This window comes from Pseudoalteromonas sp. NFXS39 (assembly GCF_040148775.1).
In the GTDB taxonomy this organism is placed as follows: domain Bacteria; phylum Pseudomonadota; class Gammaproteobacteria; order Enterobacterales; family Alteromonadaceae; genus Pseudoalteromonas; species Pseudoalteromonas apostichopi.
Map to the genome: position 1 here is coordinate 288357 of NZ_JAGDEC010000006.1, position 57671 is coordinate 346027.

Annotated in this window: 56 protein-coding genes (2 of these 56 cut by a window edge); 25 read left to right on the forward strand and 31 right to left on the reverse strand. The window is 39.9% G+C overall.

The window, feature by feature from the left end:
- On the forward strand, nucleotides 1-1361 hold the 3' portion of the coding sequence (locus J3455_RS13345) for a TonB-dependent receptor domain-containing protein (protein WP_167658037.1). It extends 1009 nt beyond the left edge of the window; the window shows 1361 of its 2370 coding nt (coding positions 1010-2370); the start codon falls outside the window, past its left edge; its stop codon occupies nucleotides 1359-1361.
- Nucleotides 1362-1476: 115 nt separating this feature from the next.
- On the forward strand, nucleotides 1477-2409 hold the full coding sequence (locus J3455_RS13350) for an alpha/beta fold hydrolase (RefSeq protein ID WP_130050914.1): 933 nt from the start codon (nucleotides 1477-1479) through the stop codon (nucleotides 2407-2409).
- A 121-nt stretch (nucleotides 2410-2530) separates the two neighbouring features.
- Here the strand turns inward: J3455_RS13350 and J3455_RS13355 are convergent, their stop codons facing one another.
- Nucleotides 2531-3898 carry an alkaline phosphatase PhoX gene (locus tag J3455_RS13355; RefSeq protein WP_167658038.1) on the reverse strand — a complete coding sequence of 456 codons (1368 nt, stop codon included), beginning with the start codon at nucleotides 3896-3898 and terminating at the stop codon, nucleotides 2531-2533.
- Nucleotides 3899-4153: 255 nt separating this feature from the next.
- Here J3455_RS13355 and J3455_RS13360 point away from each other — a divergent pair, with 255 nt between their 5' ends.
- From J3455_RS13360 to J3455_RS13390, 7 genes are all read left to right on the forward strand, one after another.
- Nucleotides 4154-4624, forward strand: a complete 471-nt coding sequence (locus J3455_RS13360) for a DUF4920 domain-containing protein (RefSeq protein ID WP_349561901.1) — start codon at nucleotides 4154-4156, stop codon at nucleotides 4622-4624.
- Nucleotides 4617-5186 carry a PepSY-associated TM helix domain-containing protein gene (locus J3455_RS13365; protein WP_349561902.1) on the forward strand — a complete coding sequence of 190 codons (570 nt, stop codon included), beginning with the start codon at nucleotides 4617-4619 and terminating at the stop codon, nucleotides 5184-5186. Before J3455_RS13360 ends, J3455_RS13365 begins: the two co-directional genes overlap by 8 nt.
- 466 nt (nucleotides 5187-5652) lie before the next feature.
- Nucleotides 5653-7197, forward strand: coding sequence for a pyridoxal phosphate-dependent decarboxylase family protein (locus J3455_RS13370; protein WP_349561904.1), 1545 nt, complete (start codon nucleotides 5653-5655; stop codon nucleotides 7195-7197).
- Complete coding sequence (locus J3455_RS13375; protein WP_256854650.1) at nucleotides 7190-8482, forward strand: lysine N(6)-hydroxylase/L-ornithine N(5)-oxygenase family protein; 1293 nt, start codon at nucleotides 7190-7192, stop codon at nucleotides 8480-8482. Before J3455_RS13370 ends, J3455_RS13375 begins: the two co-directional genes overlap by 8 nt.
- Entirely contained in the window at nucleotides 8479-9666 is a 1188-nt protein-coding gene (locus J3455_RS13380; RefSeq protein ID WP_167658042.1) for an MFS transporter, read from the forward strand. The genes J3455_RS13375 and J3455_RS13380 overlap by 4 nt, the downstream gene beginning before the upstream one ends.
- A gap of 19 nt (nucleotides 9667-9685) precedes the next feature.
- Nucleotides 9686-12085, forward strand: coding sequence for a GNAT family N-acetyltransferase (locus J3455_RS13385; protein ID WP_349561905.1), 2400 nt, complete (start codon nucleotides 9686-9688; stop codon nucleotides 12083-12085).
- Complete coding sequence (locus J3455_RS13390; RefSeq protein WP_349561907.1) at nucleotides 12060-12761, forward strand: (2Fe-2S)-binding protein; 702 nt, start codon at nucleotides 12060-12062, stop codon at nucleotides 12759-12761. The genes J3455_RS13385 and J3455_RS13390 overlap by 26 nt, the downstream gene beginning before the upstream one ends.
- A 23-nt stretch (nucleotides 12762-12784) precedes the next feature.
- Here J3455_RS13390 and J3455_RS13395 read toward each other — a convergent pair whose 3' ends face one another.
- Together J3455_RS13395 and J3455_RS13400 are read right to left on the reverse strand one after the other, a co-directional pair.
- Nucleotides 12785-13594, reverse strand: coding sequence for a hypothetical protein (locus J3455_RS13395; protein ID WP_349561908.1), 810 nt, complete (start codon nucleotides 13592-13594; stop codon nucleotides 12785-12787).
- Between the two features lie 97 nt (nucleotides 13595-13691).
- Nucleotides 13692-14141, reverse strand: a complete 450-nt coding sequence (locus J3455_RS13400; protein ID WP_167658046.1) for an Lrp/AsnC family transcriptional regulator — start codon at nucleotides 14139-14141, stop codon at nucleotides 13692-13694.
- A 99-nt stretch (nucleotides 14142-14240) separates the two neighbouring features.
- Here J3455_RS13400 and J3455_RS13405 point away from each other — a divergent pair, with 99 nt between their 5' ends.
- The gene (locus J3455_RS13405) at nucleotides 14241-14831 is read left to right on the forward strand and encodes a LysE family translocator (RefSeq protein ID WP_130050908.1); all 591 of its coding nucleotides are present in this window, start codon (nucleotides 14241-14243) and stop codon (nucleotides 14829-14831) included.
- Between the two features lie 109 nt (nucleotides 14832-14940).
- Here the strand turns inward: J3455_RS13405 and J3455_RS13410 are convergent, their stop codons facing one another.
- The 3 genes from J3455_RS13410 to J3455_RS13420 all read right to left on the reverse strand — a co-directional run bounded on the left by J3455_RS13410 (nucleotide 14941) and on the right by J3455_RS13420 (nucleotide 16961).
- The gene (locus J3455_RS13410; RefSeq protein WP_349561909.1) at nucleotides 14941-15450 is read right to left on the reverse strand and encodes a replication initiation protein; all 510 of its coding nucleotides are present in this window, start codon (nucleotides 15448-15450) and stop codon (nucleotides 14941-14943) included.
- Nucleotides 15451-15553: 103 nt separating this feature from the next.
- Nucleotides 15554-16075: a cytochrome b gene (locus J3455_RS13415; RefSeq protein ID WP_239977397.1), complete on the reverse strand. Its 522-nt coding sequence runs from the start codon at nucleotides 16073-16075 to the stop codon at nucleotides 15554-15556.
- Between the two features lie 82 nt (nucleotides 16076-16157).
- Nucleotides 16158-16961 (reverse strand): LytR/AlgR family response regulator transcription factor, encoded by an 804-nt coding sequence (locus J3455_RS13420; protein ID WP_178927270.1) that lies wholly within the window; start codon nucleotides 16959-16961, stop codon nucleotides 16158-16160.
- 167 nt (nucleotides 16962-17128) lie between these two features.
- Between J3455_RS13420 and J3455_RS13425 the strand changes: the two genes are divergently transcribed.
- The 3 genes from J3455_RS13425 (at nucleotide 17129) to dps (ending at nucleotide 19390) form a co-directional block, all read left to right on the forward strand.
- Nucleotides 17129-18139, forward strand: a complete 1011-nt coding sequence (locus J3455_RS13425) for a substrate-binding domain-containing protein (protein WP_256854655.1) — start codon at nucleotides 17129-17131, stop codon at nucleotides 18137-18139.
- Nucleotides 18140-18218: 79 nt separating this feature from the next.
- The gene (locus J3455_RS13430) at nucleotides 18219-18638 is read left to right on the forward strand and encodes a CBS domain-containing protein (RefSeq protein ID WP_130050904.1); all 420 of its coding nucleotides are present in this window, start codon (nucleotides 18219-18221) and stop codon (nucleotides 18636-18638) included.
- A gap of 233 nt (nucleotides 18639-18871) precedes the next feature.
- Nucleotides 18872-19390: a DNA starvation/stationary phase protection protein Dps gene (gene dps / locus J3455_RS13435; protein WP_130050903.1), complete on the forward strand. Its 519-nt coding sequence runs from the start codon at nucleotides 18872-18874 to the stop codon at nucleotides 19388-19390.
- 59 nt (nucleotides 19391-19449) lie between these two features.
- Here the strand turns inward: dps and corA are convergent, their stop codons facing one another.
- The 5 genes from corA to J3455_RS13460 all read right to left on the reverse strand — a co-directional run bounded on the left by corA (nucleotide 19450) and on the right by J3455_RS13460 (nucleotide 23201).
- Nucleotides 19450-20406, reverse strand: a complete 957-nt coding sequence (corA, locus tag J3455_RS13440) for a magnesium/cobalt transporter CorA (RefSeq protein ID WP_130050902.1) — start codon at nucleotides 20404-20406, stop codon at nucleotides 19450-19452.
- Nucleotides 20407-20527: 121 nt separating this feature from the next.
- The gene (locus J3455_RS13445) at nucleotides 20528-21757 is read right to left on the reverse strand and encodes a serine hydrolase domain-containing protein (RefSeq protein ID WP_349561911.1); all 1230 of its coding nucleotides are present in this window, start codon (nucleotides 21755-21757) and stop codon (nucleotides 20528-20530) included.
- Nucleotides 21758-21784: 27 nt separating this feature from the next.
- Nucleotides 21785-22399 (reverse strand): hypothetical protein, encoded by a 615-nt coding sequence (locus J3455_RS13450; protein WP_130050900.1) that lies wholly within the window; start codon nucleotides 22397-22399, stop codon nucleotides 21785-21787.
- Nucleotides 22400-22430: 31 nt separating this feature from the next.
- The gene (locus tag J3455_RS13455) at nucleotides 22431-22643 is read right to left on the reverse strand and encodes a helix-turn-helix domain-containing protein (RefSeq protein ID WP_239977391.1); all 213 of its coding nucleotides are present in this window, start codon (nucleotides 22641-22643) and stop codon (nucleotides 22431-22433) included.
- 174 nt (nucleotides 22644-22817) lie between these two features.
- On the reverse strand, nucleotides 22818-23201 hold the full coding sequence (locus J3455_RS13460) for a hypothetical protein (protein WP_167658053.1): 384 nt from the start codon (nucleotides 23199-23201) through the stop codon (nucleotides 22818-22820).
- A gap of 182 nt (nucleotides 23202-23383) precedes the next feature.
- Here J3455_RS13460 and J3455_RS13465 point away from each other — a divergent pair, with 182 nt between their 5' ends.
- Nucleotides 23384-24034 (forward strand): tellurite resistance TerB family protein, encoded by a 651-nt coding sequence (locus J3455_RS13465; RefSeq protein WP_239977389.1) that lies wholly within the window; start codon nucleotides 23384-23386, stop codon nucleotides 24032-24034.
- A gap of 45 nt (nucleotides 24035-24079) precedes the next feature.
- On the opposite strand, the gene J3455_RS13470 is transcribed toward J3455_RS13465, so the two are convergent.
- Nucleotides 24080-24328, reverse strand: coding sequence for a hypothetical protein (locus J3455_RS13470; protein WP_130050896.1), 249 nt, complete (start codon nucleotides 24326-24328; stop codon nucleotides 24080-24082).
- Nucleotides 24329-24484: 156 nt separating this feature from the next.
- Here J3455_RS13470 and J3455_RS13475 point away from each other — a divergent pair, with 156 nt between their 5' ends.
- Complete coding sequence (locus tag J3455_RS13475) at nucleotides 24485-25255, forward strand: AraC family transcriptional regulator (protein WP_178927276.1); 771 nt, start codon at nucleotides 24485-24487, stop codon at nucleotides 25253-25255.
- On the opposite strand, the gene J3455_RS13480 is transcribed toward J3455_RS13475, so the two are convergent.
- From J3455_RS13480 to J3455_RS13490, 3 genes are read right to left on the reverse strand one after another with little or no spacing between them, the layout of a single operon-like run.
- Nucleotides 25252-25458, reverse strand: a complete 207-nt coding sequence (locus J3455_RS13480) for a helix-turn-helix domain-containing protein (RefSeq protein ID WP_130050894.1) — start codon at nucleotides 25456-25458, stop codon at nucleotides 25252-25254. The genes J3455_RS13475 and J3455_RS13480 overlap by 4 nt on opposite strands.
- Nucleotides 25458-26015, reverse strand: a complete 558-nt coding sequence (locus J3455_RS13485) for a DUF2975 domain-containing protein (RefSeq protein WP_130050893.1) — start codon at nucleotides 26013-26015, stop codon at nucleotides 25458-25460. Before J3455_RS13485 ends, J3455_RS13480 begins: the two co-directional genes overlap by 1 nt.
- A complete protein-coding gene (locus tag J3455_RS13490; RefSeq protein WP_130050892.1) occupies nucleotides 26012-26866 on the reverse strand; it encodes an alpha/beta hydrolase in 855 nt (284 codons plus the stop codon). The genes J3455_RS13485 and J3455_RS13490 overlap by 4 nt, the downstream gene beginning before the upstream one ends.
- Before the next feature lie 263 nt (nucleotides 26867-27129).
- Here J3455_RS13490 and J3455_RS13495 point away from each other — a divergent pair, with 263 nt between their 5' ends.
- Nucleotides 27130-28278: a PA0049 C-terminal domain-containing protein gene (locus tag J3455_RS13495; protein ID WP_178927277.1), complete on the forward strand. Its 1149-nt coding sequence runs from the start codon at nucleotides 27130-27132 to the stop codon at nucleotides 28276-28278.
- Between the two features lie 22 nt (nucleotides 28279-28300).
- On the opposite strand, the gene J3455_RS13500 is transcribed toward J3455_RS13495, so the two are convergent.
- Nucleotides 28301-29344 carry a GGDEF domain-containing protein gene (locus tag J3455_RS13500; protein ID WP_349561914.1) on the reverse strand — a complete coding sequence of 348 codons (1044 nt, stop codon included), beginning with the start codon at nucleotides 29342-29344 and terminating at the stop codon, nucleotides 28301-28303.
- 30 nt (nucleotides 29345-29374) lie between these two features.
- Nucleotides 29375-29920: a CHASE4 domain-containing protein gene (locus tag J3455_RS13505; RefSeq protein WP_349561916.1), complete on the reverse strand. Its 546-nt coding sequence runs from the start codon at nucleotides 29918-29920 to the stop codon at nucleotides 29375-29377.
- A gap of 192 nt (nucleotides 29921-30112) precedes the next feature.
- On the opposite strand from J3455_RS13505, the gene J3455_RS13510 reads away from it, so the two are divergent.
- Entirely contained in the window at nucleotides 30113-30652 is a 540-nt protein-coding gene (locus J3455_RS13510; RefSeq protein ID WP_130050889.1) for a heme NO-binding domain-containing protein, read from the forward strand.
- 1 nt (nucleotide 30653) lies between these two features.
- A complete protein-coding gene (locus J3455_RS13515; protein ID WP_239977382.1) occupies nucleotides 30654-32381 on the forward strand; it encodes a response regulator in 1728 nt (575 codons plus the stop codon).
- Here the strand turns inward: J3455_RS13515 and J3455_RS13520 are convergent.
- Nucleotides 32378-33517, reverse strand: a complete 1140-nt coding sequence (locus tag J3455_RS13520; protein ID WP_239977380.1) for a helix-turn-helix domain-containing protein — start codon at nucleotides 33515-33517, stop codon at nucleotides 32378-32380. The genes J3455_RS13515 and J3455_RS13520 overlap by 4 nt on opposite strands.
- Before the next feature lie 227 nt (nucleotides 33518-33744).
- On the opposite strand from J3455_RS13520, the gene J3455_RS13525 reads away from it, so the two are divergent.
- Nucleotides 33745-34554 carry a DUF2306 domain-containing protein gene (locus tag J3455_RS13525; RefSeq protein WP_349561917.1) on the forward strand — a complete coding sequence of 270 codons (810 nt, stop codon included), beginning with the start codon at nucleotides 33745-33747 and terminating at the stop codon, nucleotides 34552-34554.
- Nucleotides 34555-34623: 69 nt separating this feature from the next.
- On the opposite strand, the gene J3455_RS13530 is transcribed toward J3455_RS13525, so the two are convergent.
- The 6 genes from J3455_RS13530 to J3455_RS13555 form a co-directional block, all read right to left on the reverse strand.
- Nucleotides 34624-35625, reverse strand: a complete 1002-nt coding sequence (locus J3455_RS13530; protein ID WP_239977377.1) for a glycoside hydrolase family 43 protein — start codon at nucleotides 35623-35625, stop codon at nucleotides 34624-34626.
- A 206-nt stretch (nucleotides 35626-35831) separates the two neighbouring features.
- Complete coding sequence (locus tag J3455_RS13535) at nucleotides 35832-37316, reverse strand: alpha-L-fucosidase (RefSeq protein WP_256854665.1); 1485 nt, start codon at nucleotides 37314-37316, stop codon at nucleotides 35832-35834.
- Nucleotides 37317-37684: 368 nt separating this feature from the next.
- Nucleotides 37685-40762: an Ig-like domain-containing protein gene (locus tag J3455_RS13540; RefSeq protein WP_349561918.1), complete on the reverse strand. Its 3078-nt coding sequence runs from the start codon at nucleotides 40760-40762 to the stop codon at nucleotides 37685-37687.
- Between the two features lie 160 nt (nucleotides 40763-40922).
- Nucleotides 40923-41906 carry a Kelch repeat-containing protein gene (locus J3455_RS13545; protein WP_178927284.1) on the reverse strand — a complete coding sequence of 328 codons (984 nt, stop codon included), beginning with the start codon at nucleotides 41904-41906 and terminating at the stop codon, nucleotides 40923-40925.
- 140 nt (nucleotides 41907-42046) lie between these two features.
- Complete coding sequence (locus J3455_RS13550) at nucleotides 42047-43021, reverse strand: DNA topoisomerase IB (protein WP_167658065.1); 975 nt, start codon at nucleotides 43019-43021, stop codon at nucleotides 42047-42049.
- A 64-nt stretch (nucleotides 43022-43085) separates the two neighbouring features.
- Entirely contained in the window at nucleotides 43086-45152 is a 2067-nt protein-coding gene (locus J3455_RS13555) for a catalase (RefSeq protein WP_239977658.1), read from the reverse strand.
- Between the two features lie 436 nt (nucleotides 45153-45588).
- Between J3455_RS13555 and zigA the strand changes: the two genes are divergently transcribed.
- Both zigA and J3455_RS13565 read left to right on the forward strand, forming a co-directional pair.
- Nucleotides 45589-46785, forward strand: a complete 1197-nt coding sequence (gene zigA, locus J3455_RS13560; RefSeq protein WP_349561919.1) for a zinc metallochaperone GTPase ZigA — start codon at nucleotides 45589-45591, stop codon at nucleotides 46783-46785.
- Nucleotides 46785-47453: a DUF1826 domain-containing protein gene (locus J3455_RS13565; RefSeq protein WP_349561920.1), complete on the forward strand. Its 669-nt coding sequence runs from the start codon at nucleotides 46785-46787 to the stop codon at nucleotides 47451-47453. Before zigA ends, J3455_RS13565 begins: the two co-directional genes overlap by 1 nt.
- A gap of 48 nt (nucleotides 47454-47501) precedes the next feature.
- Here the strand turns inward: J3455_RS13565 and J3455_RS13570 are convergent, their stop codons facing one another.
- Nucleotides 47502-48245 carry a hypothetical protein gene (locus J3455_RS13570; RefSeq protein WP_349561921.1) on the reverse strand — a complete coding sequence of 248 codons (744 nt, stop codon included), beginning with the start codon at nucleotides 48243-48245 and terminating at the stop codon, nucleotides 47502-47504.
- Nucleotides 48246-48435: 190 nt separating this feature from the next.
- On the opposite strand from J3455_RS13570, the gene J3455_RS13575 reads away from it, so the two are divergent.
- Nucleotides 48436-48909, forward strand: a complete 474-nt coding sequence (locus J3455_RS13575; RefSeq protein WP_054560737.1) for a YqhA family protein — start codon at nucleotides 48436-48438, stop codon at nucleotides 48907-48909.
- Nucleotides 48910-49054: 145 nt separating this feature from the next.
- Here J3455_RS13575 and J3455_RS13580 read toward each other — a convergent pair whose 3' ends face one another.
- Nucleotides 49055-50209: an iron-containing alcohol dehydrogenase gene (locus J3455_RS13580; protein ID WP_130050877.1), complete on the reverse strand. Its 1155-nt coding sequence runs from the start codon at nucleotides 50207-50209 to the stop codon at nucleotides 49055-49057.
- 43 nt (nucleotides 50210-50252) lie between these two features.
- Nucleotides 50253-51086: a type 1 glutamine amidotransferase domain-containing protein gene (locus J3455_RS13585; RefSeq protein ID WP_130050876.1), complete on the reverse strand. Its 834-nt coding sequence runs from the start codon at nucleotides 51084-51086 to the stop codon at nucleotides 50253-50255.
- A gap of 106 nt (nucleotides 51087-51192) precedes the next feature.
- On the opposite strand from J3455_RS13585, the gene J3455_RS13590 reads away from it, so the two are divergent.
- Complete coding sequence (locus J3455_RS13590; protein ID WP_130166884.1) at nucleotides 51193-52092, forward strand: LysR family transcriptional regulator; 900 nt, start codon at nucleotides 51193-51195, stop codon at nucleotides 52090-52092.
- On the opposite strand, the gene J3455_RS13595 is transcribed toward J3455_RS13590, so the two are convergent.
- The gene (locus tag J3455_RS13595; RefSeq protein ID WP_349561922.1) at nucleotides 52073-52609 is read right to left on the reverse strand and encodes a cysteine hydrolase family protein; all 537 of its coding nucleotides are present in this window, start codon (nucleotides 52607-52609) and stop codon (nucleotides 52073-52075) included. The genes J3455_RS13590 and J3455_RS13595 overlap by 20 nt on opposite strands.
- Nucleotides 52610-52728: 119 nt before the next feature.
- On the opposite strand from J3455_RS13595, the gene J3455_RS13600 reads away from it, so the two are divergent.
- Both J3455_RS13600 and J3455_RS13605 read left to right on the forward strand, forming a co-directional pair.
- The gene (locus J3455_RS13600; protein ID WP_178927291.1) at nucleotides 52729-53676 is read left to right on the forward strand and encodes a GlxA family transcriptional regulator; all 948 of its coding nucleotides are present in this window, start codon (nucleotides 52729-52731) and stop codon (nucleotides 53674-53676) included.
- 43 nt (nucleotides 53677-53719) lie between these two features.
- Nucleotides 53720-54028 carry a hypothetical protein gene (locus J3455_RS13605; RefSeq protein WP_130050872.1) on the forward strand — a complete coding sequence of 103 codons (309 nt, stop codon included), beginning with the start codon at nucleotides 53720-53722 and terminating at the stop codon, nucleotides 54026-54028.
- 204 nt (nucleotides 54029-54232) lie between these two features.
- On the opposite strand, the gene J3455_RS13610 is transcribed toward J3455_RS13605, so the two are convergent.
- From J3455_RS13610 to J3455_RS13620, 3 genes are all read right to left on the reverse strand, one after another.
- Nucleotides 54233-55771, reverse strand: a complete 1539-nt coding sequence (locus tag J3455_RS13610; protein WP_349561923.1) for a glutamate synthase-related protein — start codon at nucleotides 55769-55771, stop codon at nucleotides 54233-54235.
- 678 nt (nucleotides 55772-56449) lie between these two features.
- Complete coding sequence (locus tag J3455_RS13615; protein WP_167658068.1) at nucleotides 56450-57040, reverse strand: acyl carrier protein phosphodiesterase; 591 nt, start codon at nucleotides 57038-57040, stop codon at nucleotides 56450-56452.
- A 408-nt stretch (nucleotides 57041-57448) separates the two neighbouring features.
- On the reverse strand, nucleotides 57449-57671 hold the 3' end of the coding sequence (locus tag J3455_RS13620) for a hypothetical protein (protein ID WP_349561924.1). 500 nt of this gene lie beyond the right edge of the window; 223 of the gene's 723 nt are visible here — the last part of the coding sequence; its start codon lies off the right edge, out of view — the gene reads right to left on this strand; the stop codon is at nucleotides 57449-57451.

Here is a 57671-nt window from a genome sequence, read left to right on the forward strand (position 1 = left end):
TTAACTGGGCAACGGTGAAGGCCTCTGTTTCATATGTTGATACGCAAAACAATGGCCGTACTTTACCGCTAAGTGTAAGCGAACGATTAGAGCTGCAAGCTATGTACGATGGTACTGGCGAATACGAGGGAATGGACGAGCAAGCACGTAAAGACTTAGCTGAAGAAACTTTCTTACCACGCCCTACTCGCCCGTTAGAAAGCAGCCAATATACGTATGATTTACGCTTTGATATTCCTATCACTGGCAGCTTTGGTAGCCATAACCTTGCAATTGGTGGCCAGCTTATCGATGGTGAGTTAAAAGACGGTGTATTTGGCCTTGAAAGTGACCAAGCAGGTCAAGTGCAAGAGCAAAACATGTACTCGCTATTTGCCGAAGATAACTGGATGGCAACTGACAACTTTACCTTTACATTAGGCGCTCGTTACGATGACCATGATGTATTTGGCAGCCAAGTATCACCACGCGTTTATGGTGTATACAACATATCAGACACTTGGACGATAAAAGGGGGTGTCAGTACGGGTTATAAAACACCTCAAACAACTGACCTTTACGACGGTATCACCGGATTTGGTGGTCAAGGCACAAGCCCATTTGCGGGTAACCCAGATTTAGAACCTGAAACAAGTGTGAACTCAGAAGTTGCACTTTACTGGACTTCGCTTGATGGTGATCACAACATTAATGTGACTTACTACAACACCAAGTTTGAAGACAAAATTGCCCGCGGCGATACTATTTTAAGCTGTGAGCAAACTAATGATGTGCGCCCATGTGTGAACCTAGGTCAGTACGATCAGCTTGGCTACGATAGCTACAGCCAAAAGATCAATATCGACGAAGTAGACTTGCAAGGTGTTGAAATTGCAGGTCAATACACTATCACTAAAACAGTGTCTGTTAACGGTAACTACACGTGGACTGATAGCGAACAAAAGAGCGGTCCTGAAGAAGGTCAACCATTAACTAACTCAGCTGAGCACATGGCAAACCTTACCCTAAACTGGGAAGCGACTGACTTTATGAACCTATACCTACAAGGTGTATATCGTTCAGACCGTTATCGCGGTTGGGATAACGTGCACGACAAAGCACTGTACTACAAAAACTACAACCTACTTAATTTAGGGGCGCAGTTCTATGTAAATGAGTATGTGCAAATCAATGCCCGTGTGAACAACCTATTAGACGAAGATTTCACCTCTTATAGCACGAGCTATACCGACCTAAATGGCGATGGTGAATATGAGTACCTAACAGGTCGTGGTGTAGTTAGCGAAGTAACATTCACAGACGACTACAACGTTAAAGATAAAGGCCGTAACTTCTGGATTGGCGTTACCGCTTACTTCTAAACTCCCTGAAAATAGGCAGCACGTAGTTAGATGCTGTCTATTTTTCCTACTGTCACTAAACTGCCAACTTCACCTACTATGCTGATGATACCTGCGTAAGCTTATTTGTCAGTCTATGGAACATACCCTTACAGCCAGCGGTATCAGTATTAGTTATCAAGATGAAGGCGATAAAAATGCGCCGGTGATCATCTTAATTATTGGCTTAGGTGCTCAATTTACCGTTTGGCCAGAGTCGCTTTACTTTGGCTTGGTCGAAAAAGGCTTTCGGGTTATTCGTTTTGATAATCGCGATGCAGGGCTATCCACATCGTTAGATGAGTTAGGTAAGCCAAGTCTTGTAAAGCACTGGCTTAGCCGCCGATTACCCATTCGTGCAAAGCTGCCCTATTCGCTCGATGATATGGCTCGCGACGTAAAAGAGTTAATGGATGCTCTTAATATCAAAAAAGCACATTTAGTGGGTGCTTCTATGGGTGGTATGATTGCCCAAATTGCCGCAGCAAAATATAAAAAGCGCGTGCTGAGCTTAACCTCTATTATGTCGAGTAGTTCGCCCTTATCGTTTTCGGGTTCAAACATAAACCTACTAGTAAAGCTTGCAAAAATACGCCCCCGAAGCAGTAATAAGGAAGCCGCGATTGATTACAATGTTAGGCTAAACCAACTCATTGGCAGCCCAGCCTACCCACAAGATGAACACGCTTTATACGCCAACGCCGAGCGTTATATAGCGCGTGCCCACACTAATCAAACAGGTTTTAAACGTCAGCTTGCAGCCATTGCCGCAACACCTTATCGCGAGCAACTTTTAAAGAAGATTAAAGCCCCGACGTTAGTGATCCACGGCAGTGCTGATCCTGTCATGCCATTGTCTGCTGGTATCAACACCGCACTGTTAATAAAGCGCAGCAAATTAAGAGTCGTGCCCGGTATGGGCCATGACTTTCCGCCCGCTTTAATGAAAAAAATGACTAAATGGATTGCTAAACACGCACATAAAGTCAGTGCCAAAAAAGCCGCTAAAAATAAAGCTCTCAACACTTAAAGTCGCTAATTTTGGCTGTGCTGATGAGCACTTACTCATATAGGGTTTTCTATTATTCATTAATGATAAATTAGAGTCATAAAAAAGCCACTTTGCAGTGGCTTTTCAAAATAGGCTTTAACTAAACACTAAACTGATGCCATGGGCCTGTTATAGCGAGTGTTTTTGAAGGTGAGTAAACATTCACAAACAAAGTGCTTCCATCTGGTGAGAAACAGGCACCTGCCAGCTCGGTTTGCGCAACTAAACGGGCAAAATTATAAACTTGGCCTTGCGGTGTAACACCACGAAGATGATTATCAACCACATCAGTGTATTGGTCTTCACACACAATTAAATGACCATTAGGTGACACAGTAAGGTTATCGCCAAAGTTGTAGAAGGTTTTGCTGGTACTTTCTACAAACAACGAGATTTTACCTGGTTGCTCTGCTTCTTTTGCCGTGCCTTCAAACTCTGATGGCTGATATTTCATAACCTGACCAAGTTGCTTTTTACCGCCATTGGTACAGCAAAAATAAAGCTCTTTATCACCCCAGTGAATACCTTCACCACGGGCAAATAATGCCGCACCTTGTTTGTAACCGCGTAGGCGTAAGTCATCCTTCGGGCTTTCTGGGTTATCTAGATTGACCCACTCAACCTCTAGTTCTTGATGTAACACCATGGCTTTGTTATTCCAGTTACGGCTATCAAATTGTGGCTTACCTTTCACCATCATAGCCTGTAATTGCCCGCCTTTGTGTAGCTTGCCATATTCATTTGGAATAAATCGATAAAAGACGCTATCACCTTTGTCTTCGGTTAGATAAACAATACCTGTGCGCGGATCAACAGCAGCCGCTTCATGGTTAAATCGACCCATGGCTTTTAATGGCTCAGGTTTGATTAAGCCTTTGCTATTTGCGGGTACTTCAAAAATATAACCATGGTCTTGGTTAAATCCATCAGCTTTAGTATCAGTGGTTTCTTCACAGGTAAGCCACGAACCCCATGGCGTGATACCACCAGAGCAGTTACGAATTGTGCCGACCAATGACAGATATTCTTGCTCTTTTTGATGGGTTTTTAAGTTATAAACTATATGACTTGTACCACCAGGTAACGCCACACCGTCACTGTTGGTATCAAAAGCCAAGGGCGTTTTATGGTTGGCAATACTTGCTTCGGCTTTCGCTAAATCTTTTGGTTTTAACTCATGGTTTCGCACTAATGCGACGCGGTCATTACCAAGTGCTAGGCAGCCCATACCATCAGCTTTATCAGGTACCGTAAATCCATCAGACATTTTCTCACCGAGGCTTGAAACGACTTGATAACTAAAGCCCTCTGGTAAATCGAGCAATTTATCTGGATCAGGAATTAACGGGCCAAAGCCGACAGCCGTTGTTTTTAAATCTCCTAACGACACCTTACCTATGGCACTTTTTGATAATCCTAAAAAGGCTATTGTGCCCGCCCCTACTAAAAATTCTCGACGTGAAACCATGTTAACTCCAAGCTAAAAACCAGCTTTATCATACAAATAAAAAAGGCATTATAAAGCAATGAAACGATAAAAAGTTACATTATCACAATATTCACGAAATTGTCATAAAGCTTCTTATACCTGATAGTACCCCGCAGCATTAAAAACAATTGATCTACGCTTGATATAATTGCGAATAATTTATAATCTCATGATGCTTTTATCATACAAGTAAACCGCTTAAACTAAGACTTAATGTATTTCTAAGAAACAACTATGTTACTAAAATCAAAAACATTTATTGCATTCTCATTGGCGCTTTTAAGCTTTAGCCAACACGCCTTTAGCTTGCAGTTTGGCAGTAAAGTCGACAGTGACAAACTCATTAAAATTTCGACGGTTATGGCCACGCCAGACGATTACCTAGCAAGTCCAATTACTGTAGAAGGGACTATCACAGGGGTTTGCGAAAAACGTGGTTGCTGGATGACGCTTGCATCAGACAAACGCTTTGAAAACTTACGTATCAAAGTTGAAGATGGCGACATGGTATTCCCGATGACGGCTAAAGGTAGTAAAGCTATCGTAACCGGTAAGCTCGATAAAATTCAGCTTAGTCTTGGCCGCACTAAAACGCTACTTGCTCACAAAGCGCAGCAAGCCGGCGAAAGCTTTGATGCAAATTCAGTGACTGAAGCCATTGCTATTTATCAGCTCGTTCCGAGCGGAGTTGAAATCATTGAGTAACAAATCAAGTATCAACTGGTTTAAGTTAAACAGAAACTTACACCGCGATATTGGTTATTTTTGTGTTGGTTTAGTGATTATCTTTGCGGTTTCTGGCATTGCAGTAAACCACAAAGATGATTGGAACCCAAACTACAAAGTAAGCCACCAGCAAATCAGTGTGAGCGATGAAACTTGGCAATTAGATAATGACGAGTTGTTGATTGAGCAAATTATCTCCCATGCTGATGTAAGCGAGCCGGTAAAAGCCTCTTACTGGGTATCGCCGCAAGAGTTTAAGGTATTTTTAAAAAACGGTAACAACCTCAGCCTTAAACTCAATAAAGATATCATAAGCTATGAAGCCATTGAGCCTCGTCATGTATTTCAAGCATTTAACCGCTTACACTTGAACGAGACAAACGCTTCGTGGGTTATTTTTTCTGATATTTTTGCTGGGCTGCTGCTGTTTTTAGCAATCAGCGGCTTGTTTATGCTCAAAGGTAAAAATAGCCCATGGGGCAGCCGCTCAGTATTAGTCATCAGCGGTATGCTGCTCCCAGCAGCTTATGTATTTTTATAAACTAAAGTTCCTGTTGCCATTCTAGCAAACAGCGATGGCAACATTATTTTCAATTAATTTAATCCTCACCCACTTTTTGACACAGCTTTTTTAAAATAACTATTCGCAGAATCCTCACTTTGCTTAAGCATTTTATAGCAGCTCAAAGTGTGTTTACTTAGCTCTTAAAACCTCTCACCTACCTATTATAGTTTTCTTAAATGATGGCTTTATTGCTTTTATTTGTGAGCATTTTCATCGAAAAAGCAAAAGAACGCTGCTAAACAGAACCTAAAAAAGGGACTAATTTAGTTATAATTTATGACTTAATTACAATTATTTATTACTAGATAAACTTAAAAATAAAACACCTTTAACCTATAAAAGGTAATTAAATTGTAAAGTAAATTAATGATTTATTATTATTGATATTGATAATCACTATCATTACGATCCCGATTCAAATTAACCGAGAAGGAATTGAGTCGTGAATCAATTAGCCCCCGTGCTTAATGCTCATTCATCAATAAACGTTGATGAACAGCCCCATGCGTTTATTTTTAACGAAAATAATTTACTCAAATATGAGATGGCTTCAATGCAAACAATGTCGCTCATCCATCAAGCACTGCGTTCTGCAAAACAAGTTCATTCTGGCGTCTGCCACAAAGAGCTCAGTAAACAAATAGCCAGAGTAGAACTAAATCAACCTCTCAATAACGTTGAGCAAGCGCTAAATGAAGTAAAATCGTTGTATTTAGATCATGCTGTCTACTTTCATCATCCAAAATATGTTGCCCATCTAAACTGCCCCGTTGCTTACCCCGCGGTGATAGCCGAACAGTTATTAACTGCTATAAATTCTTCGTTAGACACCTGGGACCAAAGTGCTGGCGGGACGCTCATTGAGCAAAAGTTAATTGACTGGAGTATCGAACGCATTGGCTTAAGTGCTGCTGCCGATGGCATATTCACAAGTGGCGGCAGTCAATCTAATTTAATGGCATTGTTACTTGCTAGAGACCATGCAGCAGAGCGCTTATCAGGGCACCTTATTCGCGATTTTGGTTTAGGTCCAGATGCTCATCGCTACCGTATTTTTTGCTCTGAAGTCAGCCATTTTAGTATTCAAAAGTCAGCCGCTTTACTGGGCCTTGGCTATAACGCGGTTGTTCCTGTTGCTGTTGATAAAGAGTTTAAAATAGACCTAGCCGCACTTGATGCAGCAATTGATGAATGCAAAGCACAAGGCAATATTCCGATAGCGCTTGTTGCTACCGCAGGCACAACTGACTTTGGTTCAATAGACCCTATCGATAAGCTAAAAACGCGTTGCACTGCTGATAATTTATGGCTTCATGTCGATGCAGCTTATGGCTGTGGACTACTTGCCGCTGATGATCACCGTCACTTACTCAATGGCATTGAACAGGCTGACTCGGTGACGTTAGATTACCACAAATCATTCTTACAACCTGTCAGTAGCAGTGCATTTATTGTTGCTGATAAAAAACAATTTAAACATTTAACTCATCATGCTGATTATTTAAATCCGTTTAACGACAACCCACAAGCAGCGCCAAACCTTGTTGATAAAAGCATTCAAACTACTCGCCGTTTTGATGCCTTAAAACTTTGGCTAACTTTACGCATTATGGGCCACGAACAGATTGGCAAAGTGTTTTCTTCTGTTATGGCATTAGCCCGTAGTAGTTATGTGGCACTCAAACAAGACTCTGAATTTGAGCTAATTCATCAACCTGAACTGAGTACCTTAGTGTTTCGCTTTAACGATAAAAACCTCAGTGATGAGCAATTAAACCTGCTTAATTATCAAATTAAAGATGAGCTATTCAAACAAGGTGAGTGTGCCATTGCTCGCACCAAATTCAGAGGCATCAACTACTTAAAGTTCACGTTACTTAACCCAAATACACAGATTGAAGACATTAAAAGTATTGCAGCTGATATTAAAGCCTGCGCCTACAACATCAAGGCACGTCTAAAAGTAGAGGAAACTAGCTATGAATAAAGTATACGATTTAATTGCTGTAGGTCTTGGTCCGTTTAACCTCAGTTTGGCATGTTTAGCTGAGCCAATTGAAAAACTTGATTCGTTATTTTTAGAACAACGTGATGAATTTAATTGGCATCCAGGGCTGATGCTCGATGGCGTTACATTACAAACACCGTTTATGTCGGATTTAGTTACATTGGCAGATCCCACTAATCCATACAGCTTTTTAAACTATGCGAAACAACAAGGTAAGCTGTATCAGTTTTATATTCGAGAAAGTTTCTTTTTACTGCGCGAGCAATACAACCAGTATTGCCAATGGGCAGCAAGCCAATTAAGTAACATACAATTTGGTCATAAAGTCATTCATAGCCAATTTGATCACACCAAGCAGCTCTATGTACTCACTGTCGAATCAGCAAAGCAAACTAAAACGCTTTATTGTCGTCACTTGGTACTGGGCACGGGTCCCTCGCCTTATTATCCACCCGCTGTTCAGGCTGAAGATACACAGCTCTGCCATGCCACTGAATATTTGTATAAACGGGATGAATTAGTAAATAGCAAGAGCATCACTGTGATTGGCTCAGGGCAAAGTGCTGCTGAAGTATTTTATGATTTGTTGTGTGACATTAAACAGCATAACTACCAACTCAATTGGGTAACGCGAGCGCCGCGTTTCTTTCCTCTTGAATACACGAAACTCACGCTAGAAATGACCTCTCCTGAATATGTTGATTACTTTTATAACCTAGAACAGACCACCAAACAGGAGTTACTAGCCAAGCAACGTAATTTATACAAAGGCATCAACTCAGAGTTAATTAATCAGATTTATGATCAGCTCTATCAACTTGATATTCAAGGGGTAAACCGCGCAAGGTTATTGACCAACAGCGAGCTCATTAAAAAACAAGGCAGTAAGTTAGTTTTTAGACACAGTGAACAGCAGGCTGAATTTAGCTTACATAGTAATCAGGTCATCATGGCTACGGGCTTTAGTTATCAGCTACCCGATTTTCTAAGTGGCTTAATGAGCGAAATAAATTGGCTAGATAACGGGTGCTTTGCTGTTGAGCGAAATTATAGTATCGACAAGCTGCAAAGGTTGTTTGTACAAAATGCTGAGCTACACAGTCATGGTTTTGTAACGCCAGATCTAGGCATGGCCTGCTATAGAAACAGCCATATTCTGCGCTCAATCTTAGGTTATGCCCCCTACCCTGTTGAAACGCAAATTGCCTTTCAAGAGTTTGGTTTACCCGATGTTGTCAACGAAAAACAGAAGCAAATAGCATGAAACGACCCGCATTAAAATCAAGCTTAGTGCTGCTGACGATTATTTCTGTTGTTTGCGACACCATGATTTTGCCCTTTTACCCGCAGTTTTTTAGTGCCCAATTTGGTTTGCAATCAAGTAATCACATTGGTGCCTATATCGCTGTTTGCTGCATCACCGTGATGTGTGCTTTCCCTGTATGGGCGAAAATAGCGCAGCACGTGCACGAACTGTATTTATGGGTGATCACCCAAATAATTGCAGGGCTATTGGGTGTTGCGTGCTTTTACAGCGAAAACGTATGGAGCTTTTGGCTGCTATCACAGCTCATGCTGATATTTAAAGCAAGTTACCTGCTTATTTATCCCTTTGTTCTAAGTATCGAAGAAAAACAACAGCACCTCGGTGTCGTTGCTTTATTTAGCGTGCTTTTACACTTTGGCGGTATTGGCGGTGCTTTATTAGGTGGCTTGATCATCCAAAGTATTGAGCCGCGCTTTTTATATTTAGTGATGGCTGCAGGTGACTGCTTACAGGTTATGCTCTGCTTGTATTTAATTTACTTATTGAATGTAAGCTACAAGCCACGGGAATTAACCGCATCATCAGTAAAACGACAGCGTTTCCCTAGCTACATTATTCGCTTAGGGGTTATATCTATGGGCGTGTACTTCAGCATGTTCTTAGCAACGCCATACTTTACGTTACTTTGGCAACAAGTAAGCGAATTCAGTAATGCACTTTTAGCTGGTGCTGTGTTTGCAATCCCTGCTTGGGTTGCGCTTGTCATTTTGATTACAACCAAAAACAAAGCCGCAACCAATAAGCACAGTAAAACAATCGCATATGCACTTGTATTAAGCAGTATCGGCCTATTTATACAACTTAGCTCACACTGGCAATTGCTTGTGTTCGGCCGTGTTGTATTTGCTATTGGGCTATTTTTACTGACCGTACGTCTACAAGTCATGTTGTTTGCAATGAGCGAACCACGTTTTTACTCAAGCGACTTTGCCAAGCTTCATTTTATGCAAAATATCGGCGTCATCTGCGCCTCATTTTTAGCGGGAGATTTAGTATCTCGCTTTGAACTTAACACGCCACTACTGACGGGCTCTGTCGGCTTTGCCATCACTTTATGTTTGTTTTATCTGCTTTTTTTACGCAACAAACATACCTCAACAGACCCTATTCACAGTTATTAATTTTTAAGAGAACACGACTATGAAAAACATCATTGAAACTCATATCAAGCATGCTTTGCTTGGTGATGTAAAAATCAGAACATTAAGCCCTGAACACGATCTAACAACGATTACCCCTTGGCTTAAGCATTCTCAAGCTCAGTTTTGGGGAGCAATGGAACATTCACCCGAAGAAATTTTAGAATTTTATACAACACTCAATAAAGATGAGGCTCAACAAGCCTATTTGCTTGAAATAAACCAAACACCGATTGCTTTAATTGAGATTTACAAACCACAAATACTAAAACTTGAGAACCACCTAGCGCTTAAAAATGGCGATTTAGGCATGCATATTTTACTCGCTCCAAAGCAGTTCTCTGTGGCGGGGTTTAGCCTTGCTGTTATGCAGTCGGTGTTAGAGTTTATGTTTAATACTCTCTCATGTGAGCGAGTGATTGTGGAGCCAGATATAGCCAATCATAAAATTCACCACCTTAACTTAAAGGCAGGTTTCAGCCATCATAAAGTTATAAATTTAGGTGAGAAAACCGCATTATTTGGTAGTTTAGAAAAAGATCACTTTAATTACTTACAGCACCTTTCGTCTCGCTTCGACACTTCACAGCAAGGTCCCGCAGTGCAACAAGCAACGCCATCTTGCAGTAGCTCACATCTAGACCAACAAGCGTGGCAATACGCAAACCGTTTACTGATTGCCAAAATGCTCAGTGAGTTTTATCACGAACGACTATTTAGCTACGACAGTGAAAAACCAAACCATTACGTGTTGCATACCATGGGTGGGCAAAGCTATCAGTTTAAAGGTGAATCAATGCTGCTTAATCACCTACAAGTAGATCCAAATAGCATTACTAAAATGGCGCTTAACCACAGCCAGCCATTAGACGCTATCGCGTTTGTACTTGAGTGTAATGACAAGTTAAACATAGACAAATCAATGCTTGGCACCTATCTCGAAGAACTCGCGAGCACACTCAGTGGATTTGCATTTAAATTTAAAAATAATCGCTATAACGCTCAGCAATTAGCAGACGCAGATTTTCAGCTGATCGAAACCCAAATGACCATGGGTCACCCAAGCTTTATTGCCAACAATGGCCGCATTGGTTTTAACTCACAAGACTTTCACCAATATACCCCAGAAGCCGCAAACCCATTTCAAATAATATGGCTTGCGTGCCACAAACAGCATACCACCTTTAAAAGTACCGATGATTATAAATACGAGAGCTTGATAGCCGATGAGCTTGATGTAGCTGAGCGTTTGCGCTTTGAAAAAGCACTAACTGAGCAAGGTTTAAAGCCAAGTGACTATCTGTTATTTCCTATGCACCCATGGCAGTGGTTCAACAAATTAGTCCATGTTTATAGCTATCATATCTCGCAAAAACACATTGTGTGCTTAGGCTACTCGCAAGATAGTTATTTACCGCAGCAATCAATTCGTACCCTATATAACATCAGCAAACCACACAAATGCTATGTTAAAACCGCCTTATCGATTTTAAATATGGGCTTTATGCGGGGCTTATCGAGCGCCTATATGAAAGTAACTCCGGCAATAAATCAATGGTTGTTCGACTTAGTAAACCAAGATAGCTATTTAAAATCACTGAAGTTTCAACCTTTAAGAGAAGTCGCAACCCTTGGCTTTGATGAGCAGTATTACACTCATCCTGCGCTTGGCGATAACCCTTATAAGAAAATGATGGCGGCTCTTTGGCGTGAAAATCCCGCTCAATACATGGACGAGAATGAAAGCCTTGCCACTATGGCAAGTCTGCTTCATATCGATAGCGAAGGCCGATCATTTGTGAGTGCTAAAATTGCCAAATCGGGGCTAAGTGCTGAGCAGTGGCTAGCCCACTACTTACAGGCTTATATGACACCATTGCTACATTGTTTTTATCAGTATGATTTAGTCTTTATGCCACATGGTGAAAACCTCATAGTTCGATTTAACAATCATGTTCCGGTAGGCGTATTCATTAAAGACATTGGTGAAGAAATTGCCTTATTAAATAGTAACATTGAGCTGAATGATGAAATAAAGCGGATTAAGGTAACCATTCCAGAAGGCGTTGCCGTGTTGTCTATTTTTACTGACATTTTCGATTGCTTCTTCCGCTACCTTTCGGCAATTTTAGTAACTGATGGCCTACTGACCGAACAACAATTTTGGCAAGCCGTCGCCGATACAATTGTTCAGTATCAGGCGAATCATCCTTCACTCAAAGACAAGTTTGCTGAGCATGATTTATTTGCTGAGTCATTCCCATTGTCTTGCTTAAACCGCTTACAGCTGCGTAACAATCAACAAATGGTTGATATTACCGACCCAGCTTCAAGCTTGCAGTATGCAGGTGATTTGCAAAACCCTTTGGCGCAATATGCACTTACAAACACAACAGCATAATAATCTTGAGTTAGCCTTACGTCAGCAGTGCTCACTGCTGACGTTCTTAACTCCAACAAACGATGAACAATGGTTTAGCAGTCAATGTTTAACTAGCAAGCAATTAACCGATTTGGCTAACGCTATAAAATTAAGAGGAGCAAATGTTACTGAGGGATATGTCGCAATCAATCTCTACTTACAACTGAACTGGCAAGTTATTTACTTATTAGTAGCCTGTGTAGAGCACCTTGGTTGCATTCCTGATCTGGTCAATATTAAGCAGCGGATAACGGGCTCACATATTTATGGTTTGGCTAATTTAAATATCATGGCTCAACAAGACTCTTTTAATAATGCAGATTTGATTGAACTGGCAGCCAATCACTTAATTGACCACCAGCAAGCTTGGTATAATAACGTGCCATTGCAGTACAGGCTAAATGAAGGATTATTAAAACGTTTACAAAGTGATACTTTCCACGCAGCATTAATAGCTTGCTGGCCAGACAAATCGATAAAATTTATAGCAAAGCGTTTTCAAACTTGGCAAAAGCTATGTGGTAAACATCGCTTTAGTGATCAAAACAATAAGCTAACATTTATGCGTAAAACCTGCTGCTTACACTACCAACTTGTAGCCGCAGATTATTGCGCTAACTGCCCGTTAAACAAAAAAGGCACTAGCCATTGCTAATGCCTTTTCTCGAACAGCCGAACCTAGAACCTAAATTCAAAGTTTACATTTGCTGCAGTCTCACTTTCACTACGATCAAACCAATTCATCGATTTATAGACCGCCTCACCTGTAATGGCGAACCAATGTGTGAATGCATACTCAAGAGCAATGCTGACACCGGCATTGTGGCCGTCGTAATCAGCGCTAAAATCAAGGCATTGCTCTGGCGTATCACTACATGCTCGAGTTAACATAGCCCCTTCTTCGCTGGCAAGATAATACATCTGCGTATAATCAACATCGATAGAGCCTTTTTGATAAAAGACACTGCCATATAACAAGGCTTTTGAGCTTAAACGGTAACCTGAAATAAGTGCAATATCATAGGTATCGTGCGACAAATCCCAATCATAGGTATCGTCATCGTAATTACCCGCTAATAGTGGACCATACCCCGAATCTTTACTGCGAATATAGCCAAGGCTAACCGCCATAGAGAGGTTTTTCTCGGCGGCAGACTCTAAAGGGCTGCCATAAAACTGATGCTTAATAGCGTATTTTTCATAATCATGATCGCCGCCAATACCTGCACCTAGGCTAAGCTCCGTCGAATAACCTAAGGTCATACTCATCGAAGTAGTTAACGCGGTACTCGTTGATGTGCTCTCACTGGTATCTTTAGCAATAATCTTGCTTGTATCAGAACCAACGGTTGCACGAAAATGAAAGGGGTCACTGTTGATCTCGGGGCTCTCAAAGCGGGCCATCGATACACCTGTTTCGGTTGTAGATTGACAGCCAGCTAATAAACCTAAAGCTATAAACGCCAAAAGAGGCTTTAACGTTTTCACTTAATTTCCTTATAAATTATTATTTTAACGCGAAGATTCTAGACTAAGGCCTGGTAGCTCGCAATAAATTAATAACAAAAAAGGTACAAACTCTATATTAAGCGCGTTCATCCTTGGGTGATTCCATCACGACATGAGTTGTAATGGTTCTTACTTGTGGGATAGAGCCAAGTACATCAGCATGAAACGCTTTATAGGACTTAAGATCTGCTGTTTCAATTCTCAGCAAATATTCAAACGAGCCAGTTACATTGTGGCACTCTTTTACTTCATCAATAAACTCAAGAGCTTGTTCGAATGCTCGCTGAGATATTGTTGAGTGCTCATTTAAACCAACCCCAACATAAGCGATAAATCCTAGGCCAACAGCCTGATTATTAATAACCGCTCGATACCCCGCAATAACCCCAAGCTTTTCTAATTCTTGCACTCTACGAAGGCATGCTGATGGCGATAAACCCACTTTTTCTGCCAGCTCTGCATTGGCAATTCGGCCATTGCGCTTAAGCTCGCGCAATATTCTATCGTTAATTTTGTCTTTTTTCATTCTTGATTGTGAATTTCAAATATCAATAACAATATTAAGCGCAATAATTGTGCATATTACAACTTATAATTGCATCATAATTTAAATGGAGAAATAGTAATGAGTTTTGAAATTTTAACAGCCTTGGCATTATTTGCGTTGGTGTCATCAATTACCCCAGGACCGAATAACTTAATGTTGATGAGCTCAGGTGCTAACTTTGGCTTTAAAAGAACCATGCCACACTTACTTGGTGTGACGTTTGGCTTTATGTTTATGCTGGTTTTGGTGGGCCTTGGCATCATGCAGCTATTTGATTTGTTTCCACCAAGCTATTTGATATTAAAAGTATTTTGCATTGCTTACTTACTCTATCTGGCGTTTAAAATTGCCACAAGTAATGCACAACAAAAAGCCAGTAGTGAAAGTAAACCACTTACTTTTATTCAGGCTGCACTATTTCAATGGGTGAACCCAAAAGCGTGGGCAATGGCGTTAAGCGCGGTTAGTTTGTATGCCCCAGACAAAAACCTCACCTCAGTGTTAATAGTAAGCCTTGTATTTGGCTTAATTAACCTGCCATGCGTCAGCTCATGGACTTTACTTGGCGAAAAGCTTCAACATTTGCTTGCCAGCCCAAAGCGCTTGAAAGCATTTAACTACCTAATGGCAATACTATTAATCGCTTCAGTGATGTTTAGTTTGTTTTGATTTGGGCAAGCTTTGCTTGGCTTATTTTTCACATGGCACTAAAAAATCAACATGGTAATGCTCATCATGTCGTACCCAAGATGGTCTAGTCGAAAACTGGATGTGCTTTTTAAATCATCTGCATACTTGGTTTTATAAAGCCCTGCAGGGTTGGGTCAAAGGTCACCCGCCAAAGATCGTAACCTTTTGCTGTTGCCGATGTATGCAGCTCAACAATATGAGCTGCTAAAGCGGTGTAATCATCCTTAAACTGTTCAAACTGGCCTTGTTCATAAAATTCAATGTCGTAGCCAAAACGATTGAAAACGAGAGTTGGCAAATGAACGGATTGCCCCTTTTCGTTAACAACATATGTCATAAAATCAATAGACAAACCATTTTGATGGGTCTTGTACGGGCTAAATTTACCGCCATTTTCTAAGCCCGTTTCAGCGTATTTGTATCGTTTATCTGAATGGGATTTCTGGAGCGTTTGGTAAGCATCAACAATGATGTTTTTTACCTGCGAATGAACATACGTACGCCCTACCAGCTCAGCCACTTTGCTGTAACTGGTAAAGTTATCGCCATTGCTTGGCAGTTTTACTGCATTACGTACATAGCCATTGGCAGTAACCACATAAACTGTTAGCCATAGCCGACTGAGAGCTAATTAATAAGACTACAACTAAACACGTTTATGCGGCAAAAAATAACGGTCGAAACCAAATTAAAATAAACGCTTAAAGCATACTCTTTAAGGTCGCGTCTTTATCTATGAAATGATGCTTAAGCGCCGCTAAAATATGGATTGAAAGGGCCGCTGATAACAAATAGCCAGATAAAATATGAATTTGCCAGCCAAAATCGCTTAACCAAGCATTAAACGCAACGGCCTGACCCGTTTCATTGTAATTACTAGCAATTAATTGCCACGAAAAAACAGCAATACCAAAACCGCCAAAACCACTATAAAAAGCACCTGACAGTAACATTACAGCTAGCAAGATTAGCAAGCCCCAATGATAAAAATGAAGCCACTTAGTTAAGCTCGATTGTATGGCAGATTGAAACGGCTGATAGAGCCTATAAACTATCCTTAATAACCAGATGATAGCAATGAGCACCGCGATTGATTTATGCCAATGATACAAGCTGTAATCAGTCACCCAGGTCATGTAGTAACCCAACACAAGTACGCTCAGAATTAATATCGCACTTAGCCAGTGCAAAATCTTATGTGTTTTCTGTGTCTTTTTTGTCATGAACTTTATCCTTAAAAACTATATTCATGACTTAATAGTAAAGATTAAGCTTTTGTTTTAAATAAGATTGTGACGAAAGCCATCATTCTGTGACGAATGCACTCGACTCACTTAATACATTTGCTAGAGCAGGCTTAAAAGTTTTGCTAACAGGAATGCAAAACCCTAGTTTCATCTGTAAAGTTGCATTTGCTTTATGAAGATTAAAATCTTCAATGTGGGCTAAGTTTACAAGGTAGCTGCGATGCACTTGCTTGAATTCATAGCAAGGCAAGTGAGCTTGGCTGTTTTTGATGGTATCTCTTTTTAAAAAGCATTCAGATAATGTTTGTATTTCGACATAGTTGCCTGCAGCTTTAATAAATAATATTGATTCTGGAGAAAGTCTCTTAACAACCCCTTTGTGGTTTATTTCAATATACTTAGGTGGACCTTTCTCTGGCTTATCTTGCTTCGCTTGTGGCAAAAACGACATGCTGCATAATCGCCACAACGCCAAAACTAAGCAACACGCTATTAAGTACTTTGGTAAAAGCTGGATAAATGACGCTGCAATTGCATAACCATAAAAAGAGTAATCAATAAAAATACGTAAGATCACCAATGAACAAATAGCAACTGTGCACGCGATAATAAAAACAAATAAGTTATTACGGACTCTGCCTTTTAAATCAACAAAAGCCACCAATGCAATATTTAAAGCACATAAAGCCCCCCACTCTTTGAACCAAAAAACCTGTGAGTCCATAAACTGATATTGGCCTCCTGCAGTTAAATGGCGCCAAAAAAAGCAATATACATTAAATAAAATAAAAAAAGCCCCCCATAAAAAAGCCGCTTTTTGCCAAAGTTTTGTTAATTGCTGCCAGTATTTATAAATAATCATAGCCACTCCATTTGAATCATAAAAGATAGCAAAAATAAGTACTTCCTTATAAAGGCTTTTTAATTATATGTTAAAGCTTGTTAGTTCATACAAAAGCTCTCTGGTAAATTCAAGCTAGGCCACTATAATTAGTTCGAGCTTATAATAAAATTGCAATATGTAGTGCTATGTCTTTAAAAGTATTATTAAATTTTAAATTAAACTGGGTGTTTTTGTGCGCCTGTTTTTGGCTTTTTGCTCTGCCAATTCAGGCCAAATATGTGGTGGCTGTTGTGGGTAAAACCAAGAACGATAGCTTTTATCAGCAAGCCTTTCGTGGTTGTGAGCAATTTGCAAAACAACATCTCGATTTTGAATGTATTTACGACGGCCCTAAAGACTTTCAAGATATTCGCACCCAAGTGTTAGTGATCACCGACCTCATTCGTAGAAACAATATTAGTGGTTTATTAATCGCAACCACAGACTCTAATTATCTTGTTGCAAGAGCTCTTAAACAGCTTAAAGATAACAACATTCCTGTAATTACTTTTGACTCTGATCTGCTCGAAGAAGATCAGCAATATCGTTTAGCCTATGTAGGTACTAATAATTTTGATTATGGTGTTGCGTTAGGCAACGAATTAAAAAAATTTACTAACAAAACAACCAACCAAGTGTGTATTCAGTCAGGGCATTCAACGACACCTAATTTAAACAAGCGTATTGAAGGTGTGCGCTATGCATTATCAGGGCAAAAAGATAAACGTTTAAGCGGTGAAAATGGCTGGAGTGAGTTTGATCGCTGCCCTTTGTATAGCTTAGGCAAGCGAGAGGTATCCCTCGGCCAGCTCGACAAACTTCTTAACCTCGAAAACCCACCACTATTTTTAGCTGTAGCAGGTTTTGCCCAATTTAACCCTAACTATGCAAACGTAATTGCTAAACATAAACAGCGCATTGCTAATCAAGAGGTAGTGATCGTTTCTGCCGATACAGAGCAAATGCAATTAGACATATTAAAGCAAGGATTATCATCGGCTAACATTGGTCAAAACCCATTTGAAATGGGCCGCCTGTCTGCTGAATTGATGTATCAGTACCTAACTAAAGGTGAGCGACCCGCTAAGTCTCACTATTATTTAGACTTTCACTATTGCCAGCAAAGTAATGCTGGTACTTGCACCGTTAATCACTAAAACTTTGATCTCACTAAAGTGCAATTAACTAGATAAGGACTAGACTTACAACAACTTGATTAATTGAAAGGATTTAGCAATGACACACCTAGTTAGTGATTTGATGACGCCAGACCCGTTTGCTATTAGTGCACAAAATACCCTGCATGATGCTCATAACCTAATGAAAGAGAAGAATGTCCGTCATATCCCAGTGATCAATGAGCACGGTGGTTTAGTTGGCATGTTAACGCAAAAAATCATGATTGCTCAGGTAATGAATATCATGGCTAATTACAGCGCCAGCGCCCTTGAACGCAAAGAAAAACAAACCAAAGTAGTTGATATCATGGCTACCGATTTTACCAGTATCTCGCCAGAGCAACCGTTGCATGACGTCGCTAAGTTCTTTGTCGAAAATCGCCACGGCTGCATGCCTGTAGTTGATAAAGATAACAACTTAGTGGGAATTCTAACCTCATCTGACTTTGTTCGCTTAGCAGCAGCACTACTCTCTTAAGCCGTTAAATTTAAACTTATATCTGCACACTGAATTTTTTACATTCGGTGTGCAGAGTTTTCATACTCCACCTTAGCCATAGCTACTGCAACAAAACACAAAAAAAATCTAACCAAATAAATTCAACAACTTAACCACAAATCTCTTTTAGGCATAACGTTTGCTTCTATCTAACTAAACGTGCTTTTAAAACTAAAAGCGAAAGGAAATTAATAGATAATCTCGGAGGAGTAATGAGTAATTCATCATCAAAAGTCGCAGAATTTACAGCACCGGGTGTTAAAGACCAAGCTGCAGCTGACACAATTGCTATTTTAGACCAGCGTATGGTCGCTTTAATCGATTTACACCTCACTTTAAAACACATTCACTGGAATGTTGTTGGACCTAATTTTATTGGTGTACACGAAATGCTCGACCCGCAAGTAAGCGCAGTCCAAGAGATGACTGATACGATTGCAGAGCGTATTGCAACTATGGGTGGCGTACCTGTTGGCACACCACAATCAATTGTAGATCGCCGTACATGGGAAGACTATTCAATTGGTAAAGGTTTAGTGACTGACCATCTATCTTCACTTGATAAAGTGTACAACGGCGTCAATAAAGACCACCGTGCAGCTATCGAAAAGCTTGGTGAGCTAGACCCAGTTTCTGAAGATATGATCACCGGCCAACTGGCCGATTTAGAACAATTCCAATGGTTTGTTCGTGCGCACATTGAATCGTCTACCGGCGAATTGAAAGGCTAAACCCCCTAGGTCTATCCGAAGACCCCTTGCCCAGCATTTGCTGGGCTTTTTTTGCTTTGCTACAACCAACCTTTATGTTTAAAGAACAAATATGGTGCAAAGCCAGACAGCAACATAATGCCAATCGCAAACGGGTAACCCCATGCCCATTGCAACTCAGGCATGCTGTTAAAATTCATCCCATAGATACTTGCGACGACGGTCGGCGGTAGAAACACCACAGAAGCAATTGAAAAGGTTTTGATAATTTGGTTTTGTTCGATGTTTATAAAACCCTGAGTCGAGTCCATTAAGAAGTTCACTTTATCAAACAAGAAGGTACAGTGAGACATAAGGGTATCAATATCGAGCACAATTTCACGCAGTGATTCGCGGTCTTCTGTTGGTGCTCCTAAGTAGCGCAGTAAAAACGAGATATTCCGACGCGTATCCATCAAACATAAGCGCACCTTGCCGTTGTTATCTTCAAGACGAGAAATTCGGCTAACGGCTTCTTCTAAATCTGAGTCGTCTTCTTCAAGTACATAAGCACTGAGTTTTTCTAATTGATGGTGCATGTCTTCAAGCATATCTGCGTGGTTTTCGACTTTTTGGTCAAACAAAGTTACTAAAAGTTGCTTGGGATTATCACACGCCACTTGCCCTTTTCGAGCACGAAGTCGTAATAAACGAAAATCGGCTAATTCATCATCACGGATTGTCAGCAAACAGTTGTCTTGTAACAAACAAGCCACTGTCACCGTATTAAAGCGCCCTTCATTTGGTGACATAAAAAGCGCATGCACATGCAAGCCTTCATGGTCGATAAAACACCGGGAAGACGCCTCGATTTCTTCAACATCATCAGCACCGGGTAAGGTAATATTGAGGGTGCCTGCCAGTGCTTGTCGTTCTTCTTCTGTTGGATTTATGGTATCAATCCAGTGGGCATTTTTAATAGAAGTGACAAGAGGTGTATCAGCAGCTGGTTCGGTTTCTGTAATTACACCTTGGTCTATAGAAAAAAATCGTAACATGCGCCCTATCCTGATAAATCAATTTAAAGCAAATACTATAGCTGTTCACGTTAATGAACAATGACAATGCTACTAATTCCCGGGTAAAGCAGAAAAATAATTTAAACTTAACATCAATTACTTATTTCGCTTTTTTGAAACGCACAATAATCATACCTATCAAGATGATACCAAGGCCTATTAAGCAAGGTACAAAAGCGCTTTGCAGGGTAATATCAAAGGCTAAAAAGTCAGGGGAACCCGTTTGCCAAAGCGTCCATTCATAACCAAGTTTTGATGCAATATGTTCACCGCCGCTGCTAAGTACGATGATTGCATCATTGTTATCGGGGTTAATGCGAAGCGTGCTATTTATTGCCGGCTCATTTGCACCATCGTGGCCAAACACAAAATCTCCCGACGCTGTTGGTGCGTAAAGCATGGTACCAAGCCCCCAGATTGGTGCTCCTAAGCTAAATCCTAATGGCTCTCGCATGGTGGTGATCATTTGCGGGCTTAACTGCCCTGTTTGAGGTGATGTTAATGCTTGCACTAAAGCGATTAAGTCATGGCTACTTGCCAGTAAACCTGTGGCCGCTGCCGATGCGTATTGAAAGTGCTGGGAAGCTTGCCCACTTTTATCGTACGCAGGTGCTATGTTGTCTAACTCAGTGAGTACATCATAACTGGCATCAGTCATGTTGACTGGCTTAAAGACATTATCATTCATCCAAGTTGCAAAGCGTTGATTCGTCTTTTCTTCTACCAGTAGCTCTAGCATCAGATAGCCGCCACCAGAGTATTGAAAATCGCCCGGTGGTTTCGTGGCTTTAATTTCTCGCACACCCGTTGATGAAAGCGGGTTATCAAGCGACTCAAGTAAACTTGGTACCGTTTCACTTAGAGGAATATCAGCAAACCCCAAACCATCACTAAGCCCAGCAGTATGAGATAACAGATGAGTAAGGCTGACCTTTTGATTATCAAACTCTGAATCAGGTAATTGCCAAGCTGTTAGTTGTTCATGTATAGCTTTAGCTAGGTCAACTTTCTGCTGCTCTGCCAAAATCATCACGCCATAAGCAGTAATAAACTTGCTAAGTGATGCCACAGGGAACAACGTATTTGCAGTTATTTCATCTTTGCTTTTCGAGTAATCTTGAAAAATCACTTCGCCACTTTCAATCAAAACATAAGCTATGTTCGCTTGGTTTTCAGAAATCAACGCCTGGCTGTTGGCAATAAATTGCTCAGTGTTACCAGTCTCAGCAATTGGCTTTAAAAACCAACCACTGACACCACCATACAAACAGGTCGCAGCCCAAGCAGATGACAAAAATAGCGTTAACAAAATCGTTTTAAACCAGTTCATACCCTACTCCTTGCTGTGCAAACCGAACTAAACTACTTCGATCTGTTCAGGTTTTTTGATAAAGAAAACCATTAAAATTAATAAAGCTGCAGGGAATAAAAATAAATTCAAATAAGCAAAAATCACCGTTAACTGTAGGATACATATTAGTAGCAGTAGAATAGAAAACACCGTAAGTAGTGATGAAATACCATGGCGCTTTGTCAGTAATAAAGCCGCTGTGATTAAACCAACTAACGCATACAAGCCTAAACTCCCAGCCGATACCACCATGGCAATAACCAAAATACTATCAATCACGTCGTTCGATGCTTTATCGCCGACAACAGCAAGGTAAACATCACAAAGAACGGTAGCATGAAAAGCCAATACCAGCACCGCTAATACACATAACAAGATGCGAACGCCTTCTACATCAAACATATCTTTAAGAGCCTTGCGTAAGCTCAAGTACACATATATCTCAAGTGCACCTATGAATACAAAAATAAGGTCTGAAAAGCTTAAACTTTGTAGGTCGAGCTTAAGTGCTTCTCCTAAGCCATCAAGTGTTTCACCAAAAACTGAAATCCAGTACAAGGGAAATATGACAGCAAGTAACCCCGCTGCAATGCCTGGTATTAAATAGTCACGGTTGAACATATGCCCTCCAAAATCCTGTTGCGTTGTTAAGTTATTCGCTACCACGTTCGTACACCAAAATATCGCCCGGTTGGCAATTGAGCTCTTCACAAATAGCCTCTAGCGTACTAAAGCGGATCGCTTTCACTTTTCCGTTTTTAAGTAATGATAAATTGGTCATAGAAATACCTATGCGCTGCGATAGCTCCTTCAGCTGCATTTTGTTCTTTGCCAATTCTATATCTAGGTTGATTCGTATTTTCATAGTCTAAAAAGTACGCAGCTGGTTTATGATTGTCAAACTTTATTTTACGATTATCATAAAATAAAGAATGAAAAACATAATCACCATATGTGGAATTAAATCTGTTGTTTGAATTTCAGATATAAAAAAAGCCAGTAAATACTGACTCTTATACCGATTCGCTTTGTTTATAATTTAGGCATTAGCCTGAATGGCAGGTATTAATATTGCCGATAGAATACCCAATAAAAATATGCCACCAATGATCAATACGCCCCAAAATGACCATTGTTTTTGAACTCGTTGAAAATGCTCAACACTATCCCAACGTTTATTCTGCCAAGCCATTTCTCGGCCTTTAAAGCCCAAATAAATCGACACAATAAAACCAACATAAGGCACTAAGGCTAATAAACCAATCCATGTGCTGTTGCCAATTGCCCAAATCCAACTTAGCAAAAAAGCGCCCCAACTAAAGCCTTTAATACCCTCGGGTAAATTGTCTACCTTTCCCTGCCCTGAGTTATTTTCAGATACCATTTCAAGACTTGCTTCGGGTGGAGTGTAATTATCTGCCATGAGTTTTTCCTTATTAATAAGCAAACAGAAATCCTAACTTATAGTATTGAGTGTATTTTAAGCAAGCTGAAAGTTAGCACCTAAAACAGATAATTGTTACCTGATGTGTTTTGTAACATTTATCTCGTTTCCTTTTAATTTCAAATCGCCTAATCTGGGCACATATCTGCAAGGAGAGAACAATGAAAGACTTACAAAAGTTAGTGGGTAATTTAAATAAATCAGGTGCGCTGAGTGGTTTTTTAGGGGGTGTTGCTGGCGGCGGGCTAACTAGTTTAATGGGCGGAAAAAGTAAAAAGAACAGTAAAAAAGCCGTTAAATATGGTGCGCTAGCTGCTGTAGGTGGGCTTGCCTGGAAAGCCTATAAACAATATTCAGAACAAAAAGCGGCTCCTGTGCATCAAACGAGCTCGCGTGGTTTTGATTTTACTCCAGCCACACTGCCTGAGCAGTCATTTAGTGATGCAATCGACGATAATCATAGTGATGGGCAACTATTATTAATGCGCGCTATGATTGCAGCCGCCTATGCTGATGGCCACATTGATGAAACAGAAAGACAAAAAATCTTCACACAAGTTGAGACAATGCAATTGTCTGTGCAAGAAAAGGCCATGCTGTTCGATGAATTGAGAAAACCAATGCAACTATCCGAGTTAGTTGACGCTGTGCCAAACGCACAAATGGGTATTGAAGTATATGCAGCCAGTGCCAGTGCGATTGATTTAAACCAAGCAATTTCTAAACACTACTTAGACACATTGGCAAGTCAGTTATGTATTCCTAGCGAACTGGTGTTAAGTATTCACAGAGAACTTGCCCTATACCAATAAAAATGGGGCATCTTCGCCCCACTTTAACTAGTGCCTCAGTAATGATTAATGAGGTTTTTTAGTGCCATAACGCACCATATCTTTGCCATTTTCATACACATCATTGCTTACGTAACGACCCAGTAGTAGCTGATGTCTATCATCAAGTACTGCAACAAATGGGCGACCATCGCTATTATTTGTTGCAAGCGCAACACCAGCTACATTCTCAAGCCCTAAACCGCCATTTTCAACTAGGCGTAAAAATGTTTCTAACTCATCTAATGTTTCGATTACATCGTTATCGTTAATCATCTCAAATACTCAGTGATTGCTAATGGGCGTAGCATAGCAGGATTAAAAAAATGGTGCGAATAACAGCCCATAAAGCAACTTAGACTTGGACTAAAAATTGACACAACGGCATACAATTGAAGATACTTCCACTATCGACAGAGACAGTAAAGTTTAATGAGTAACCATTTAACGCTCGAATTAATGACCCCACAGGGCTATCTTGCCGATAGCATACAAGCTATTTGGTATGCCTCAGCGCACTCTCAAGGTGAACAATGGCTTGCCTGCGACGGTGCAACAGGGCTTGTGTTTCCTGTTACCGGTGAGGTTTTACTGGATGACAAGCCGCTTGCTGCCCCTTATGCAATACAAGAAACATCAACTCAAGCATCCAAAGTCACATTTTCATACGACGCGCAGTTTTGCGGAATTCGCTTTAACCCAACCGTATTGTCTGAACTTAAGCGAAACGCACATCCACTCCTTGCTGAGCAATCGCTGTGTGAAATTGCCGAAGGCCTACAAGATAATGCCAGCTTAGAAGCGTTTGTTGCGTTTATTAGCCGCCACTTTACTGATAATAAAAATATTAACCACAGTAACAGGCACTCAAAACACTTAATCCGCTACCTTATTGAGTTAACGCCACTCGAAACCGCTTATCAACTTGCCCCACTCAGTCAACGCCAGCTCGAAAGGCAAGTAAAGGAGCAATGCGGTGTCACCCCTAAGTATTTTGAGCGTATATACCGGGTAAAGCTTGCTAAACAAGCAATTAAAGTTAACCCTGAAATGAGTTTTGCAGATATTGCATTAGATTGTGGCTTTACCGATCAGCCTCATTTAATCAAAGAATTCAAAGCAATAATGCACATCACGCCAGCAAAATACCGCAAGTTATTAAAAGACTCTCAAACTAAACAAACAAAGCTTATTTTGCGCTAATCATCTTCAAAACGCAGAATATCACCTGGCTGACAACTTAAGTGCTTACAAATTGCATCTAAGGTTGTAAAGCGTACAGCTTTAGCTCGCCCAGCCCTCAGAACTGATAAGTTTTGTGGCGTAATACCTATCGCTTCAGCTAATTCTGCAGACTTCATTTTTCGCTTAGCTAACACAACATCTAAATCAATAATAATCGCCATTAAATCACTAACTCTTGCTCTTCTTGTAGCTGCTGTGCTTGACCCATGATCCAACCAATAACATAAATAATTAAACCCATCACTAAACCTATAATATCAGTATCTTGTATAACCACGACTCTTCCCAAATCAGTATCTGTTGCAAAGTTTAGAAGAGTAATAAGTAGTGGTGGATAGCATACAACTAGCGCAAATTGCGCCAATAATACGCCACCTAACCATTTAAAACATTGAATATTTTCAATAGCGAAGAAAGACCCACGTCGGTAGAGCAAAAATAACCGAATCAAAATTATATTGATAAGAATAAATGGCAGCAATTGCACAAGACCAAGCCATAAAACACTATCAAAATCACTCTCACTCAATGTTTGCGCTATTCCCTGCCAAGATCCGCTGACTTCAAGACCAATCCACATATGCGCACCATTACTTTGAGTAAAGCTTAAAACATCATTGTCACTAAAAAGCACAATAATGCTTGTAACTAACAAACTAAGGAGCGTAAAAACTAGCAAGCTTAGGATCAGCGTACTCATCCAAACAATTTTTTTCATGACGATTTACTCAATGTTATTTGTTTTAAAAGTTGCTCATAATGAGTCGCTAATTGCTTACCTGTTAACGCATCTGAATGATGCTTCCCCTTTGCGATGTAAATCTGCTTTTGCTGAGATTTTGCGTGTTGATATAAAGCTCTCGCTAACTCAGGTGGAGTTTGTGTGTCTTTTTCACCTGTGATTATTAATAGCGGTGCTTGGTAAACTTGTAACGCTTTTAAATTATCGACTTGGTTAATCTCTTCACTAAACTCAAGGCTAACAAACGGTTTAGCAAACCACGGAATTCGTGCTGCTGTCATCTGTTCAACATTTGTCACACTACCTTCGAGTACCAGAGCATCAACATTGCGCTGACTGGCAACATAACCTGCGATCATACTTCCTAAAGAATGACCATGGATCACAACAGGCAAGTGATTTAAGTCAGCTCTGCCTTTTACATAATCAAACACCTGTAATGCATCAGCTTGTAGATTAGCCACGCTGGGTACTCCTGAACTAAGCCCATAACCACGATGATCCATCATTAAAATATTTACCTGAAAAGGTAAAATTAGCTTGGCAGGTTCTCCACCAGCGACACTAACGCGAAACTGGTTACCACCAAAGTAAATTACAGTGGCTCGAGCATCTGCAACTTTAATAAGGGTACCTTTAAGGCTGATGCCATCATCGGTAGTTAAAGTTACCTTTTGCGTTATGGCAGTACCATCAACACTTTGTATTTCCTGCATTGTTATTTTTTTATCGGGGTATAAAAAATGAGACTCCTCAATTTTAATTGTTGTACAACCAGTTAATAACATCACAATCAGCGAAACCACTGCAATAGAACCAAATTTCATGTTCACGATCCTTCTAGTAAAAAAACACTATGGCACTATCAAAGTTAAAAAACAAACATCAATTACCGAAAAACGATAATTAATTACTCTTTTTCACATATCAAAAGCCTTCCCTTTGAGAAATGATTTTGATCAAAACCGCTATCTCCATTAATTAATTTTTATTCCAGTTCTGTATTGAGCGATTTTATTTGCGCTGGGCTTTTATCCATAGGATAGTTAACTCAAGCCTACTAAACGTGCTGTAACTAAATAGGATTATCATGAAAAAAGTTTTACTTGCCACCAGCTTAATCGCCTCGTCATTTTCTGCATTTGCAGCCGATTTAACCGTTGAAGAACTGCGTATTGAAAAAGCCAGCAAAGCCATGCCAAAGGTGTTGAATGCTTTTGCTGATGAAGTAAACCAATTTGAAAAACAGTGGCAAGCTACCACAAGTTACCAGCAGGCGAGTGACCTTATCGATGACTACGCCAAGCAATTATGGCGAGATGCGAAAGCCCGCATTATTAAAACTAACAGTTTCGACGACCGCGAACTCTATTGGGCACGTTTACTTTCAAGCAAGATTATTCGCACCAGCAAACCAAAGTTTGCAATGACAGACAGTGAACAAACCGCATTATTAACAAGGCTTGAAAATGGCAGCCGAGGCCGAACAGAGCTTGATTACAGTAAAAAAACCGATAAGCGTATTTTGATTACAGGTTTTGATCCTTTCTTATTGGATAAAAATATTAATCAAAGCAACCCGTCAGGTGTCGCAGCCCTGTTACTTGATGGCCAAGTTATAAATTATAAAGGCATAAGCGCTGAGATTAATACAGTGATGGTGCCAGTACGCTATGAAGACTTTGATCAAGGTATCATCGAATCATTATTTGCACCTTATTACGCACTTAATAATGTCGATATGATCGCCACTATTAGTATGGGCAGAGAAGACTTTGATCTTGAACGCTTCCCAGGTAAGCGTCGCAGTGTAACAGCGCCAGATAACGCCAATATAATCTATGGTGGCACGGCCACTGCCCCAAAGGTTTCAAGCCTTAATGACCGCCCACTACCTGGTAACGAATTTGTGTTATTCAGCTTACCAGTTAAGCAAATGCAACAAGCTAAAGGGCCATTCATAATTAACGACAACCACAAAGTCGTTACACTTGAAAAAGCATTTGAGCCAAAATCACTTAAAGAATTAGAAGGTGCGATTGCGGTAAAAGGCGGTGGCGGCGGCTACTTATCCAATGAAATTTCGTACCGTAGTATTCGCCTGCGTGATGAGCTTAATTCAGACATCCCTACAGGGCATATTCACACCCCACGTATTCAACAATTTGAGCCAGAAACAGAAGCTAAAATTGTTAAGCAAATTAAAGCAATGCTTGAGCAAAGCTTAGTTGCAATTTAAAAAATAAAGCTCAGCTATTAGACTATAGCTGAGCTTTATCACCAGCAACACAGCAATTGCGCCCCTGCTTTTTGGCTTTATATAGCGCATTATCAGCTATTTTAAATAAACTATCTGAATCAAACGCCTCATTAGTGGCTTTACTGGCAACGCCAATCGATAAAGTAACATAGCTTAAGTCTTCGCGACCTTGGTGGGTAATGTGAGCTGATTCAACAGCATTACGCAGGGTTTCTGCCACTTTGAGTGCCTCCTGCTTATCAGTATTACTGAGCACAATTACAAATTCTTCGCCGCCATATCGAGCAACAAAGTGATTGTCTGGGTTGGTATTATCTTTAAGGAGATTGGCAACCTCACATAGCGCTTTGTCACCTTGATCATGCCCATAAAAGTCATTGTAGAGTTTAAAGTGATCGATATCAGCTACGATCAATGAAATAGGCTGTTTAGCTGATACAGCATCACTGGCAAGCTTTGCAAAGTGTTTATCTAGAGCCCTACGATTAGCAAGCTCCGTCATTGAGTCTGTATTACTGATATGGTTTAACTTCTCATGGCGAAGAAATATTTCTTCACGTTGGTTTTCAATCAGAGTAAATAACTCATTCATTCCCCTTCCGAGCTGTTGTAATTCGTTATCACCGTAATACTCGTCTCTAGCACTAAAATCGTTATTGCTTATTGCTGAATTTACTAATGTATAAAGCTTTCTAAGTGGTTTCAAAACCTGTTGATTTATATATAAATAAAACAAAATAAACACTGAGCCAGAAATAAATAACCCAGTGATTAAAGAGCTATCAAACAAACTTCGATCGTAAGTACGCTCACGCGATTTAATAGAAAGTACAAATAACAAGTTACCCTTTTGGTCATTAACTCCTAAGTAAAGACGCCGATTATGTTGGGAAGCACCCATTACGCTACGATTATCACCAAATACTCTGGTTAAATGATCTTTATATTTAAACACTTCGTCCGTGCCATAAAAGCGAATATCATTTGCTAACCCTGGGGTTAAATTTTCTACAAAACCTTCATCAATAAAGCTCCACAGCAGCAAAGTCCCTACAAATTTACCCGAGCCATCAGACTACGTTACATTGTAAGCAATTGTCAGGACTGGAGATTTGTCTATCGTGATAAATCGGACTTTATGAACTAACGCTGATTGGCTATTAGCTATATCATCAGATAAGACTATTAAGTCGTTTTCTTTCAACAAATGGGAGGTTTCTAAGATCTTTGGTGAGTAAGTCAGATAATCATTATTAAAACTGCCACCTCCGATAATATTTGCCTGCGTATCATATAAATACCAACCATTCACGTCTAAACGTTGCAGTGCGTCAGCAATAACATAATCATCATTAAACCACTGGGTATCACGTTCGTACGCTGCCACATACATGGTATCCCAAGCGGAGCTATCAAAAACCATTTTTGACAGCGCATCAATCTCTTGCTGAAGTTGAGACTCCACTCGCTGAATATCAATCCTATCGTTTTGCTTTGTCATCGCTTCAAAGGTTGGCAATATCCATAATTGCCTGATGATTGTTTGCGCAAGCAGAATAGCAATACACGCAGCTGTAAAAGCGAGCAATAAGCGTTTTCTTATCCTCGAGCCAATCACCATAAAATACCAAACCAAACTGCAATCTAAAGACGATAGTATTAAAAAGTATAACCTTGTTTAGTAGGTTTGCTTGCTAGCCTTTAATTAATAATCAAATTAAAAGCTCTAGCCACACAAAAATTGTAAGTAGAGAAATTGTAAAACCCTTGTTTGTATCTAAACTTTTAGTATGACGTTTTATTGAGTTACTTTATGAAAGGTATCGTCTTTACCGAGTTTTTAGAAATGGTTGAAAATGAGTTTTCTTTTGAGGTGGCTGACAAAATCATTGAAGAAAACTCACTTCCTTCAAACGGCGCCTACACCAGCGTTGGAAATTACGACAATAAAGAACTGCTAATGTTGGTCAGCTCATTAAGCAGACATATCAATAAACCTGTTAATGAGCTGGTTCATGCCTACGGTAAGTATTTGTTAAAACGCTTTTTTGTTTTGTTTCCACACTTCTTTAATAATGTCGAAAGCACTTTTGACTTCCTTGATACCATCGACCGGCACGTGCATATTGAGGTTAAAAAGCTCTACCACGATGCTGAGTTACCAAGTTTTGAAACAAAACGAATTAGCAAGAACGAGATGAAAATGTTTTATCGCTCAGGTAACCCATTTGCTTGTTTAGCTGAGGGCTTGATTGAGGGAGCCTGTGAACATTTTAATGAAGTAATTACAGTTAAAAGCGAGATTGACGAAAACTTCCAATCTGCCATTTTTACCCTAACAAAAGAAGCTTAATGTGGATGAAGAACTCTACAAACGAAGAATAGAACGAGAGCGCAAGGCCAGAAAAGAAGCCGAAGCACTTTTAGAACAGAAGTCCTTAGAGTTATATGAAGCAAATATGACGCTAAAACATGCGGCCGAAAATCTAGAAAAAGAAGTCATCACTCGCACCCAAGATTTAAATAAAGCAAAAGAATTAGCCGATGCCGCCAATCAAGCTAAATCGATGTTTTTAGCAAATATGAGTCATGAAATCCGCACACCTATGAATGCAATTTTAGGTATGGCCCACCTAGCTCTCAATAGCGATTTGACTGACAAACAGTATGATTACGTCGAAAAAATCCAGCTTTCAGCTAAATCGTTGCTTGGTGTTATCAATGACATTCTCGACTTTTCTAAAATAGAAGCCAATAAACTCGAACTTGAAAATAGTGATTTTAATCTAAATGACTTCCTCGCAAATCTAGCAAATCTAGTCAGTAGTTTAATTGAGCAAAATAACACTGAAGTAATCTTTGATATTGATGATGGCATTCCTGAGTTTTTAATCGGTGACACTCTTAGGCTCAATCAAGTTTTATTAAATTTACTGAGTAATGCAATTAAGTTTTCAAATCAGAAAAACGTTATGCTTAAAATGGCGATAGAGTCACAAACAAATAAAAGTATTTGTATTAATTTTCAGGTGATTGATCAAGGTATTGGCATGTCTGAGGAGCAAGTAAATAATGTGTTTAAGCCCTTTTCACAAGCCGATGTTTCTACAACACGTAAGTTTGGTGGTACAGGCCTTGGCCTTGTTATTAGCAAAAAGATCCTCGAGCTTATGGGAGGTAACATTGAGGTTAAAAGCCAATTAAACAAAGGCAGTTGCTTTAGTTTTACAGTGTCATTCGCTAAATCATCCAAACAAAGTACTCACGACACAAACGTTTTTAAACAAAAGCATGCTCTTATTATTGAACAAAGCAACCGCCCTGAAGCAGTTTTACGGAATATGCTCAATACATTAGAAATCAACACCCATACTATTAACTGTAAAGATGAAAGACTGTTAGAAGTCAGTATTAGCCATGACTATGACTTTATTTTTTTAGACTGGCATGTTCTAAACTATGAGCAAAATAACATTTTGGAGAACCTCAAACAGCAGCTTTCTATCGACATTACAAAAACCATTATTCTCGCTTCTTATGAAAACCAAGAGGTTAAAAACACCCTTAGTACACTTAATAAAACCGTTGAAGAAATATTATTAAAGCCAATTATTAAAGGAAATCTACTTAAAACGCTTGAGCATGTTATGGGTATCGCCACGAAAAAAGATAACAGTGTAGACAACACATGCTTTAAAAAGTTTGCTGGCTCAAAAATACTGCTTGTTGAAGACAACCCCCTCAACCAACAAGTCGCATCGCAAATACTGCGCTCAAATGGATTTATTGTTGATGTCGCCGAGGATGGCATAGCGGCCATTGAAGCTGTCGAAAAAGACTCTTTCGATTGTATTTTAATGGACTGCCAAATGCCAAAAATGGATGGTTATACCGCTGCTAATAAAATTAAAAAGCAATCAAAGTATGCCCATATTCCTATTATCGCCATGACTGCCAATACTATGGAAGCCGACATAACTAAAGCCAAAGAATCGGGGATGCAAGGTTACATAGCCAAGCCTATAGAAGTACAAAACATGTTTGAAGTAATTGCAGCACATTTAAGCCAAAAACAACCCTAATCAGCGAGCTCTATTAATTTTTGTTCTGCTAACGAGCCGTTTTGCTTACGAAACTCATTGGGGTTTATCCCTACACTGCTTTTAAAAACACGATTAAAAGTAGCAAGCGAAGAAAAACCACTTTCAAGTGCAATACTTAGAATGCTCCAATGACTTGCTTCGTCTTTTAGGAGCAACATTTGCGCATGCTTTACTCGATACTGATTAATAAATAAATTAAAATTAGTGGCTTTAAAATGATGGCGAATAGCGCGGCTAATTTTATACTCAGGTACTGCTAAAGCTTGTGCAAAGTCAGAAATTTTCAAATTAGTTTGCAAATAAACCTGTTGCTTAATAATAAGTGCTTCTATGCCCTTGGTCAGCTCAGGCTCTATTTCTCTATTTTCTGACGGCTCAATTTTTTTAGTAGCTTGAACTGCCCTTTCAGAGTTCACCTCTTCAATTTCAGCAGATTCAGTTACACAAGGATGGGGACGCTTTTGCAAAAACATCACTAACTGCATTGCAAGTACGATTAACAAGGCGGATGTGGTAATTATAAGTGGCTCAAACTGTTGAAATTCGCTTTCACTAAATAAAAACTTAGGCAGTATGCTGGCATTAAATACTGCTAAAAAGTAACAACTAGCAAAAATAGTTGCCTGCCACTTTTGCGTTCGTGTTTTACCTTTATAACCTCGTAATGCTTCCCAAAAGGACAGCACCAGAATACTCGAAGATAGCAGCACAGTTATTTCACCCATACCTTGCTTTAAACGCCACATGAATTGGCTATCTGGGAAAATCTGCGCATCAACACTTACCAAATAATGCCAAGTTTGATTAAACATAATCAAACCTGCAATAGTGCTGGCTACAGCAATATGCACCATGGAAAAAGGCTTGTGCTCACGAAACAAAGTGCGTGATATAAGCCAAGACATATTACATGTTGCACAAGTAAATAAACCGATTAAATAGCTGTAAACACCAATACTCGGTGCACTGATTTTTTGCACCCCAACCATGCAAAGCGAACCACAAAAGACAGCAAACAGATAATGAATAAGCTGCTTATCTTTTTTCATGCCATTTAGCAACATTAGCCCCATACAAACAAAAACGAGTAAGTAATAAGGGGAAGTATTTTGCATAACTCTGCATACCTTAAATTGGGAGTTTGATGAATAATTTACCAATCAGGTAAGTTTACTTTTTCAAAATCAACATGGCAAAAAGAGTTTGTTAGTGAATGTGTCAAACCCTGCATTGGCGGTCATAAATAAACACAATATTTCATTGATCAAATTCCGAATTTGATAAGAAATATTTCTCTAGCCCTTTATATTTGCGGTATTAGCAAAATGTAATGGAATTGATGATGTTTAACAAAAATAGCAAACTTACACCTTTGAAGGCGCTCAGATACAGTAAAAAGCTTTGGTTTATTTGCTTATTACTGGCACAAATTTGCTTTGTGGGTTATCTCATTCTTGGTTATGGAGTGACAAGTATGACCACAGGTCTATCTGGTTGGAATCGACTTAACAACACCGCTTATGTAGCAAATGATACCACGGGGAATTTGATGTATGCAGTGCATGTATTATTTGCTGTAGTGATGATTCTTGGCGGAAGCTTACAGCTTATTGAAAAATTACGTGCAAAATACAAAACCTTTCATCGATATAATGGCCGTGTATTCGTTGTTTTAGCTTGCTGTATTTCATTTGCCGGCATGTATTTAATGATAGTAAGAGGCACCGTTGGTAACACCTTGATGCATGCGCTGACAATGTTTGGCGGCTTAGTGGTTATCATCTCAAGTCTATTTGCAGTGAAAACTGCGCGGGCTCGTAACTTCAATGCGCATAAAACTTGGGCGATACGTTTATATCTCGCTGCTAATGGTGTGTTGTTTTTTAGATTACTGATATTTGCATGGTTTTTAGTATTTGGCAGCTTAGGGGTCGATAGCAAAACATTCACAGGACCTGCCGTGCTTGCCGTTAGTCTTTGCTCTTACATGATACCTCTTTTCATAGCCGAGCTTGTCCGCTATGCAGAACAAACTAACCATAAATTTATTACAATCGGAACGGCATGTTTGATGGCGTTTATATCTGTCGTGTTCTTAATCGGTTTATTTGGAGTAACGCTGGCAAACTGGTACCCCGCTATCATTGCTTAACCAAGCTTTAAAGCTAAAAAAGCCACCCAAGTAGGTGGCTTTATGATCTGAGTTTACGGCTCTATAAAGTTAATAGAGTTCAAATAACGGGCGACCATTTTCGTCATACTTCACTTCTAACACACGTGCGTGACGGTTTGGATCATAAAGAGGATCTTTTATAATCTCCTCAAGTGGACGGGTGTCTGTTTTTGGCACCACACTCGGCTCACCCACTGCGTGCTCATAGTCACGAGCATGGTAAATACACAGTGGCGTTTCACCATCTTCAGCAACAGTAAAACAGTTGTGACCCGGACCAAAGATTTTCTTTTCAATATTCGTCTCTAGCACTGGCGTACGTGTTTTAGTCCACGAATTGCGATCAAGTAAATCGCTATTTTCATCTGCTTCCATATAGCCCATGCAGTAGCATGCACCCGTTGCGCTTGCAGAGAAAGCAATGAAGATTTTACCGTTATGTTTTAGAACTGCTGGGCCTTCGTTAACCCAAAAGTCCACGCGCTCCCAATCGTAATCAGGCGTAGTCAGCATAAACTGTGCAGTTTTTAGTTTAATTGGTGATTCCATTTCAGCTAAATAAAGGTTTGATGCAGCAAATTGGCCGCCTGTTTTTTCTGCCCAGCAGAAGTAACGCTTACCGTTATTTTCAAAAATGGTGGCATCTAAAGAAAAGTCAGTGAACGACTTTTCATCACCTTCAGCAGTTTGCATCATGCCAAGTTCAACCCACTCATCATTAAGTGGATCTTGACCTTTACACTCAAGTACATATGGACGTAACGCCCAAATATCATCTTCTTCACTGGCTGCAAAGTAGATATACCACTTGCCATCAAGATAATGAATTTCAGGCGCCCAGATATGACGACTCATTGGTCCGCTGTCGTGTTTAAACCAAATATCAAAGGTTTCAGCATCTTTTAAACCTTCTAATGTCTCAGACTTACGAAGCTCAATACGGTCATAAGTTGGTACAGAACCTGTAAAATAATAAAAACCATCGCTGTGCTTATGCACAAATGGGTCGGCACGCTGCTCTACTAACGGACTGTTTGTTTGTAATGTCATCTTGAAACCTGATCGTTATACTTGTAATTTGTATTATTTTATTACTTTTTAGCAAGAACACAAATATAACATTATTTTTAACAGACAGTGAAAAGAAATGTAAGCTGCTCTGTGAGTTTCAATGTACGAGGAATTAAAAAGTATGAACCTAGCTCGTTATCAAACATTTATGGAAAAAGGGGGCTTCCCCCCTTTGTTTGGGATCACTAAAACGAGTCTTTTTTAAAACTCCTCTTAGATTTTTTAGATAAGACGAGATCAACTGCCATTACGTCACCCGATACCTTTTTCACTATTAAAGTGTGTGCCCCAGCTGATAAATCATGTTTTTCAAATATAATACTTTGCACTTGACGGAAGTTATTTTCATCAAAAGTTGAAAACTGTCCTTGATATTGACCATCGATGAGAATCTCAACAGTACCTTGATCAGCAGCTTTTGATGTAGCAAATACAATACTTGAACCTTGGAAATCATAACTAAAGTAAGCACCATTAATCATTGTAATGTGCCTATCTTGCATATACTCACCCATATTTGTTTGGCTCGCGCTGATCCAATATCCACTTTCGCTATAACGTATCCTTGGATCATCATCATTTACCAACTCGAGGCTTGAATAGGTGGTGTCACTTGTTGTGCCAAGTGCATTACCAATAGTCTGAATTTGCACCAGACGATCAGCAATCCAGCTGCCATCGGCATTGATAGCCACATCTAACGTTATCAACCCACCTTCATCAACAATTAGCTTTACTCTGTTAGCTATTTCTGTGTTCGAATACTTTAAGCTGCTCTTTACTTGTCCCCATCCCCCTAAAGAGGTATAGGTAAATCCATGCCACTGCACTTTTGAACCTAAAGCTGTTATGACTTTTTTAGAAGAAGGTGCCTTAGGTAACTCGTTAGTTTTACCTGATGTGTATTGGCTGTGTGGTTCTTTGGGTGCAAAGCTATGCTCATCACCAGCATGAAAACTGATCGTCGCATTTGGGTTGCCACTTCGAACAGACTGAGCAAGTTGATCAGCAACGAAATAAGCATTCTTTGCCTCGAGTTTTTGTTTCGATTCATCTGCTTCAAACCAATTATCAAACCACCAGCCAGCGATGTTGGCTCCCCAAGCCTGTGATCTTTCGCTGATAAAACCGGTTATAAACCAATCAGGGTAAGGTGCTTTGGTTTTTGTACCCGTCCACCTATCCCCTAAGTGCGAAGGTATATAAGCAATTAGCTTAATGCCTTTTCGTTTAAGTGCTTTGGCTAAATCCAAAACAAGGTCACGGGTTGGCGTGTAATCAGCCTGATTTGAGTTAACTTGGGTGATACAACCAGGCGCAACTTTTTTGCTTGGGCATGCTGGCGAGTGTAAGTCGTAAATATCACTCGGGGTCGATAAATAACCTCTATTTTGAGTAATCGTAAAAATTACATAGCTATAACCAAGCTTGACTGCTTTATCTGCATAATCGTTGACATCAAAACCATTAACGTAGTGATTCCATTCGTTGTAGTCTGTTATTTTATACCATGCATTATCTAGAGTACCTCCAGCAAGGTAATGATGACTTATCCCCCACTTTGCATCTTTCATCCAGTTAACTTCGCCTGGTAACTGGGATGCACTCGAACTTAAACTGGCAATGACTACTGTAATAACAAATATAACTTTAGAGGAGCGACTTTTCATCACTACTAAACCACATGAAAGCTGACACTTGCACGAGTTTAACCATTTACATTTAATCAACAATAAGCTTGCTCTAGGAAATCGTCATCCAAATCGCTACATCACTCAATAGTAAAAGATTAAGTAGTTGAAAATTAGACATTAAAAAACCTTGTACTATGTGAATTTTCTGATTCGTAGACAAACATTAGATTAGTAAAAATGTTAGCGCTTTAGTTATCAGCTGAACTTCTAAATAATTATGTTGTAGGTGATGAACCTACACTAAAGCCTTCTGAGGAGTCTTTTTTGTAAGGCTAACCTTTCAAAAAAATGCTGTACCAATTTAATTGGTACAGCACCTACAAAATTCAATTAGTTTATAATGTCTAAACTTTAAGTTTACGTCTACACGCAACCATAGCAAGTAACAAAGACATTAAGTAATACATACTACCGCCTGAGTCTGAGCCGGAATCAGAGCTTGACCCAGAATTGTCTGCTTTACCAACAATATCTATAACTACAGTTTTAGTATCTGATGAAGCAAATTTATCTTTTGCTCGATAACTAAAGTTTACTGAGTAAGAATACTCCCCTGCCGGTTCGTAGACAAATAATCCAGTATCCTTATCAAAACTAAGCTCACCAGTACTTGGGCTCGTTACTAGTTCAAATTCTAACTTATCACTATCTTCGTCATTGCCAATAAAACGACCATTAACTACCGTTGAATAATAAGTTTCATAACTTAAATTTGTAACCTTTGGTGTTGTATTTGTTAATTCAACAACAACATTGGCAAGCGCAGTCTCTTCAAGTGAATCTTTCGCGGTAAAAGTAATTGAAACAGGCTGTAATGATTCACCACTCGGCGTGTATTTTATTTCACCCGTATTTTGATCAAGTAACTCAATTTGACCATGCTGAGGCTCATTTTTTACAGTAAAAATAAGCGGCTCATCGTCTGCATCTGAAGCAGGCAGATTAAGTATCAAAGGTGTATTCCAGTGCGTTGTAATCGTAGAGTTTTCAACGGCCGGAGCCTGATTAGTTAACGTAGCTTTAAACTTTGCTAGCTCAGAGCGTGAACGGCCTTTTACTGTATAAAACGCTAATTCATCAACACCTACAGTGCCGTTAGGGGTATATGTGAACTGTCCAGTTTGACGATCAATAAATGTTAATTGACCAAGGCTAGGGCTATTTTCAAATACCACAAAATCAATATTACTTAAATTAAGATTAACTTCGACTGGCGCAAGTACATGAGATGTGATCTCGCTATCTTGCGGTTTAGCTAAAGGTTCTGCCGCTTCATTCGAGAATACCTCTATAGACTTCCCTGAAAGCAATGAATAGTCCACACCATTATAAGTTGCACTCACGATAGAACTGCGTTGATTTGCACGCGCTATTTCATAAAGCAGTTCATCATTATTTAAGTCATACTCTCCAAACTTATCTTCACAACTAAATAAAATGAAGCCTGCGCGTGTAGACACTATATTGTTTAATGAATTGTCACATAGTTTCGCAACTTCTGACTTTTCTCCTGATTCTGTCAAAGAGAATAAAAGACCATATTGATCAGCAGCATAGAGTACTTTTTTACCACCGATAACAACCCCCTCTAGCGACTTAAAACTGCCGTTTAAAGAGTAATTAGTTACACTATTATCAGTGTAGTTATATTTAACTAATTGGTTAGCGGTTAAAGCAAATAGTTCTTTATTACTTTCTTGTGTATCTATGCCTGCAACTATGCCAGAAACCCCACTCCAAAAGTCCTGTAAACGAGGTGAACGCTTAATTAGTTCACCGGTTTGTCCGTTAAAAACTCGTATATAAGAGCCTTCACTTCCGGTATGCGATGCGCCATTGCCAACAATTAGCTCTAAGAAACCATCTTGATTGATATCATAGGCTTCAATCGTTGAAATTTGGTCGCCACTTTCAAAAGGTACCGTGTACAGTAAGTTTCCATTTTCTGGCGAAAATACTTGTATGTTTCCTGTGTAAGTTTCTGACCCTGCTACGATTAAATAGTTTTTACCATCATTGAATAAATCAGCTGTAACCACATACTGATAATCATTCCAGCCATCTGTTAAATCAACGTTAGTTAGCAATTGCTCATTTGTTTCGATATCGACAATTTGAAGTTTATTTGTGCCATTTTCAGAAAAAATGGCATCAATTCCACCTTTACCGTCAATATCAGCAAGGCCTAATAAAAACTGCGAATAGCTAAAGATCGTTTGCGACCATTGCTTAGACTTGTCTTCAACAGTATAAATATGAAACCCATCACTACCTGAAGACGTATAACCAGCTCCCCACGCAATATCTGTTTTGCCATCTAGGTTAAAATCGTCCACCAAAATACTTGAAACACTGTGTTCAGGGTTATTGATCTGCCAAAACTCCTGACCTGTACTTAAAGACAAAGCATGTATTTGTCCCCATTGACCATCGCCATATACGAGGTCTTGGGCGCCATCATTATTGATATCTGCAACTATAACTCTTGAAATATCTAAATCGCTATTCGCTGTCCACACAATACTGTCTGTATTTGGACTAATTAGTTCAATCGAGTACCAAGCATTTCCATTGATTACTTCATCTAAGCCATCTTGGTTAGTATCAACACTTTGTAAATGGATACCAGTGAGTTGAGTACTCAATGTTTTTATATAATCTATTGTATTTTCAGAGATACGATACAACTTGCCATCTTCAAGCATTAATTCGTGAACATTTTGTTCGGTAAACGAGCCAACAACAAATTTGTTACCGTAATACTCAAGTTGGGAAATAACTGAAAGGTCTGACTGGTCTAGTATTAAAATTTGGCTATTGGCAATAGCAATAAGCTCGTCCTGACCGTCGTTATTAATATCTCTTGCCATAACTGATTGGCTAGAAATTACTTCCTTTGTACTTTCGACTTTCATTGTTAGTAAGTTAATTTTTACTATCTGATTGCTCGTCATAAGTATTAAATAATATGTATCATCGGCAATGCTTTTTACCAATGTACTATCAGTGATGTAATCCTGAGAATCGAAACCTTCAACGACTGAATATTGATTGTCTTTATACTCAATAATATTAAAATCGTTTTGTTGCACCGAAATAATTTGCTTATTGCCATTACCGTACAAGTCAACAGAATAAAGACCATTAAGACCTGTTGAATTACCCAAAGAGTAACGACGATATACAGATGTTAATTCTAGGCTTTCATCGGCAAGAGCATTGGATAAGTTTAGCCTTGAAGCTCTGTCTAAATTTGCATACGAATTGTTTTCATTGCGGCTAGTAAAATAAGTTTTGTCGTAGTTAATCTGTTGCGAACTCAAAAGTGTCGCATCACCAAATTGGTTGTAATGTGTCGTATTTTCTGTGGCTAAAAGTGATTGCGAACAAAGTAGCAATGCAAGGTAAGTTAGCTTGGTCATTTCCCTATCCTAAACAGCTTATAATTTTTATTTTTACTCACAACAAATAATTTATCTTCTTATTGTGAGACGAAGCGGTCAATTTTCCTTTATTAGAGACATTTATTCAAGAGTTAGGTTATGAACTTTCAACCAAACCTATCTCAGTAGAAGCAAACTATTAGTCAATAAGCTTACTAAGTGAAGTCACTGCTTTGCTTGTTTCAGACAATCCCACTTTTGTGGCGCCACCCACAAGCCAAATTTGGCCTTTTAACGTGATGGCCCCTAAGCCATGACGAGGCGTTTGCCATTCGAAAGCTTTGCCCCATTGCTGCTTGGTTAAATCATATTTAAAAACCTCACGGTCAACCCCTTTGCTATGTTCACCGCCAAACACATAGATAGCATTATCAATAACTGCCGCTGCATGCCCGGCACGCGCTTTGGGTAATGCTGCATGTGCCTGCCAAATGTCTGTATCTGGTAAGTATTCGAGCATTTCTGTGATTGGCTCGCCACCTACTGTCCTGCCACCAAGCACAAACCACCGGCCGTTTACTTGTGCACTTGCCGCACTGTTTCTCGCTGAAGGTAAAGGTGCCGCTTCTGTAAATGTGAAGCTTTTAGGATCAAAGACTAGATGCGCTCTAACATCTAAACTATGCTGCCATTGTCCATTTTTCTCACTGCTTGGGCTGCGGCCGCCGGCTAAATGTACTTTTCCATTTAACACTGCGCCTACGGTTTCACTTAATGCAAAAGGCAAGCTCGCCACTTTTTGCCATGCTTTAGCGCCTTCATCTAGCATTAACACATCACGGCTATTGGTCCATTGGCCTTGCGCATTAACGAAACCTCCGAAGGCAAATAATCTTTTTTCTACTGCAATTAAATAAGTATGATGACGCCCCTCGGGCAAACTAGGAGCGGATTGCCAACTTAAGTATTCTGGTGACCAAAAATGAACTTTTGCAGTCATCTTACCCTTTGATGCTGGCAGTTCAGTAGAGATACCACCTGCAACCCAAACTTGTTGATTCATTACTGTAGGGTAGATTTCTTGTATAGCCTCAGGAAGCTCAGGTGCTGAAACTTCATTTGCCGATAAAGTATAAGGTAAACAAGTAATAAAAAGCGGTAACAACCGTGTGGCTAAGCGCATATAAATCCTTAATAAGCAGTTAATTAGCTAAAGGTTAAGCCAGCCGTACTTATTAGTACACTGCCAAATAGTCTTACTTATTCTGTCATTGTTGTTATCAGGAATTGGCATTGCTTGACTACCAGCAATAGACAAATCTACTAGCTGAGAAAGAGTAGCAGTCCTCGCTCGTATCTATTCAAATACTTCGTTTTACGGGGCAGTTTTAATTGCTTTCTTAAAGCAACCTGGCTGTTTTCATCCTTTTTACATAAATCAATAAGCGCCGGGTGAATATAAGAATTACGTGCTATCGTTGGCGTATTACCCAAATGGCTCGATACCGTTTCTAGCATGTCGCACAAAGGGAGCTTTTTCTTTGCATTATAAAAAGCTTCGAATGCTAAAACACTTGCACGCCAGGTTCTAAAGTGTTTTGCACTAAACTCCTCTCCCATTACATGCTGAATAAATTGATTAACTTCACGTGAAGTTACGGGAATACATTCACCATCCTCTTTGTATTGAAACAGGTTTTGTCCGGGTAAATCTTGCAACTCTTTAATAATGGTGCTCAAAACACGATCTGTAAGGTTAACCTCTCTCACTTTGCCAGATTTAGCTTTATATTCTAAGCGAATATTTTTCCCTGTTATCTTCGCATGGCGGCGACGTAAGGTTGTCGCTCCAAAACTATTATTTTCTTTCGCGTTTCGTTTAGATCCTATCCTCAAAGAGCCTAAATCCATCAATCTAACAACTGCGGCTAATGTCCTTTGATAGTCAAGTGTATTACCTTCTAAATATTCAGCTAACTTTGCTCTAAGTAAAGGTAATTTATTTCCGAAAAGCTCACACACTTCGAACTTTTTTAGTTCCTGCTGCTCTCTAAAATCTGGATGATAAAGGTATTGTTTTCTTCCCTTTGTATCGTAACCAGTTGCTAAGATATGGCCATTTTCCTCAGGACAAAACCAAACATCTTTGTATGCAGGAGGGAATGCTAGTGCATCTAAACGGGCGATTTCACTTTTATCATTAATCCGCTTACCTGTAGGGTCGTAGTAAAGCCAACATTTAGAGTGACTTTTTCGAGTAATACCGGGCAAATTATCATCAACATAAATTAATTTCACTGCACCTTCTCACTATATAAATAATCATTACTCAAGGCGAGTAGCCCCCGCCTTGAAAGATGAGTTATCGTTGCCAATAACGAAGTTGTGTTAGTGTCTGAAGAAAGTCACATGCCTTGCACGTTTCTAGGTTAATTATGCCGTCGTCTTGGTTTCCATTTAAGCCAACAGCTTTTAACAACTCCATAGAGCTTTCAGTAAAACCAATAAACTTTTTGTGTGAGTACGCATCTGAAACGAAATCTCTCGCCTCTGGAATTTTAATTAACTCTTTAGCACCTTCCTCTGATGTCAGTAAGACAACTGCATCATACAAAACAGAAGGGCCGCCGTTAATAACTTGCTCAGCTCCAAGATGAACACCAGTAGAACTTTTCGCTCCACCTATCTGGGCTGCAATGATTTCAAAGTTCGCACCTTGCTCGTTTAGTTCACTAACTAATGAATTAAATAGCTGATCGTCAAAGCCATCACTAACGAGAATACCGAGCTTCCTTCCCTCAAAAGTATTTAAAGCACTTTTTTGAATACTCAGTGCATCAGATACAGGTAAATCTTGGCGAGTTTTTAGTGCAGCTTCAGCAGGGTCAGGGATTGTTTGCAAGCCCAAACCAGAGGCCACTAATTTAGCTAACTCGCTATCAATATTTAGTAAATGAGACACCACACGCTCCCTAATAGCTAAATGTTCCACTTTTGAAAGTTCAAAAATCAATGCGTCCTGAATATGTGATTGCTCTATCTTAGTTTGACTTATATAAAACTGCCTAGCTTGGCTGTAATGATCGCTGAAGGTTTCTGATCGATACCTTAGCTTGCTACCTTGCGTTTCTTCATCAGAACTTTTAAAGCCATGAACAGGACATTCTCTTGGATTGTTTTCATCACTTTGCCAAGAGTTTGGCTCATAATTTACTCTTCCTTTGGGGTTATGCATTGCCATGTGACCATCCTGGTGAAAGTGGTGCATTGGGCATTTAGGTGCATTAATAGGGATATGAGTGAAATTTGGCCCTCCCAATCGCTTGGTTTGCGTATCTAAATATGAGAAGTTACGCCCTTGTAATAGTGGATCTGGCGTAAAATCGATTCCGGGAACTATGTTCTGTGTGCAAAAAGCAACTTGTTCTGTTTCTGCAAAAAAATTATCAACCACTCTATCTAAAACCATTCGACCAATGATCTTAACGGGTACTTGTTCTTCAGGGATAAGCTTTGTTGCATCAAATACATCAAACTCAAAGTCATCAGCAAAAGCTTGGTCAAATACTTGTACGCCAAGTTCCCACTCAGGGTAATCGCCATTTTGAATTGATTCCCACATATCGCGACGGTGAAAGTCAGGATCTGCTCCATTAATTTTAACAGCTTCATTCCAAACCACTGATTGCATGCCTGATTTAGGTTTCCAATGGAATTTAACGTACTTTTTCTCACCATTTTTATTGATAAACTTAAATGTGTGAACGCCAAATCCTTCTATAAAGCGTAATGAACGTGGAATAGCTCTATCAGACATTGCCCACATGACCATGTGCATAGATTCAGGCGATAAACTAATAAAGTCCCAAAAATTATCATGAGCCGTTTGCGCTTGCGGAAAACCACGATCAGGCTCAGCTTTAGCGCTATGGATCAAGTCTGGAAATTTCATCGCATCTTGGATAAAAAACACAGGAATGTTATTACCAACTAAATCCCAGTTTCCCTCTTTTGTATAAAATTTAACAGCAAACCCGCGCACATCCCTTGCTAAGTCAGGTGAGCCCTTACTACCAGCGACCGTTGAAAACCGAGTAAATACAGGTGTTTTTTCGCCTTTTCGTTGAAATATATCCGCGCATGTCAGCTCTTCAAGTGTTTCGTAAGTTTCAAAGTAACCGTGTGCCCCATAACCTCTAGCATGCACCACCCTCTCAGGAATACGCTCATGATCGAAATGAAACATTTTTTCACGAAAAATATGGTCCTCCATTAATGTTGGACCACGCTTACCTGCTGACAATGAATTTTGATTATCACTAACAGGACAACCTTGTGCTGTAGTCATTGTTGAATACTGATTATTTGCATGTTGATGTAGCTCACCACCATGCCCCTTTTGACCTGAATATTTAAATGACTCCGGCATAAGTTTCCCTTTATTTTAAACTCGTTAAATTGTTATTACGTAAATTTAGGAAAACTAATAAGCAAGTAAAAAGCCAAAATTAAAACAAACAATATCAAGAAGTTAAGACGGAATTAAATAACTTGTAATTAAACTTATTACACAACTTGTGTAATTTTTTCTAGCTAAAACAATCTGAACCACCTATTTTAGGTTTACCCTTCCCCCCATAAAAAACACTCAACATTCGGCATTTATTAACTTCGTCTTCTTTGGCAAGCACACAATAAAAGCTCAGATTTCACTAATAAACAGCAATGCGATTGCGTATTACACTTCACTACCGTGAATCTTTATTTTGCATTAATACATAACAGCTATTCCTAACCGCCCCTTTATTGATATATTATAACAAAACATTCAGCGATTTTGTTTAATCTAATTAAGGGTCACTACCATGAGCAAACTTCCCGTCACCGTGCTCTCTGGCTTTTTAGGTGCAGGTAAAACCACTGTGCTCAGCCATATTTTGAATAACCGTGAAGAAAAAAAAGTGGCTGTAATCGTCAATGATATGAGCGAAATAAACATCGATGCAGCAACTGTTAAAAACGATGTTTCGCTTAGCCGCGGCGAAGAAAAACTAGTAGAAATGAGCAATGGTTGCATCTGCTGCACACTGCGTGAAGACTTACTCATTGAAGTACGCGCTTTAGCGAAAACCGGCCAATTTGATTATTTGGTTATTGAGTCAACCGGTATTTCAGAACCTCTTCCTGTAGCCGAAACATTTACCTTTGCCGATGAAGATGGCGTATCACTTTCTGATGTTGCTAGGCTTGATACCATGGTCACGGTCGTTGATGCCGTTAACTTTTTAAAAGACTTTAACGAAGCCAAGTTTTTACAAGAAACCAACGAGCACTTAGGCGATGAAGATGAGCGAAGCGTAGCCGACTTACTCATTGATCAAGTTGAATTTGCCGATGTCATTTTAATTAGTAAAACAGACTTAATTAGCGCCGATGAACTTGAGAGTTTAAAAGCCATTTTAAGCTCATTAAATACCTCTGCAGAGCTGATTGCCATTGAAAATGGCCAAGTTGATATCAATGCAATTCTCGGCACAGACCTGTTTAACTTTGAAAAAGCTCAGCAAGCACCTGGCTGGCTAAAAGAGCTGCGCGGCGAGCATACCCCAGAAACCGAAGAATACGGTATTAGCAGCTTTACTTACGAGGCCCGCCGCCCTTTTCACCCTGAGAAGTTTTATAACTTTATTCATAACAATCAACCCGAAGGCAAATTACTTCGCTCCAAAGGCTATTTTTGGTTAGCCTCTCGACCGCAATTTGCCTGCCAATGGAATCAAGCAGGCGGCATTGCTCGCTATGGTTTTGGCGGCATTTTTTGGAAAGCCTTACCGAAAGATCAGTGGCCAACAGATATCGAATACTTAGATTCAATTAAACTAGTATGGCAAGAACCCTTTGGTGATATGCGCCAAGAGCTGGTTTTTATTGGCCAAAACCTTAATCAAGCAGCGATCACACACGCACTCGATAACTGCTTACTCAGCGACGATGAACTATTAGCAGGCAAAGCGCTTTGGCAAACCCTGCCCGACCCATTTCCTGTTTGGGAGGAAGCATAATGACAGCTTACGCATTTGAACATGATACTGATAACTTACCAACAACAGTAGTAACGGCATTAAGCCCTGTGGTGTTTTCGCATATTTATAAACCAGAGCATAACATTGCAATTTGGCAGCGCAGCTTAGCTGAACAGCTGCAAAAAGAGGTAGCCGAGAGTATTGCAACCAATCCTGATCTCAGTATAAACGCTGTGATCAACGAGGATTCTATTCGAACTGACATTGATAAAGCCCTTGAAAAACTTCCATCAGCGCAGGAGTTAAAAGCTGATTTGGCAAAGTTAGTTGATATGTTTTGTTATTTATTTGAGTTAAAGCGCACCGGATTACGCCTAAGAGTACTTGAACGTGCCATGTGCCCACGTTTTCATGTCGACAGAGTTCCTTGCCGGTTAGTCAGTACATATTGTGGTAGTGGTTCACAATGGTTGCAAAATGCAGGACTTGATCGCACTAAACTTGGCGCTGGCCATCAAGGGTTAAGCGATGAAGAATCAGGATTAATGACAGCAAATACTAAAATTCACTCTCTTAATGAGGGTGATGTAGCCCTATTAAAAGGCGAAACTTGGCAAGATAACGAAGGTAAAGGGCTTGTGCACCGCTCACCTGCACTTGCTGCTGGCGAAAAACGGCTACTTGTAACCCTCGACTTTATTGCTTAATACAAGCGTACCAGCTGCGTCTATTAATTCTAATAGGCGCTATTTCACTCAAGAACACGCTATAACTGCACATGGCTTTAAATTAATGAAAAGCATACTAAGCGCACTTGCAATCGCTGTTAGAGCAAACATCCTTAGTAACAAAATTAAGACATTCCCTGCACCACCAGCAAAAGTGCCTTTAAAGCTTAATGGGTAGCCATGAAAAACCATTAAATATAATACGTTAAAAAGCCCTACCCGCATCCCGTCAATTTCATGGGTATCACCATTTTTTAAGTAAATTTCACACACATGCAAGGTGGGTAATCTAACTCGTGGTTCGCCAAACTTTCGTTTGCGTTTTAGATCCATCGTATAGTGAAATAACACCTCTGCGATTTCATTTTTAGCAATTGTGATGGGACAATTTTGGTGCTTTTTAAACGTCAACTTATCAACTTTAAGCTCATCCTTGCTTATGCCCATTGCCCATTTAGAACCAAAGCCATACTTCTTGTAAGTCATGACGCGCTTAGTAATAAACACCAATAAAAAGCTTGTAAGGCAAATTAAAAAAGCCAACCATGGTTTAACAACATCTTCTAAATAAAAACTAGATAACGAAATCGCAGATACCATGAGCGCAAAAATCACTTCGGTCCATCCTGATAACGTCGCTAAGCCTGGCAAAGATTCTAGTTCTGTTAATGAATCTTCGGTTAGTGACGATTTTCCTTTAAAGGCTGCATATCGAAACCATTTTTTATCATTTAAATCCAGTTCTAGTGAGTGCTTAGCCATCGAGCCCATAAAAATCCCTTTTGTATTAATGCTTAATAGAAGCAACCTTTTTATTCCTTAAACTTATACATAACCAGAGCTCGCTCGTAAATACTTAAAGAACTAATAAGTTAAGCCCCCTTAGCTAATGGCCATGCTGTATTTAATCAAAAACCAGCTAAGCTTCGTATAACAAAGAAATTTATATATGTGAGCTGATATGGAGCGCCTTTTTCAAAATAGCCGGTTTTTAGTCATCATCGCGATTATCACTACAGCAATTTCGTCATTACTTGTTTATATAACCTGTGTGAACATCGTTTTTAATGTTGTTAAAACGACACTTATATCATTGCCTGACTCTGCTAAGGGAGGGAAAGAGATGATAGTCGAGCTTTTAAAAATTCTCGACTTATTACTTATCGGTATTACTCTTCAAGTTATTACCATCAGCCTGTACCGGCTATTCATTTCGCCTGCAACCACAAAGAGTAGCCAGTTTTTGGCCGCCTTTCATATCGAAGATTTTCATGACTTAAAAATTACCTTAGTACAGGTAACATCCGTCATTTTAGTGATTCTGTTTTTAGAACACGCCGTTGAGTTTGGCGGCACAATAGAAACCCTTTACCTTGGCATTTCTATTGCGATTGTCGTTGCCGCTTCGACCTTTGCATGGCGCTCAATGAAATAGTGAACACTCACCTACGTTAGTTTATTTATCAGGGTAACGTAGCTGATATTGCTCTTTCATCGCGGCATTAAATCGTTCAAGTAAATCGATTTTTTAAGCACTAAAAAAGGCGTAACAAACTATGTTACGCCTTTAAATTTAAGCCCTAAAGTGCAAGCGCTAGTATCTGCTTAACCTTTACTAAGTCAATGTCACCATGTTCACCTAGCGTCGTTATTTCATTCTTTTCTAAGTTTTTAACAACCGCATCGATTGCTTGTTCATCAAGGTCATAGTCAGCAAGGCGTGTTTTCACAGCCATGGCTTCGAAGAAGTCTTGCACTGCTTTAATCGTTTTATCGATTTGTTCGGCTTCATCACTATAATTAAAACCAAATACTCGCTCACCAAGCTGTTGTATTTTAATAGACTTTTGCTCTTTTTGAACATGCATTAGCGCAGGTAAAACAATCGCCAGCGTTTGGGCGTGATCAAGATTGTAAAGTGCTGTTAATTCATGACCAATCATATGCGTAGACCAATCTTGCGGTACACCCTGACCAATCAAACCATTCAGTGCCATTGTAGCCGACCACATAACATTGGCTCTTACATCATAGTTTTGCGGCTCACTCAGAGCTTTAGGCCCTTCGCTAATCAAGGTTTGTAAAATACCTTCTGCAAAGCGGTCTTGTAATGGCGCGTTTACTGGGTAAGTTAAGTACTGCTCAATAACGTGTACAAACGCATCTACAACACCATTGCTTACTTGGCGTTCTGGTAACGAAAAAGTATATTCAGGATCAAGTACTGCAAAAACAGGTTGCACACTCGGTGATGAAAAAGCACGTTTTTGTGACGTCTCTTTTTTAGTAACCACTGAGTTACCGTTACTCTCAGAGCCAGTTGCAGGTAAAGTTAATACCGCACCGATAGGTAACGGGTTACTAAACTCAGCACCTTTAACAAGGATATCCCACGGCTCACCTGCAAAGTTATAAGCTGCTGCAACAAACTTAGCGCCATCAATAACACTGCCACCGCCAACAGCTAGAATAAAGTTAACATTCTGCTCTTTAGCAGTTGCCACAGCTTGCATTAGTGTTTCGTATGTTGGGTTAGGTTCAACACCACCAAACTCTATAACGTCAACATCGGCTAATGCACTCATAGCTTGGTCGTATACGCCATTTTTCTTTATTGAGCCACCACCAAAAAGTAATAGTACTTTAGCGTTTTCTGGTAAACGTGAAGTGATCTCACTCACTTGACCTTTACCAAACAAAATTTCGGTTTGATTTTTATAAATAAAGTTCAACATTTAAATGCCCCTTAAATTAGGTTTAAATTGCTAATTAGCTAATTTACTTAGCTAACATTTCTAAAAGCTTTTCTGCTAATAATTTATCTGAAAACGGGTTTTGCCCCGTAATAAGTTCGCGGTCAACAACCACGTTTGGCTGCCACTCACTAGCGAATGCCATATTTCCACCGGCGTTTTCCATTGCCATAGCGGGATAGAACTTAAGCTTTTTACCTTCTAAACTGCTTTCAAAAACACGCTCTTCTGGGTTTGAAAAAATAGTCATTTTATAACCGTCATAAATCCAGTTATTGGCCGCTGCCTTTTCGCCATCTTTTATCGCTTGATAATAAGAATTTGGCTGAACTTGTGCCGACAACAATGTAATTGGGCCATGGCAAATTGCCGCTGTTGGTTTACCTTGCTTATTAAAGTGACGCAAAATTTCACCCACTTCTGGGTTGTTTGCTAAATCAATTAAAGGTGCATGGCCGCCTGGGATAAACACAGCCTCATATTGGCTTAAGTCACCCGCTAAAATTTCGCTTAAACTCGCGGTGTCGTTGATATCAGGTAAGGATGCTACAAAACGCTGAATGCTCTGCATTTTAGCTTCATCACCATCAAAGTAATCGGTACTCACTGATTTTTTATCTACTTGAGGCGCATTACCTTTGGGTGTTGCAAGTACAAGCTCATAACCCGCATCGACTAATGCTTTCGCAGGCACACCAAACTCATTTAGGTAGTAGCCTGTTTCAATACTCTGGCCGTCAGCTAAATCCATGGTTGTTTCACTTGATAAAATAACCAAAACTTCGCCTTCACCCGCCACTGCAAACATCGACATAGTTGATGCAGCAACAAGCGTTAGTCGCTGTAATATCTTTTTCATAACTCGTCCTCTTAGAAAGTGAAGCCATCATAGTTGGTTTGCGGGGCGAGTAGAATTCGGATAAATTAAGAGGAGCAATCAGAATATTTATGGCTCGTACAGTTACATGTCTTATCTCACGCAATTAAAAACCTTTGTTGAAGTTTATCGTTGTAAAAATATTACGAAGGCAGCGGCTAATTTAGGCTTATCTCAGCCTTCGGTAACCTCACACATTCAAGCAATGGAAGCTGTAGTTGGTAAACCTTTATTTGAGCGCAAAGCCCGCGGTGTTACCCCCACTGCAGCAGCACATGATCTAGCGCTTCAGGTTTCTGGTCATATCGATATATTAGAGCAAAAAATCATGTCGATACGGGCACGTTCTGATGCCGCACATGGCACTATAAATATCGCAGGACCTGCCGAATATATTAGTAGTGTGTCAGGGCCACAAATTGCCAACTTACTGCAATCTGGCAATGTGAACCTTGTTCTGCATATTGGTAATAAGGTGAGTATTTTTGACGCATTACAATCAGGTACTGCAGATATTGCTATTGCCGCATCAGCGCCTGATCCAGCACTATTTGATAGCCTAGTGCTCGACAAAGAAAAGCTAATTTTGGTGATGAACCGTTTACATGGCCGAGAAATCAAAGACAGCACCATTACCGCAGATTTACTCTCTAGCTACAATGTCGTTGCTTATGATGAAGAGCTGCCTTTGATAAGACAATACTTTGAAGCTGTATTCAACGCAAAATGCCACTCAAACGTCATTGCTATTTGCCCAGATATACGTGCTATTAGCAATATTATTCGCTCAGGCATTGGCTATTCTGTATTACCCGATTACCTATGTCGCGATCAGATAAAAGCCGGAGAGCTTGTGCAACTAGGGCCCGAAGGCCCAGAAAACATAATTTACTTAGTTTGGAACAAAGGGGCACTAAAGCACCCCCGTATTGCATTTGCCAAAGATGTTATTTCGGCCTTTGCAAATATTAACTACTTTGCAAACTAAGCAAGGCTTGCTTTGCGTCTAACAGTTTTACTCGTGGGGCAAGCGCATTTAGTGCGATTAAATGTAGCATTTCAGATACTGTGGTGCTCACATCCGTTATAACTGCCAAATCGTACTCTTTAGCTTGCTCTGAGATAGCAGTATGAGTCACACAGTTTTGCGTCATCATGCCTGCGATCAAAAGTTTTTTAATTCCATGTTGCTTTAATACATCTTCTAAATTGGTCTGATGAAAGCTGTCAGCATAGTGTTTTACAACCACAGGGGATTCTGGTGCTGCTTTTAAAATATCAGGATGAATATCAACACCTTCTGTACCTTCATTAAAAAATGGCGCTAACCCCTGAGAAGGATCAGCAACATGCTGAATATGAATAGGTAAAACTCCGCGTTCTGTTGCTTGTTTGATCACATCTACTAGCTGATCTTTTACTTGTTTAGCCTGCCATAAAGGAAATGCACCATCTTCAAAATAATCATTCTGTAAGTCGATAATTAGTAATGCTGTGTTTGTCATTGTATGAGCCCTTTTTCATTTTATTGAACCCTAGTTTGCTGAATTTTTAACGTATCAAACAGTGACCCAAATACCATTTATCGATAATATTGGGCCAAAGTGTTTAATAAGGCTTTACCATGAATGTTGCAGTATTCGCATTTCCTAATATCAGCCCATTTCATCTTGCAGTACCATGTATGGTGTTTGGTGAGGGCGCTCGCTCGGCAGGTATCAAAGAATTTAATTTAACAGTGTGCAGCGAATGTGAACAGGTAATGCCCTCAAGTGCGGGGTTTGATATTCAAGCGCACCACTCAATAACAAAATTTGATCAGGCAGATATTATAATTATTCCGTCTTGGCCATCCCCTGAAACAGCCCCCTCTAAAGAATTAGCAACCAGTTTGCTAAACGCTCATAGCCGTGGCGCTATTATTGTAGGGCTCTGTTTAGGAGCTTATGCGTTAGCACACATTGGGCTTTTAGATAATATTGAAGCAACCACCCACTGGGCATACAGCGATGACTTTAAAGCTCGCTTTGCAAAAGTGAAACTTAACAATCAAGTACTTTACCTTGAACATGACCAGCTCTATACATCGGCAGGAACAGCAGCAGCTATTGATTGCTGCTTATATTTGGTTCGCAAATTTTTAGGAAGCGAGCAAACTAATGCTATTGCCAGAATGATGGTAACGGCTCCGTATCGCACTGGTGGGCAGACACAATTTATTGCCCTACCCGTCCCCGAAAGTGTTGCTGATGAGCGTTTAGCAAGCTTACTTGAACAGATGCAAGAAAACTTAGCTAGCAACCATACGATTGATACACTCGCAGAGCAAATGCACATGAGCCGACGCACCTTTACCCGCCATTTTCAATCGCTTACAGGGCAGAGCGTTGGGCAATGGCTATTAAATCAACGTTTAAACCACGCACAGCGACTTCTTGAGTCAACTGATTTACCACTAGAACATTTAGCCGAGCAATGCGGCTTTGGTTCATCTGTTACTTTACGCCATCATTTTCGCTCTCAGTTTGGTTTATCACCGCGAGACTGGCGTAATGCATTCCGCCAAACATAAAGCTTAGGTATAATTAGTTTTTCGACTCGATTTTGGTTTTTAAATGAAAAAGCTTTCTAAAGTACAATTAAAACAGCAAGCCCTTGTATTAAATGTTGCCGATACCCTTGAAGAGCAAGGCCGCGCTGAGCTTGAAGGCATGTTGCAATGCTGGTTTGATGTGGAATACCACTTATTCCCTGGTTCATTGCTTTTGTGTTTTCAATTTGAAAACCAGCAATCACTCGATGCAGCGACCCCAGAGCTATTAAAATGGCAAAAACGCCTAAGTGGGGCAATGCTGAAAAAAGGTGTGATTTTAAAAGACATGCGCAGGCATTTAGTATTTACCCTAAAAGGCCCAGACGATTAAATGGGATGAGTTAGCAAGAGTGTAGCCGCGATTTTATATCGCGTAGGGATGGTGCTAGGTGCTAGGTGCTAGGTGCTAGGTGCTAGGTGCTAGGTGCTAGGTGCTAACATCATAGCGTTGGTTTTGGGTTGGAATACCCTCCCCTTTGACTTTTTTCGGCGTTAAAACGCCTCCTACACCTCGCATCTTGTCCCTCGAAACTCGCTAACTTATTCCAACACCTGCATACTTAACACCAGATAACAACGCCATATCTTTGTGCCATGTTGCTAGATCATTAGCATTGAACTTAGCTAAAGAGTCATGACCACATGCCCTTGCCATAACCGTCATCAACTCAGTTGAAGCTTCAAAAAAGTTCTTCAATTGATTTGCTGACTTTTCAATATTTAAGCGCTGACGTAAATCTTGCTTTTGTGTGGCAATCCCTGCTGGGCAGTTATTGGTATTACACATACGCGCAGCAACACAGCCAATTGCTTGCATTGCACTATTCGAAATCGCCACCCCATCAGCACCAAGGGCAAGCGCCTTTACAAAATCAATCGGCAAGCGTAAGCCGCCTGTTATGATCAAAGTAACATCACTTGCACCTTGTTCATCTAAGTACTTTCTTGCTCTGGCAAGTGCAGGAATAGTTGGTACGCTAATATGATCTCTAAAGATCTCAGGAGCTGCCCCCGTGCCACCACCACGACCATCAAGAATGATGTAATCGGCACTTGCATCGAGTGCAAATTGAATATCTTTCTCAATATGATTAGCACTTAGTTTAAATCCGATTGGAATACCACCCGTTACCTCGCGCACTCTGTCAGCAAACTTTTTGAAATCGGCCGCACTGTGTAAATCTTTAAATGTTGATGGTGAAATCGCCGAAGTACCCGCTTCAATTCCTCTAACCTCAGAGATTTTGCCAACATTTTTGTTGCCTGGTAAATGACCCCCCGTGCCTGTTTTTGCCCCTTGCCCGCCTTTAAAATGAAAGGCTTGCACGTTTTTTAATTTATCTTCGCTATAACCAAAGCCTGCACTTGCTAACTCATAAAAATAGCGTGAATTGGCTTGCTGCTCTTCAGGAAGCATACCGCCTTCACCTGAGCAAATACCCGTACCAGCAAGTTCAGCTCCTTTCGCTAAGGAAACTTTGGCTTCTTCTGATAAAGCACCAAAACTCATATCAGAAACAAACAGCGGAATAGCCAGTTTTAATGGCTTTTTCGCTCGCGGGCCAACCACAAGCTCAGTATTAACAGCTACATCTTCCATTAAAGGTTGCGTTGCCATTTGTGCGACCATCAACTGTAAGTCATCCCATTTAGGTAATTGATATCGTGGCACCCCCATCGACACCATAGGACCATGATGACCAAGCTTTGATAATCCTTCTCGAGCTAATTGATGAATAAGCTCAACGGTAGGTTCCTCTTTAGTTGCTGTAGCAACTGGCGAATCAGAGGCTTGAATTTGCACGCCCGGCCCTTCTTGACCAACTAGGCTTTGATCAAATTGTTTGTGACTACCATCACAAAATGGCGCATTGGCAGTGTGCTTACATTGGCATAAATAGGCATCGCCCGACTCTTCTGCTGTAAATGCTTTGGGTTTGAAATCGGTTCCGGCATGTGAACCGTCACAAAATGGCTGGTTTTTAGAACGCCCACAGGCACAAAAGTAATACTCTTGCCCCTGTTCTAAGGTGACTTTTTTCGGCGAAACGGCTGCAATTATAGGTTTGCTCATTATTGTTCCCTCACGGTTGCTACATTACATTGCTATGTTCAAAGTACAGCGATTGAGGTAAGTATTAATTTAAGGCTTACTTGCTTTATAAAGGGTAGTTCAGCTCAGTTAAAAAACGAGCTCGTAAGCGCCTTAGAATTTACTTAGCTATCACTAATCGACTATATAACCGCAACAAGCAGCCAAGATATCAGCCATTTCATATTTTAAGGTAAGAGGCAAATCGGTTTATGAACCATTGTGGGAGTAATTATCACAAAGAGGATAAGAGTCACTTCGCTTCAGAGGAATAATTAAAAACAAATTTGCTGTTTTTATTGGGTTACTCATTCACTTCTCACTCTCTTTTCTTTGTGCAAAAAACAATTTGAACCACAGAGGTCACCGAGGCGCTTCGCGCTACATAGAGAAAAACAGGGTTTGAAAATAATAATCACAAAGAGGATAAGAGTCACTTCGCTTCAGAGGAATAATTAAAAACAAATTTGCTGTTTTTATTGGGTTACTCATTCACTTCACACTCTTTTATTTGTGCAAAAAATATTGAACCACAGAGTACACCGAGGCGCTTCGCGCTGCACAGAGAAGAACAGTATTCAATACACGCGAAATAAATTTCACGCCTACGGGTGAGCATTTCAGCTCATCTGTTGGGTTTTGAGTCTGAAAGCTAATAGCTTAAAGCTGCTTTTCCACCCCTGCTTGCTTAACATGCTCAATCAGCTCGGGGAAAAACGCTAAAAACACAGCGTCTAACTGTTGATAATGGCGGGCAATATCTTCAGCGGCTCCTGCAAAGTTGTTGGTAAAACGAATACGTCTGGCGATGTTATCAAGGGCAAGGCTAACCCCATCGAGCGTTTCATATTCTTTAAACCAATCATTGTTTGTAATACTGGTAACAACTTGCTGCATGCGTGAAGGCATCATGGCTTGGCGCGCATTTAAAAGGCCATAACTGTGCTGTTTGAAATCAGCCAATGGTAGGTTATTAAACCGCTGCCAATGCTGAATAAGAAAGTGATCGAACGCCACATCAATTGCAACACTGGCAAAGCGTTTACGCGCTGGCGAAAAATACTGCTTAGCCTCTTTTACAAGTGGATGTGAGTCGGTAAACCTATCAACCAAATAATGATTTTCAAGGCCATTTTTAACCGCATCGGATAACTGCTCTGAATATCGACGTCCACCAAAATCACCCAGCAGATTACCAAAGTGTGAATCAGCCGTCGGTTGTGCTAAATAAAGGTGAGCCAAGTAGTTCAACGCATTCTCTGAATTAAGTCATTTTATGTATTGTAAAAGAATACTTGTGAAAGGGTCTAGAGATCGAGTTGCAAGTAAACAAATTGTAGCCGCAACTTTATCTTGCGTAGCAATGGTTTGTAGGTGTTTTCTGGCATTGAGCGTTTTAAATAGATCATCGCGCTAAATAAATTTCAGGCCTACAGTAACGTGTTTAACCATAGCGATATGCAGGCACAATCAACTAAAAGCTTAAAGCTCTTTTGTTTTAATCTGACTTCTTACGACTGATATCTAATATCTCCATTTTTGTTCGGCGTTAAAACGCCTCCTACACCTCGCATCTTGTCCCTCTAAACTCGTATCTTTCCCCTTACAACTCGCTAACTTAAGTACTTTAAGTCTGATAACTTTATAAATAGCTCACCTTTATGACTTTAAATTAAAAGCCAACATTACAAGAGCCGAAATGATCGCAGAAAGAGAAATTAGTCGCATAATCAAAATCAAAATATTACCAGCACCACCTGCAGTCGTGCCTTTAAAGAACAGCGGGTATTGATAGAATTTTAAAAGATATAACACATCAAAAAGACCCACTCGCATATTATCTAGTGTAACAACCTTGCCATCTTTTTGATGAATTTCACAA

What these genes read in the sequence shown, in the direction of transcription:
- J3455_RS13350 (WP_130050914.1), top strand. Translation starts at nt 1,477, where the DNA reads ATGGAACATACCCTTACAGCCAGCGGTATCAGTATTAGTTATCAAGAT.
- J3455_RS13355 (WP_167658038.1), bottom strand. Translation starts at nt 3,898, where the DNA reads ATGGTTTCACGTCGAGAATTTTTAGTAGGGGCGGGCACAATAGCCTTT.
- J3455_RS13360 (WP_349561901.1), top strand. Translation starts at nt 4,154, where the DNA reads ATGTTACTAAAATCAAAAACATTTATTGCATTCTCATTGGCGCTTTTA.
- J3455_RS13375 (WP_256854650.1), top strand. Translation starts at nt 7,190, where the DNA reads ATGAATAAAGTATACGATTTAATTGCTGTAGGTCTTGGTCCGTTTAAC.
- J3455_RS13380 (WP_167658042.1), top strand. Translation starts at nt 8,479, where the DNA reads ATGAAACGACCCGCATTAAAATCAAGCTTAGTGCTGCTGACGATTATT.
- J3455_RS13385 (WP_349561905.1), top strand. Translation starts at nt 9,686, where the DNA reads ATGAAAAACATCATTGAAACTCATATCAAGCATGCTTTGCTTGGTGAT.
- J3455_RS13390 (WP_349561907.1), top strand. Translation starts at nt 12,060, where the DNA reads ATGCACTTACAAACACAACAGCATAATAATCTTGAGTTAGCCTTACGT.
- J3455_RS13400 (WP_167658046.1), bottom strand. Translation starts at nt 14,141, where the DNA reads ATGAAAAAAGACAAAATTAACGATAGAATATTGCGCGAGCTTAAGCGC.
- J3455_RS13405 (WP_130050908.1), top strand. Translation starts at nt 14,241, where the DNA reads ATGAGTTTTGAAATTTTAACAGCCTTGGCATTATTTGCGTTGGTGTCA.
- J3455_RS13415 (WP_239977397.1), bottom strand. Translation starts at nt 16,075, where the DNA reads ATGACAAAAAAGACACAGAAAACACATAAGATTTTGCACTGGCTAAGT.
- J3455_RS13420 (WP_178927270.1), bottom strand. Translation starts at nt 16,961, where the DNA reads ATGATTATTTATAAATACTGGCAGCAATTAACAAAACTTTGGCAAAAA.
- J3455_RS13425 (WP_256854655.1), top strand. Translation starts at nt 17,129, where the DNA reads ATGTCTTTAAAAGTATTATTAAATTTTAAATTAAACTGGGTGTTTTTG.
- J3455_RS13430 (WP_130050904.1), top strand. Translation starts at nt 18,219, where the DNA reads ATGACACACCTAGTTAGTGATTTGATGACGCCAGACCCGTTTGCTATT.
- dps (WP_130050903.1), top strand. Translation starts at nt 18,872, where the DNA reads ATGAGTAATTCATCATCAAAAGTCGCAGAATTTACAGCACCGGGTGTT.
- corA (WP_130050902.1), bottom strand. Translation starts at nt 20,406, where the DNA reads ATGTTACGATTTTTTTCTATAGACCAAGGTGTAATTACAGAAACCGAA.
- J3455_RS13445 (WP_349561911.1), bottom strand. Translation starts at nt 21,757, where the DNA reads ATGAACTGGTTTAAAACGATTTTGTTAACGCTATTTTTGTCATCTGCT.
- J3455_RS13450 (WP_130050900.1), bottom strand. Translation starts at nt 22,399, where the DNA reads ATGTTCAACCGTGACTATTTAATACCAGGCATTGCAGCGGGGTTACTT.
- J3455_RS13455 (WP_239977391.1), bottom strand. Translation starts at nt 22,643, where the DNA reads ATGAAAATACGAATCAACCTAGATATAGAATTGGCAAAGAACAAAATG.
- J3455_RS13460 (WP_167658053.1), bottom strand. Translation starts at nt 23,201, where the DNA reads ATGGCAGATAATTACACTCCACCCGAAGCAAGTCTTGAAATGGTATCT.
- J3455_RS13465 (WP_239977389.1), top strand. Translation starts at nt 23,384, where the DNA reads ATGAAAGACTTACAAAAGTTAGTGGGTAATTTAAATAAATCAGGTGCG.
- J3455_RS13470 (WP_130050896.1), bottom strand. Translation starts at nt 24,328, where the DNA reads ATGATTAACGATAACGATGTAATCGAAACATTAGATGAGTTAGAAACA.
- J3455_RS13475 (WP_178927276.1), top strand. Translation starts at nt 24,485, where the DNA reads ATGAGTAACCATTTAACGCTCGAATTAATGACCCCACAGGGCTATCTT.
- J3455_RS13480 (WP_130050894.1), bottom strand. Translation starts at nt 25,458, where the DNA reads ATGGCGATTATTATTGATTTAGATGTTGTGTTAGCTAAGCGAAAAATG.
- J3455_RS13485 (WP_130050893.1), bottom strand. Translation starts at nt 26,015, where the DNA reads ATGAAAAAAATTGTTTGGATGAGTACGCTGATCCTAAGCTTGCTAGTT.
- J3455_RS13490 (WP_130050892.1), bottom strand. Translation starts at nt 26,866, where the DNA reads ATGAAATTTGGTTCTATTGCAGTGGTTTCGCTGATTGTGATGTTATTA.
- J3455_RS13495 (WP_178927277.1), top strand. Translation starts at nt 27,130, where the DNA reads ATGAAAAAAGTTTTACTTGCCACCAGCTTAATCGCCTCGTCATTTTCT.
- J3455_RS13505 (WP_349561916.1), bottom strand. Translation starts at nt 29,920, where the DNA reads ATGGTGATTGGCTCGAGGATAAGAAAACGCTTATTGCTCGCTTTTACA.
- J3455_RS13510 (WP_130050889.1), top strand. Translation starts at nt 30,113, where the DNA reads ATGAAAGGTATCGTCTTTACCGAGTTTTTAGAAATGGTTGAAAATGAG.
- J3455_RS13520 (WP_239977380.1), bottom strand. Translation starts at nt 33,517, where the DNA reads ATGCAAAATACTTCCCCTTATTACTTACTCGTTTTTGTTTGTATGGGG.
- J3455_RS13525 (WP_349561917.1), top strand. Translation starts at nt 33,745, where the DNA reads ATGTTTAACAAAAATAGCAAACTTACACCTTTGAAGGCGCTCAGATAC.
- J3455_RS13530 (WP_239977377.1), bottom strand. Translation starts at nt 35,625, where the DNA reads ATGACATTACAAACAAACAGTCCGTTAGTAGAGCAGCGTGCCGACCCA.
- J3455_RS13535 (WP_256854665.1), bottom strand. Translation starts at nt 37,316, where the DNA reads ATGAAAAGTCGCTCCTCTAAAGTTATATTTGTTATTACAGTAGTCATT.
- J3455_RS13540 (WP_349561918.1), bottom strand. Translation starts at nt 40,762, where the DNA reads ATGACCAAGCTAACTTACCTTGCATTGCTACTTTGTTCGCAATCACTT.
- J3455_RS13545 (WP_178927284.1), bottom strand. Translation starts at nt 41,906, where the DNA reads ATGCGCTTAGCCACACGGTTGTTACCGCTTTTTATTACTTGTTTACCT.
- J3455_RS13555 (WP_239977658.1), bottom strand. Translation starts at nt 45,152, where the DNA reads ATGCCGGAGTCATTTAAATATTCAGGTCAAAAGGGGCATGGTGGTGAG.
- zigA (WP_349561919.1), top strand. Translation starts at nt 45,589, where the DNA reads ATGAGCAAACTTCCCGTCACCGTGCTCTCTGGCTTTTTAGGTGCAGGT.
- J3455_RS13565 (WP_349561920.1), top strand. Translation starts at nt 46,785, where the DNA reads ATGACAGCTTACGCATTTGAACATGATACTGATAACTTACCAACAACA.
- J3455_RS13570 (WP_349561921.1), bottom strand. Translation starts at nt 48,245, where the DNA reads ATGGGCTCGATGGCTAAGCACTCACTAGAACTGGATTTAAATGATAAA.
- J3455_RS13575 (WP_054560737.1), top strand. Translation starts at nt 48,436, where the DNA reads ATGGAGCGCCTTTTTCAAAATAGCCGGTTTTTAGTCATCATCGCGATT.
- J3455_RS13580 (WP_130050877.1), bottom strand. Translation starts at nt 50,209, where the DNA reads ATGTTGAACTTTATTTATAAAAATCAAACCGAAATTTTGTTTGGTAAA.
- J3455_RS13585 (WP_130050876.1), bottom strand. Translation starts at nt 51,086, where the DNA reads ATGAAAAAGATATTACAGCGACTAACGCTTGTTGCTGCATCAACTATG.
- J3455_RS13590 (WP_130166884.1), top strand. Translation starts at nt 51,193, where the DNA reads ATGTCTTATCTCACGCAATTAAAAACCTTTGTTGAAGTTTATCGTTGT.
- J3455_RS13595 (WP_349561922.1), bottom strand. Translation starts at nt 52,609, where the DNA reads ATGACAAACACAGCATTACTAATTATCGACTTACAGAATGATTATTTT.
- J3455_RS13600 (WP_178927291.1), top strand. Translation starts at nt 52,729, where the DNA reads ATGAATGTTGCAGTATTCGCATTTCCTAATATCAGCCCATTTCATCTT.
- J3455_RS13605 (WP_130050872.1), top strand. Translation starts at nt 53,720, where the DNA reads ATGAAAAAGCTTTCTAAAGTACAATTAAAACAGCAAGCCCTTGTATTA.
- J3455_RS13610 (WP_349561923.1), bottom strand. Translation starts at nt 55,771, where the DNA reads ATGAGCAAACCTATAATTGCAGCCGTTTCGCCGAAAAAAGTCACCTTA.